We start from the raw sequence: 56,202 nt of genomic DNA, 5'->3' as shown, positions 1-56,202 counted from the left end.
ATTCCCCGAAGTGACGGATAATATAGTCAACTGCTTCTTTCTGATGTAAAATTCCCGCGGATTTCAACTGCTCCATCATCCACTCCGCAACTTCATTAGCCGTAACGGCCATTCGCATTCTCTCCTTTATAACTATGATTAATGTGGCCTTGTGCTCGGGCGAGTAATGCCATCGTTCCATTGTAACATAATCACTTTCAAAATATCATTCGGATAGGTACAGGAGCACAATCATTCGAGTATGACTCAATAGCCCATTCATTCTAGAATTAATTCCATATGCTGTCTCTGTAAGACTAAGGAACAGATCTTAACAACGAAAGGGTGATTTGAATGAGTTATGGAGCAGCTGGTGTAGGCGGCGGCGTTGGTTATACGTCTTCCGCAGCAATTTTGGTTCTCTTCATTTTGTTGGTAATTATCTCTAGTGCTTTCGTCATCTAATTCACTTAAAATACGAAAGGGCTGCCTTGCACTGAAGCAGGTAGCCCTTTTATTATTGTTAACCCACCTCAGCATCTCCAGGTTTGAGAATGACCGAACCGACGCCTAGAAGAATCAATGCAAACAATATGAGAACGCCCATGTGCATCCACATCTGGGATAATGACTGCCCTGCCGCCATGCGCTGAATCGCTTCGATTACCCACTTTTGCGGAACGAAGTTCGCAATTTTCTGCATCCAATCCGGCATCAAGCTGATCGGCCAGAAGCAGCCTCCTAACATACAGGTCGGGGTAACAACTAGCGTATTAACCATGCCCACGTACGACGTATTTTTGACCAGACTAGCCACGGCGCTGACGATTCCCATGGATGCTAATAAGAAAAACTCCAAGATAATAAATTGCGACAAAAATGGAAGTCCATACTCATAGTTGGTTACATATCGCGTAACCAACAGGATGACCAGCACCTGCAAAGTCCCAACCATAAAGCTGCCCATGAAATTCCCAAATACAATTTCGATCGAGCGAACAGGGGCTGCGTACGTCCTTGCCATTGTACGTTTACTTGCGATAATGATCCCTTCATCAGAGTCTCGCTGAATCCTTCTGGGATTACAAAAGGCCGCGTTAACTTTTTGCTTCATAACGTCTTCTTTTAACACCGTTTCGGAAGTTTCTTCTTTGAGTCGGTAATCTGGCAGCATAGAAAGCTCCAGTACGATATATGAACCCTATGAACCCATTGATCCCTGATCCATATTGATATAAGCGATATCAACCCGGTGCTCAGGACGATGATCCATTCATTAATGAAAGCTTAAAATTAATTATTGGACTCGACGACGATCTTACAGTGGTTGGAACGTGTACACATGGAGATGAAGCTCTTGCTTTTATCCAAAGCGATGTACAGGTTGACGTAGTCCTCATGGATATTCGGATGCCAATCTGTGACGGTGTACAAGGTACGCTGAAAATCAAGCAGTCTTACCCGGATGTTGTTGTCCTTATTCTGACGACGTTCGACGATGATGAATATATCGTTCAGGCCCTTGCGAAACGGAGCCAGCGGTTATCTTCTCAAGAACATTCCACCGGTTCGGATTATTCAAGGGATCAGCAGTAGACCAAGGCAATCTTCTTATTCATGCCGATATTGCCAAGAAATTGACGACTTCTTTAGTCCTAGTGCCCCTCCTACTATACATACACCCAAATCACTTAGTAACTATGGATTAACAGCAAGTGAGCAAGCCGTTGTAGTGACAATCTCAGAAGGCTTGTCCAATAAGGAAATCGCCCAGGAGCTATTCCTGAGCGAAGGTACGGTAAAGAATTATTTTACAGAAATTCTTAGTAAGCTGAACCTTCGTGATCGAACGCAAATTGCTATTTTTTATTTAAAAAAACAATCAGGCGACATTAGCTAATTATTGACCCTTGTTACCTGAATGTCCTCTTTGGAGGAGCTTCCTACTACATAATCAGGCTGATTATTGCTGCCGTTAATTTGTGTCAGTTTGAGTGTGGTACGATAGAAATGCCCATTCTCCGTAAGCAAATAGCTATAAGTATTCAGCTCGGGCAAAGCATCGACAATAATAGGATTCGACATATAGGGCACTTTGTTGATTTCATAATAGCGGAAACTTTTTACATATTCCTTGATCGCTTTCAGCTTAATTGGATCCTTTTCGCCTGTAATGGCAATAGGTTCATAGTTAGAATAAGATAATTGTGGGGGTTCTTTTCCCCAGGCACTTTTCAGTTCGGCCTCACTTACATAAAGCTCCTCCGAATATTTCTCCTTCGCTTTGCGCAATCCATCTGTGCGGACACCCATTCTCTCAACGTCTGATAAACGGTAATATGTCTGCTCAGTCATGTTCGTCAGAACAGGGTATGTACCGCCAAGGTAATCAAAATACTGGACATATGGATATTGAAACACAATTTCTGTATAATTCGTCCCATTGCCTTCCGTAGGCTGCTGAGGATTTATACGAGAATTAATATAGATTGTTTTAGAGCTTTCCTTCCAATTCACTACGGCTCCTAGGTATGTCCCAAGTTCTTTCACAGGCAAATAACTAGCATTGTTATAAATTAACGGCGGATTGGCCAACTGAACTTGCCGCCCGTCCACAACCACACTGAAATCATTCCTTAGATAGGCATCAACACGCTGAATCAAATCCTGTGCGTAAACGCCCGCTGTAAAACAAGTCCCCATTAAAGTGCCCAGCACCGCGATTTTGGACCATTTTGTCATACTCATAGGTATTAATTCTCCTGTCTTTCCTGATTGATGGTTACCACACATTTCGGCAAAAACCTTTTTTTTCCTGCTTTTATCAACAAAATCGGTCGAATGGCCTATTTCACTCCCTACGAACCTCTTAAACAATTGCGAGAAGACACTATTTGCTTTAGAATAGTTGAAAACGTAATTGAAAAGAGGAATACAAACGATGAGTTTTACTGGATTTACACAGCATGATTTCGATACATTTGCAATAGAAGGCCTAGATGGACGTATGGAAGCCATTCGGGAACGCATTCAGCCCAAATTTAAAGCATTAGGTGATTCACTGGCTCAGGATTTGTCTCTCCTTTCGGGGACCGAAATGTTCCTCCATATCGCTAAACACTTAAGACGCAAAGTAAACCCTCCGGTTGATACTTGGATGGCTATCTGTCCGAATAAACGCGGGTATAAACAGGTGCCTCACTTTCAAGTTGGTCTCTTTGATGATCGTATGTTTATCTGGCTAGCTCTTATCTATGAACTCCCGAATAAAAGTAATATTGCTGCTACTTACATAAAAAATATCGATCGCTTGCAAAAGGAGATTCCCTCCAATTTCGTGCTTTCCTTCGACCATATGAAAAAGGATGTTACCTCCCTGTCGGAATTAGACCGCGGCGGATGGAACGACGCATTGACTCGCTTCCGTGATGTCAAAAAAGCGGAGCTTCTAATCGGCAAAAATCTTAATTTCAAGGATCCAGTACTAGCGAAACCTGCTGAGCTTGAAAAGCTTATTAAACAAACATTCGAGAAACTCATTCCACTTTACCAAATGGCTGTGGACGCCAAGTAGGCCATTTTTATGGAAATTTTTATGTGGGACTAAGGTTCCTTTAAACTAAAATTCACCCCTCCTGCACAGACTAAGTGCTGTAATTCCTAATTTATCGGGAAAGGAGGTATCGCACACTATGAACCATACTTATATGAAAAAGCTATTTGTGAGCTCAATTGCCCTCACAATCGTGCTTAGTACGCTTCCAACTATGTCGGCTGCAGCTCAAAACCCTTCTGGGGAGCAGCTGCAAACCCTTTCTCTGCAGAAAGCAGATGAGAAAGAAAAGGGCCGTCATGGGCGGAAATGGCCAATTATTGAAGAATCCGCTACTGTCATCGGCGTTGACAAAGAAGCGTTAGTGAAATCGCTGAAGAACGGCAAAAGTATTGTAGAAGCAGCAGCAGATAAAGGGATTAGTGAAGCCGACTTAACCGCCAAGCTTCAGCAGCTTCGGACTGGAAAGATCGAAGTAGCCGTGAAAGACGGCAAGCTGACAGCCGACCAAGGCGAGCATATGAAGCAAAAGCTCGGTGAACATTTGAAGTTCATCCTTAATGAGAAGAACTTGTTAGACAAACATGATGGACGAGGTAAGTGGCTCAAGTTCGGACTCAAGCCTGACACGGAGAAGCTCGCTAAGACGCTCGGTCTGAGCAAGGACGAGCTTCACGCTCAACTCCAGTCAGGCAAATCGCTGGCTGAAATTGCCCAGTCTAAAGGCATTTCAAAGGACAAGCTCGTGGCATCCATCAAGGAGCAGCTAACCCCTTCGATTGAGAAATGGGTCGACCATAAGAAAGATGCAAAAGTAAAAAACTGACAGGCAAGAGATACAAAAAGGCATCCCTAAGGGTCCCTAAGGGATGTCTTTTTGTGTTACCAGTACCACTTTAATTTTTTGTAAAATGAGTGATTACTCACTTCACAAATACATATAGATAGCGTATGATATGTTCATCAAGAAAATGAGTGATTACTCACTTTCAGAAAGAGGTGCATGATTCTGTCAACAGATCTATCTATTCAAGTCAATGGTGTCAGCAAACAATTTGGTGACAAAGTTGTTCTGCAGAACATCACATTAGCCGTACCTAAAGCACAGATTTTCGGACTTCTCGGCCCTTCCGGATCAGGTAAAACAACGCTTGTGCGACTGATTGCAGGCATAGATGCTCCCACATCAGGTACCGTTCATGTGCTAGGCCAACTCATGCCTCAATTAACGATGTTATCGAAAATCGGTTACATGGCACAATCCGATGCCTTGTACGCCGAGTTAACCGCTCAAGAAAATCTAGAATTTTTCGCTTCTTTATATGGGTTATCAGGGACTAAGCGAAAACAACGTATTCATGATGTCATGGAGCTCGTGGATCTGGGATCTCATTTGAAGAAGCAGATTTCGAATTATTCAGGCGGAATGAAGCGCCGCTTATCGCTTGCCGCCTCTTTGCTGCATGAGCCCGGCATTCTGATTCTCGATGAACCAACAGTTGGTATTGATCCTGTGTTAAGGAAATCGATTTGGGAAGAGCTAACGAATCTTAGCCAGAAGGGGACGACAATTCTTGTAACCACTCACGTGATGGACGAAGCCGATAAATGTCATCAGCTTGGTATGATTCGAGACGGCATGCTCACAGCTGTTGGAACGCCAAATGAGCTGAAACAAGCCACATCCTCCTCTACGCTTGAAGAAGCATTCCTCTATTATGGAGGGGCCAAATAATGAGAATTCGTGCGATTGTCATCCGCATTTTGCGCCAGTTTTTTCACGATAAACGAACATTAATGATGATGCTTGTAGCTCCAATGTTGATTCTTTTCATGATGTCATTGGTATTTAATGGAAACACTTATGTCCCTAAACTAGGCGCTGTTGATCTCCCCGCACCCTTGGTTCAAAAACTGCAGGACCTGAATGCTAACGTTACCACCTTTACGGCAGATAATGCCCAAACCGAGCTCGAGGCTGTGCGTTTAGATGCTATCATTGCGATGAATGGGGCAGCACTTCAAGTAACATTAGAAGGTAGTGACCCGAGCAAAAATAAGGCTGTGCTCTTCCTGCTTCAAAAAGCTTTACAAAGCGCCATTCCTGCGAATTCTAATTCATTAGCGCCAAGCATCACTTATTTGCATGGGTCTGCCGATATGGCCGCTTTTGATAATTTCGGTCCTGTTCTTATTGGTTTTTTCGTCTTTTTCTTCGTCTTCCTGCTCTCTGGTGTTTCCTTCCTGAGGGAACGAACCGGTGGAACCTTAGAGCGACTCCTGGCCACACCCCTTCGTCGGTGGGAAATCGTTGTCGGCTATATCTTGGGTTTTGGTATCTTCACAACGCTTCAAGCCACGCTTATCGCTTGGTTTGCGACTAGTGTACTCGGCCTTATGTTGGTCGGCTCTTTCTGGTATGTTCTGCTGATCACTGTCCTACTCGCGCTGGCTGCATTATCGCTGGGAACACTCATTTCAGCTTTCGCGAATAATGAATTCCAGATGATTCAATTCATTCCGCTCATAATCGTTCCTCAGGTATTCTTCTCAGGCTTATTCAGCCTCGATACAATGTCCGTATACCTTCGCTGGATCGGAGTCGTGATGCCGCTCAAATACGGCGCAGATGCCCTTCGGAATATAATGATTCGCGGTGCAGGCTGGGATCGCATTGGGTTGGACGTTCTCGTGCTCACGGCATTCACGATTTGCTTTATGATTTTAAACATATTGGCAATGAGGAAGCAACGTAAGATATAATGAAAAAATGTGATCCTTAAAAAAAATACAATCTAGCTTACCATGCTTGTATTGTTAAAGCAAAACTCAGTTAATGCTAACGATGCAAGTTTTACTTACGAAAAACTCTAAGGAGGTGAATGCAATGTCCGAAATCGAGCCATGGTTAAATGAACTGCTGCGTCTGAATGACGAAGAAGAGAAAATGACTGATAAACAGATAAAGATTGTTCAAGCGGCTGTGGAGATTTTCTCCGAGAAAGGATTTGCAGGCTCCTCTACCAGTGAAATTGCCCAGAAAGCAGGCGTAGCGGAAGGAACGATTTTCCGTCACTATAAGACGAAAAAAGAATTGCTGTTATCCATTGTCGCCCCCATTATGACGAAGCTTATTGCTCCGTTCGCTGTGAAAGACTTCACCAAGGTGTTGGAAGCGGAATATCCAACTGTTGAACAATTTTTACGAGCTATAATTGTGAACAGGTTGGAATTTGCCCGCAAAAATTTCCCAGTGATCAAAATTTTTATGCATGAAATTCCTTTTCATACTGAGATGAGAGAACAATTTAAGGAAACCGTTGCTGTCTTGGTGCTGGAAAAAGCTTATAAAGCCATTCGACACTTTCAGGCTGAGGGTCAATTAGTTGAACTTCCAGCAGCTTCGAGTATGCGATTGATTGTATCAACCATTTTCGGCTTCCTGATTACCCGATTTCTATTGGTGCCGGACGCGGATTGGGATGAAAAGCAAGAAATCGAATATACAATTGATTTCATCATGCACGGTTTAGCGCCACGCAAACCTTAAGATTCTAAAAAAAGCTGTATACTAGTCTCCCCTATTTGGGAAGCTAGTGTACAGCTTTTTTCATCAATTAAGCAGTTTGCTGAGCTCGCGTCTGACGATCGATAAGCACGAAGCGTTGCAGCAGCATGATCGCTGCCAAGCAGAGCACGCCGCCGATGATAAATGGCAGCGAATGTGCAATGGCGAACACCGCTCCTCCAAGGAGCGGGCCGGCAATGCGGCCCAGACTGTCCATAGAGGAGCTGAGGCCCGTCGCTACGCCCTGCCCTACTTTTGTGCGCTGAGTAATCAGCGAAGTCACACAAGGGCGTATGAGCGCGTTACCCGCGCCAAAGACCGACAAGTAAATGGCAGCGGTCACTACGCTGCTCGAGTACAGCAACAGGAAAAAGCCAGCTGCTGATAGCAATAATCCGATGCCGATTACGGTTTGCTCGGCACCCTGTTTGACTAAGCGGCGAACAACACCGCCTTGGATTACGGCCCCAACGATGCCGCTGGCTAAGAACATCATGCCGATATCGAATGGCGTTGCGCCAATCTTGTCCATTTGATAATACTGAAGTGTTGCTTCCAAGCCTGCTAATGTAAAAGAAACGAAGAACGATAACACATAGAGGTACTTCGAAGCCCCAGAGAACGCTGTCCATCTGGATGGCGCTTTCTCTTTTTTGGAAGTCCGTTTTTCTGAAGGCAAAGATTCTTTCAAGATGGCAAATGCAAAAACAAAGGATGCAAGTGCAAGTGCAGAAGCTACGAAGAAAGGAAGGTAAGACCCCCAACGGCTTAAAATGCCGCCAAGTGCTGGGCCAAAGATAAAACCTAAGCCAATCGACATCCCTACCATGCCCATACCTTTCGTCCGATTCTCAGCGGTTGTAATGTCAGCCACATATGCCACAGCACAAGCTGTTGCTGCTCCTGAGAATAAGCCGCCCAAAATACGGGATACATACATAATCCACAGATGACCAGCTGCGAATCCGAATATCAAAAAGCTTACACTGAACCCGAGTAGGCCGATTAATATAATCGGTCTGCGTCCAATCCGATCGGAAATCCCCCCCCATATCGGTGACATTAGGAATGAGGCCGCAGAGTAAACTGATAACAGCAGCGCGTTATGATATTGAGCACCTGCACTCTTAACAACTTCTGGAAGAACAGGGATGATAATACCGAAACCTACGAATATAGTCATTAACAACAGCATGATGATTCCAATCTGTTTATTCATGATGCTTTTGATCCTCCAAACGAAACATTTTCCCTTATCGTACCACACCTTTTTTGGGGATGGAAATGAACATTTGAAGAACAAGCAGCAGCACCATAACTAAGCCACTCATCAAGAATGGCGCATGATAGCCATACACATCCCACAGCTTGCCAGAAACAATCGGACCGATGATCATCCCTAAGCCCTCAATTGTCAGGAAAAAGCCCCACACGGCTCCTCTTTTCTCAGGTGGAATGGCTGAGGCAATGAGCGCATTCCAAGATGGAATAATAAAGGCATAGCCGACCCCAAGTACAGCAACCAAAACATAAAGCAGCGCCATTGACTTTGCGAATGTAAAGAGCAGAAGTGCAGCAGCGCTTAGCATAAAACCAACAATCAAAAATGGTCGAATGCCTAGGCGATCAACGAATTTTCCCATTGGAACTAAGAAAATGACCGTAACCGCTCCACCTGCTATGAGAAACATGCTGTACTGAAAAGAAGAAAGCTTCAACACCTCTTTGGCATACAGTGTGAGAATTGGTGTCAGTATCCCCAGAGCAAACGTTTGTGCGAACATGGCCGGGAAAAGCAGTGGGCTTACAGTCATGGAACTTCGAACTTCACTTAGATACGTCGAGACTCGTTGCATGAGAGATGCAGAAGCTCTGCTGTGAACAACTGCTTTCTTCATCTTGTCCTCACCCTCCATGCTGACTGCGTCATGCTTTCTGGGAAGCATTAGCGCTACAAGTACCACAACCGTCATACAGCCAATTAATAACCGAAATGCTGATCTATAATTACTTTCTCCCACGAAAAAGTTAATGGCCACCGGACCCAGGCCAACTCCCGAAAGCCAGGCCATATAGACAACACTCATGATGGTAGCTTTACCCTCTTCACCCGCCACTTCCGTCGTGCCTGTGATCACACAGGGCCATAGCGGTGCTGTACCAAAACCAAGCAGTGCACATCCAATAATCATCCATATATATTGGGAAGTCGTTGCGATAAGAATAACCGAAACAAAAGCCATGAGTACACCAGTGAGCATAGTTGTTCGGTATCCTAACTTGTCAATGATCCAGCCAACGGGTGTACGAAGCACATTATCTCCAATATATTGAGCCGCTAGCGTCCACCCAATAATAAAAGCTGAGGCACCTAGCGTTGTTTTCATATAAACCGGCAAAATCGTTAAAAGCAGGGCTCCCTTCACAAATTCGACGACAAACATAATAATTAACAATTCCATCACAAATGGGGAAAACAATCTATTTTTCCGCCATTTTTGCATCCAAATCATAAGATTTCTCCTTATATTGGCGTATTTTAACAAGTTACTGTTAGTTTTACCTGAATTAGCACAAACTATTTTCGAAAAATTAGCTTGCATGAAATCTCTAGTTTGATATACTCATTTTGTTTGTTGCAACTTTCGACAAGCAATCCACGATAGAAGGGAAGCGATAATCAGGTGGATCATACCCGTACCCCCCTGTTCACTGCACTGCTCGCGCATGCTGAGAAAAATCCAATTCAGTTCCATATTCCTGGCCATAAAAAAGGAGTCGGCATGGACCCGGAATTTCGTTCCTTTATTGGGGACAATGCCCTGTCCATCGACCTCATCAATATAGCACCGCTGGATGACCTCCATCAACCAATGGGCGTGATTGAGGAAGCCCAGAAGCTTGCTGCGGACGCCTATGGTGCCGATCATACTTTCTTCTCCGTACAAGGGACAAGCGGAGCTATAATGACGATGATTATGACGGTCTGCTCCGAAGGCGATAAAATTATCGTTCCACGGAATGTACATAAATCGGTTCTGGCCGCTATTATTTTCGTGGGCGCTAAGCCGGTATTCATCCAACCTGCCCGTGACAAAAACTTGGGTATCGATCATGGAATTCCGACTCGGTCTGTTCGCAGAGCACTCGAGAAGCATCCCGATGCCAAAGCAGTTCTGGTCATCAATCCGACCTACTATGGCGTTTGTACCAATCTCAAAGAGATCGTTGACCTGGTTCACAGTTATAACATGCCGGTCCTCGTGGATGAAGCGCATGGCGTGCTCATTCATTTCCATGACAAGCTGCCTATGTCCGCTATGGAAGCAGGAGCCGATATGGCCGCAACAAGCGTACATAAGCTGGGCGGTTCCATGACGCAAAGCTCAGTCCTCAACGTGAAAGGGACTCGTGTAAATCCGAAACGGATTCAGACGATTATTTCCATGCTCACCACAACGTCAACTTCTTATATTTTGCTAGCTTCTTTAGATACAGCGCGTAGACATTTAGCATTGAATGGTCAAGAAATGGCGGAACGCACAATCGGGCTTGCTCAATATACCAGAAAGCAGATCAATGAAATTTCGAATCTCTACTGCTTTGGTGAAGAGATTTTGGGTGAAGAAGCTACTTACGACTATGATCCGACGAAAATATGCGTACATGTGCGTAAACTCGGCATAACTGGCTTTGAAGTCGAGAATTGGCTCCGTGATCATTACAATATTGAAGTTGAGATGAGCGACATGTATAACATCCTGTGCCTTATTACGCCTGGGGATACTCCTGAGAACATCGAGACGTTACTTGAAGCACTTCGTGAGCTCTCCCATATGAATGATGATGTTGTAGAAGTGAAAGAGGTTGTTATTAAAGTTCCAGCGATTCCTCAGTTAACACTAACACCAAGGGACGCTTTCTATGGCGAAACCGAAATACTTCCTTTCAAAGACGCGGCTGACCGCATTATTGCCGAATTCATCTATGTGTACCCGCCTGGTATTCCGATTCTGCTTCCAGGTGAAGTAATCACCCAAGAGCTTATTGATTACATTGTGGAGCATGTAGAAGTCGGATTGCCTGTGAAGGGGCCTGAGGACCGCAGTGTTCAGAATGTGAAAGTGATCGTTGAGACACAAGCGATATTCTAATCCTTCCGCCTTACGAGGGATATATTGTAAAACCGATTACATGATGCTATGATGTTGGTGATGTTTAGCGAATGAGGTGAACAAGGAATGGCTCAAAGCGCTTATATAAAATTCGTAACAGGTTCCACGGTTGCCGCACTCTCCTTAGATGAACTGAAGGAGAAACTGCTGCATTACCGTGATCAGCTCAGTCAAACAGCCAAGCAGCTTGGCTGGGAGTATGACGAAGCAGGATTCCCCTATACCATTGAGACGAAGCCGGAAGGCGAAGGCAAGTGGTTCTATCTGAAAGGTATCAATCCTCTATACAAATACATAGTGATTGGTGTCGGTAATGAACAGAACCAAGAGGAAGAACGGCATTATGTACAAGTCGTATTACCTGATGATGCCACGCATGGCGACAAGAGCAAAGGCAATGAATTCTGCAAATACCTTAGTAAACTGCTGAAAGCCGAACTTCATCTATTCAACGGCAGAATTATGTATTTCAATCCTAGAAAATGAAGCTTTGCAAACAGAAACCCCCTAACAGATAAATCTGCTAGGGGGTTCTTATGTATAGCTCTTATTCTTCGTCTTCTTGAGCTACGATATCATTGTAAATAGTTACTACACGTTCCCATTCTTCTTCATCTTCAATGTTAACAAGAAACGCATCCTCGTCTTCTTCTTCAACACGGAAAATAACACCGTCAGCTTCAGGATCATTACGATCGAGCAAAACAGCATACGCCTGCTCTTGAGATTGGAAGGTATACACCATTACCATCTCATGCTCTTCACCGTTCTCGTCCGTTACGATAAAAACATCTTCCCCTTGCTCGTGATCGTGGTCACAGTCCGGGCCGTGTACATGATCATGCTTATCATCGCTCACAGGCAGAACCTCATTTCGTCGAATAATTAGTTACCTAATTATCCTAACATTTTCATAATAAGAGGTCAAACCACTTTCTGCTCTGCTTTTCCTACTCGGATTGAATCTGCTTCTCAGAGACGACCGAATAGTCACTTGCCCCATCTTGTTTCATAGCAAATTTAACAACGTACGTACCTTCTTCATCAAAAGAAACCCCATACAAAGGTACTTTCAGCCAAAATGACTCTTTCGATTCAGCGATCGATTTCACAACCGGTGTAACAACGCTCTTCCCGCTTGGCGATACGATAGAAACCTTCACGGAATTAATGCTCGTCTTCAAATTGTCAACTTGAGCAAAAACAATAAAATCTGCTTCTTTACCGCGTTCTACAACACCAAACGGAACAATTGCAGAATCCTTACGCACTTCAGTCGTAAAGAATAAGTGTACGTTCGGTTTGTATAAGTAGGCGGTCTTATTCGAGTTTTCCCATTTCACCAATGCATGAAGCGCATCACTTACAGCGCGTAACGGCAATACGGTATTGCCATCCACGATAAGAGGTGGAACATCTGAATCGCCGAACTCTGATGTCTTGTCGTTTACGACCAATCGGGCAATGTTATAACCCTTAAAATCCCCCCATATCGAAGAGGCCACCACTGCAGCCGTGCTTAGAACAAAAAACACCAGCATCAATGCAAATATCCGCTGAACTTTCATCCTTATTACCTCCAGCTCTCGTTAGTAATCTTTCTGTCTGCATCTTTATACTCCGAAGGTAAAGAAGAGTTGCGATGATTTTATAATTTTGACAAAAAAGCAAGAACACGTTGTGTGTAAGCTTCCGGCTGCATCTGATATGAGCCGACATGGCCCGCTTTTTTTGTAATCCACAGTTCAAATGCATCCGGGTGTCGGCTCCACATCGCTTCACTATTGGACCAAGGAATAGCATCATCGTCTTGACTATGAATGAACAGAATCGGCCTAGGATAAATGTGATCGACTGCAGCAAGCGCATCCACTTTGCGAGGGTTAATGCCAATCAACCTTGGTAAAATGGTTAAAATTAAAGGAGTAAATGGAAACCGTGGGAGGTTTGACCACACCGGCAAGTTATCTCTCAAATAAGGACTAAGCTGACTAAAAGCACTGTCTGTAATTACCCCCAAAACAGCTGGTTCTTCAGCTGCTGCTAAGATTGATGTACTGCCGCCCATCGAGAATCCAATTAAGCAGATTTTACTGGGAACATGCTCGTGAACCCATTTGATAGCACCTAATACATCTTGATTTTCCAAATAGCCAACCGTTGTCAGGCTGCCTTCTGAGTTCCCTGAATTACGGAAATCAAACATGAGCACATGATAGCCCGCGGCTACGATTGATTTGGCCAATGCCAACGCTGGAAGTCCTTTTTCCAGACGAGTTCCTGCGTATCCGTGGGACATGATAACGGTCATTGGATTCGCATCGGTTGGAGCAATTGGGGATTTAAAAAACCATCCATCTAATAGAACATCACTAGTCTGGCTTGGGAATGTGATATCCTGTTTGTGCAAGCCATAATGCTCAGGGAGATCATCGACAGGCTTACGCTTCGGATGTGTGAGCTGCCAACCAACATAGGTTGATATACCTACCAAAGCCGAACCTATAAGAACTAACAGTATACTACCAATCAACCAGATCATGGATATAATCAACACCTTTTAATGAGATGAAAATGATAGAATTGAAGCGCAAGCATATACTGGTTGAAATTCGGCAACCTCCCATGCTACATTAGAAAAAAATGGTTTTTGTCGAATTATGGAAGGCGGCTGAATGAGTTTGCAAATTCAAATGTTGGGAACCGGCAGTGCGTTTGCCAAATCATTTTACAATACTAGCGCATTAATCCGTTGTAATGAGATGAACATACTAATCGACTGTGGTTTTACAACACCAAAATCACTTCATGACATCCACATACAACCTGACAAAATCGATGGAATCATCATTTCACATATTCATGCCGATCATGTAGGCGGTTTAGAAGAAATCGCCTTTCGCATGTTATATGAATATAAGAATAAGAAAACAAGGCTTTTCCTAACCAAATCAATAGCAAGTATCCTCTGGGAAAACACGCTGAAAGGCGGCATGTATAATCCTGCAGATGGCTATAACAGTCTCGAGGATTATTTCGAAGTCATCCTTATTGAGGAGAATGTGCCTGTTGAAATAATTCCAGGGCTATTCATTGAATTCATCTCGACTCTTCACATCCCCTACAAACCCAGCTACTCCCTTTTTATCAATCATCGGACGTTCTATAGTGCAGATGCCCGATTCGATGAGAACCTTCTTACTCAAGAAGTCATTGGAAAAAGAAATTGTCATACTATTTTACACGATTGCCAATTAAGCGGCCATGGTTTTATCCATGCTACCCTTGAAGAATTACTTACATTGCCTAATCATATACAAAAGAGGGTTTATCTCATGCATTATGATGACATTATGAGGAATTTCATTGGAAAAACAGGCTGCATGACCTTCATACACCAGCATGAAATCATTGAAATTCCTGAATAATTATTTTTCGACCAGAACCTAAGGTGTATAACGTCCTTAAGGTTCTTTTTTCGTTAAATTCCGTGTTTATTTCTTAATCTTTTTGCCAGTAAGCAGGGATTTAGTTACCAGACAGAGAACATGTCACTGGGGTGTAAAATTAGGTCATTCTTTCATTCAGGAGATGATATGGTGATTCTTAATTGGATTCTTATTGGCTATTCGTTCGTTTTTTGCCTATCTACGACGATCTTACATACAGCAATTAACATTCCCTTTCTCATCCTGACTTTGTTACTTTATATAGTAAGTCTAATGGGGCGAGCTCAGCATGCGGCTTTCCCCTGGATTCGCCTAATTCTAATCGGTTTGATCCATTACATAGGTAATTCGAGTTTTTGCCTGCCTATCTACATACTAACGCTTTTCCGAGATATTTATACAGAAGAAAATCGCAAAAAATCGTGGATATTAGTTGCGTCCTATGCTCTCATCTTTTTATTCAATGTTTACTTGGTTAAAGGCCCTTCAGGATTACTATGGGTCTATGCTCTAAATAGTATGCTTGATTTTACAGCGGTAGCCTTACTTACCCGAGCGACTTACTCCACGTTCACACAAGCAGATCGACTAAAAAAAGAACGAAATCTATATTCGCAACAGGATTCGTTAACTGGGTTATACAATTATGAAGAATCTCACCGTAGACTAGAACTATTAATCCGGCAGAAACAAGGTCTTGTCCTTATCCTTATCGACTGTACCGATCTGAAGGCGATGAATACGAGTCGCGGATTTCAAGCAGGAAATTTCATTTTGAAGCAAATGGCTGAGCTTCTACAAATATTATTTAAAGACGCTCTCTTTATCGCTCGATATGGTGGTGATGAGTTCGCAGTTGTTATGCCGCTCATTCAAGAACATCTTTCAACAGCCTCCTTCAAGCTAAAGCTTGATTCTGAGCTTCCTAAATTGACCGGTATTCAAATCACGTATGGTATTGCTTCCTATCCGTTGGATGGCTTAACAAAGGATGATCTTATCTTATTAGCTGAGAATAATTTATTTATGAAGAAGCGTGAATCATGGTTAAAGCGGGAAGAACATATGCTTAGGTCTGACAAGCTGAGGGTCATCGGTGAGTTGGCTTCCGGGATGGCTCATGAAATCCGCAACCCGTTAACAACAGTAAAAGGTTTTTTACAGATTTCCAAAGCAAACGGTTATAATATTGAAAATTGGTATTCGTTGATTATGGATGAAATTAATCGGATGAGTGACTTAACGGCTGAATTCCTTCAATTCTCAAAACCCCATAGTATCGACTTCCGAGTCCATTCTCTCCATGAATGTGTACTCAAGGTCATTGCCTTGATGGAATCGGAAGCAACTCGTTTCGGACATCAAATTCATTATAAAGAATCAATGAATCCTGTCTTCGTATTGATGGATCAAGATAAAATGATACAGCTATTGCTAAATATTATTAAAAATGCTTGCGAGGCTATGGAAGAAAATGGTGTCGTTCATATGCAATTAAGCCTGGATCCGAAAAACGCAACTATGGTCATAGCGGATAACGGACCAGGTATTCCTACTGAACAATTGGAGAAAATCTTCCATCCCTTCTTCACTACGAAAGCAGCAGGCACTGGACTTGGTTTATCTATTTGTTACAAAATCGTTCAAGATCATCAAGGCACCTTGGAGGTTGAGAGCGAACTAGGAATAGGCACACGATTTATCATAACATTTCCATTAGCTGAAAAAGACTCAAACGTAGAAAAAGCCGCTAATAACTAAAGCGGCTTTTTCATTCTTACATGCAGAATACCAGCATCATAGAAAGGTTCATCAGAGATGACCTGATATCCCAACTGATTATAAAAGCCCTCTGCTTGACACTGCGCATCTAAGATCGCAGATGAACAATTCATTTCGCGAGCCTGCTGTTCCATGGCAAGAATAATTTGTTTGCCAAGTGATCGGCCTCTATATTCTTTCAAAACAGCAACACGCTGCAATTTGGCTGTTTGGGGTTGGTATTCATACCAACGAGCTGCTGCAACAGGTTGATCTCCATCTGAAATAAGAAAATGATGGCATGCTTCAGGTGATTCATCTTTCTCATCCATCTCCAAATGCTCCGGCACTTGCTGCTCGTCCACGAACACTTTGAAGCGCACTTTAAAACAATCTTGCAGTTGATCTTGGGTTGTAACGCGAATGATTTCCATGTGGACTTCTTCCTTTCTTCGAACGTTCCTTGATCTTATCTCATTCAAGAAAAGTTGTCCACATGCGCTAAACTTTCCTAATTTTTTTCTCCAGCATATAACTCAAGGCGCCTATTGCGATACCTAGAAGCGCTCCTCCAGCTACTTCTCTTGGTAGATGGCCTAAGCTTTCTTTTAGGGCTTTACGTCTGCGAGTATGATACAAACCAGGATGTTGTTTAGCCAATCGTTCGACTTGCTCATCGAGGTCATTCACTTCAATAGCAATTTCTCCAGCTGCTCGCCGAATCCCCATCGCATCATACATGACAACGGCTCCGAAAACCGAACTCACGGCGAAATCAATCGCAGAAATTCCTCTTTTCATCGCAATATAGGTTGCAAGGGCAGATACACCCGATGAGTGAGAACTTGGCATCCCTCCTGTTTGGATCATTTGCGACCAATCCCACTTTCTAGTCTTTATATACGTAAGGGGCATTTTTATTGCTTGAGCGATTCCAATTCCAATCATTGCTGTCGTCAATGCTCGATTCATTTCCTTCACCTCACTTCTAGCATCCATCACAGGTTTAGATTCTATTCGCAAATTTTGATACAATAGAAATGTGATTAATAAGTTTTCCTATGTAAAACTCGAAGGAGTGTTAAATGATGAATATCGCTTTTTTCCTATTACCTAAATCTGAGGTCATTACAACGACATTGCAAACAACGCTTCGCCAAACCCTAGAACGAATGGAATATCATCGTTACACGGCCGTACCCATCCTATCCGACGATGGTCATTATGTAGGTACCGTTACCGAGGGAGACTTATTGTGGTTTCTTAAAAATTCGGACGGAATTGGCTTCGATAATGCGCACCGTCACATGCTGGCCGAAGTTCCTCTGCGTGTGCAAAATAAACCGGTTCATATTCATGCTGATATGGTAGATCTCATCGATTTGGCCAAAGTGCAAAATTTCGTGCCAATTGTAGATGATTCCGATAAATTCATCGGCATTGTACGAAGAAGTGAGATCATCGAATACTGCGCGAAGCAAATGATATTTAAATCCCCCTCCGCTGCAGGAGAGAGGTAGTCCAGGCGTTACGTACCAGATAAATGGTTTGCGTAATCAAATACGCGCTTGCTAGCATAAGAAATGGAAGCATCCCATACACATATCGATCTACCGGAATGAACATCAGGTGGATACTTAAGAACATGAGAAAAGCAACCATTAAGTAATGAATTGCTGGCTTCCGAATGCCGAAAATAAACATACCAATATTACCCAAAGCTATTAAAAAGGTGTGTAAATGTATCAGTGTATTCGCATACCATACAGGTACGGAATAAGGATAAGGTCCCACCCACATCGTTTTGAAAAACACGTTTAATTTCCCAACCATCATCCATTTAATCCATAATAACGGCTCCTCCATCAAACCTTCTTTTATCCGTCTAATGCCTTCTGCGAATTGATGATCCTTATCGATATGGTCCCAATCAATTGTGCCTCGGAAGTAAGGGTCCGTTCCTCCTAGGAACGGATTGCCCGCTTCCCCTTTGGCGATGAAAATAAACGAATGAAAAGTTATCCAATTCCTTATCCACCATGGCATCATGCATTGGTTTTCTCCATTTTCTTTGTTTTCACCCAAAGAAACACATTAGGAATAACCGCTAAAGGAAGTATATTCGGGCGAATGAGAACGCAAAGGCCAAGCAGAAGACCCATCCCTAGATGATCCCGCCATTTGTTATCCTGTATGATGCGAACCTGCATGTAGAGTAATCCTGTAAAAACAGTCAGAAACGGAACCTCCGTCAAAATGAGTGAAGTTGACCAGACGTAGGAAGGATACACCGCGGCGAACCCGCTGGCGATAAGTCCTGTTATCGGATGAAACAACCGCTTCCCAATCAGAAATAGGAACAGAATTGCGCCCAGTGAGATTCGTGTACTCCAATTGATCCCACTCGAGTGGTGGGTAATCAGCCTCAAGCACATAGTGAAGGCGTAAATATAAGGCCGCGGCCATGAGCAGCAGCAAGCCGAGCCAAACTCCGCGTTTCATCTATCTTCTTCTCCCCAATACCTATTCGGCTAACAGAAAGGCGCCTCCAACTAAAAAAAGCAGCCCTAACCATTGCGAAGATGTAAACGTTTCCTTAAGTACTAACCCCAGATTATGTATTCCGTTTAATGGCGTTCGATTGAGCGCTATTTTCCATGTAATTTGACTGCAAACCAGCAAACATACATTAAGGAGAACGATGAAAAGCGGAGCCATCAGCATCATTTAGATCCCTTTGCTCGTAATTGTTCCTGCAGAAGTGCGACTTCTTGAATAAGTCGGGTTAGTTTGCTGTGGAGCTTAGATATGACAAGTGTTTTTGTCAGAAAACGAGAACCGATACAGCAATCGACCTTTCTTGATACGATTGGATCAATAATGTGAGACAACGCTCGGGGATCATGTTGACCATCAGCGTCGATCTGAACGGCAATGTCATAGCCATTCCTTGATGCATATATGAAACCCGTTTGCATGGCATCACCGATGCCTAGATTAACAGGCAAATCAATCACAGCCGCATGCTGTGTCTCGCGGGAAACCGCTGAGGTATGATCCGTGGAACCATCATTAACCATTCCCTTACAGTGGTTACCATCCTTAGCCATTTCTATTTCCAAGCATACCCTCTTCATCTTGGAATTAAACTTGATAAATCAGGTCCCTCAGATCTTGGATTCGACCAACAAAAATCTCGCATGAGCGGCTACCAGGCAAATCCCTACTTTTGAGTTTGGGAAACGAGAGTAGAATCGGGGTACATTGTTTCAGAGTATTTGTTCGACTTTTAATGCAAAAAAAAAAGAATGGGGGCTGGATCCCATCCTTCCGTTGTAGCGTCAAGTAACCACTACACGATTAACACTTCCGTTCTTTTGGATAAAGAAAAAGCTAACAAATGCCGCGTCCATACCTTCCAAAAATAGAATCTGGATCCGATGGGCTTTGGATTGGACTATAGAGCACATCACTTTGGAAATGTAGAGGAAGAATGGAGAGCGTTGCAATCTCTCTATCCTGAGTTGGAATTTCGTGTTAGTATCTTTATGAAACTTGAAGGCTTAGGCGTTGTTAAGTAAAATGGATGGGATTGGCAACTGTTTCAATTGTAGGATCGACAAGACATGTACGTTCAACTTCATCTTCTTGTGCTTGTTCTGATTGCCATTTTTGCAATTGAATAGGCTGAATTCCAAGTTGACTCATCACATGATTAATATCGATTTCTATCATTACTCCTACACCCCATCTATGGTTTGTCTCTTCCTCTTTGTCTCCTCTTTACTTTATCGGTCATTCACTCTTCTGTAAATAAGTGCATATTGTCGAATCACCTAAAAAATCAATAAAACCTATTTTAATAATACTTAATCAAAAGAGTCGGGTTTCGACAAAAAAGAAAAAGAGCTGCTTTGTGCGGCTCTTTTGTTCTTTAGAATGACATTTTACATTATTGTAATTGTCCATTCGACGACGCTTTGGAAGAAACAAATTCACTCGCCCAATCGACCATACCATTCATTAAAGTCAGTATTAGATTGACCGCATCTTTCTCTGTTAATGTTCCATTCGATTGACTGCTTACGTATTGGGACGTTTTTTGCTCTAATTTCTCTACAAGGTCCTTTATTTTTAATAATTCATTGGCTAAGTCCGTTACTTGCTGCCCGCTGGTGTCGACTTGTCCTGCCTTTATACTTTGGTTCTGATCCTGTCCTTGGACTTGGCTTTGGTTTTGGCCCTGGTTCTGATCCTGCGCCTGTTGTTGATTGCCGTCAGTAGCTTGCTGTTGACCTTGGCTTCCTTGTGAGCCATTGATGAGCATCTTTTTTACTTGCTCGAGTTCGATGAGCACCAAATCATTTTGTTTTGTTAGTTCATCCATTTGAAGCTTGAGATCCTGTGTTTTGATCATGTTGTCAAGAATGCTCCTTCCATTATTTCACGGCACCGCAAGCAATTCGTTTCCCTGAATTACCGGTTGGATCCGTCTTCAGATCATCTTCTTTCTCATGAATCACCAGACTGGTCCCCCCTTGCTTGAGCAATGAGTTCGATTTGTTCGGAAGCATCACCACGGCCTTGGTAATGGCATTGAACTTCCCGTTTCCCTGTTCATCTACGACTAGATTTGGGAGATCCCCGGCATGGGCACCTTTCGGATTAAGAAAGCCATGCTCCTTCTTCATCGGGTTGAAGTGGGCTCCAGCCGATTCAAAACTTGGTGCCTCGCAAATCGCTTTTTCGTGAAAGTGAAGTCCATGGAGGCCTGGTGTCAGCCCGCTAACTTGGAGTTCAATCTGAACCCCTTCCTGAACAGATGTCAACTTGGCAGTCCCAATGGATTGGCCGCTCATACCGATTAATGATACTTTCAGCTCTGATGGTGGTGATGCAGCTTCTGTTGTCGCTGCGCTCTTAACGTTTTGACAACCGGTAAGCGCAAGCAGCCCCAAACTGACAGTCATGATGATAGTAAGTGATTTCATACAGTGATGATCCTCCCTAGAACTTGGCATACATAATCTACCCTTAGGATGCACAACTGCATTACGCTGTAACCGTATCAAAAGAACAAATTTTTCATAATAAACGCTATCCATAACAAAAAGCCTGCAATCTCTCGATTGCAGACTTTTGATGCCCTTCATTCCAGCTATAAAATTGTCATGAGCTTCGCTATTATTTGCAGATTCTCTAACTTCCGCTTGTAGAAATGGAACTCTACCTTCGTATGCTCGACTGCATCTTCCATTCGCAAAACTTGCTGCTGCAATTCTTTGGTGTGCGGCCACATCTCCGCTTGGCGGTGGAGCTCGTTCTTCCCTGTGACCAGACCGTCACCAATGACTTCACATTCTTTGGTTACAAGTTGATGCTTTGCCCAGGCCAGTTCAGATACCGCATCCACATAGATCGCTTCTGCTTGTTTAAGCAATTCGGGTACTAGTTGTAGCTCCAAAATAACATCCGACCGATTCATTCGGATTCCTCCTATCAGCTTAGCAAATAATGAACTTTTGCTGCTTTGCCTCATGTATATTCATAGAAAAATAAAACATGCTTATTAGAGATATCCGGCGAAAATAAGTTGTTATTACACTCTTTTCGACTTATATTGCCATGGCAATTCTTCAAGGTATGACAAACCGATTAAGATTACATTAAATCTATCAAGACCCCCTCTTCCCTACTTGTATAGCCTGATAGAAGTAGTTACAATGATACTATACGTATCGAAGGAGGTGACAAATATGAGCCAAGAGGAAGAAGTAGTATCCCAAAATGAAGAAGAAATCGTCGAAGAGTCCACCGAAGAAGTGGTGAGCGAAGAAGCGGTTGAAGAAGTTGCTGCTGCGGAAGAAAGCACGGAATCCGAAGAGGAATAATACATATCTTTCAAATATAAGTTCCCCCCATCCTACCGGATGGGGGTTTATTGCTTTATAGATAACTTTTCCCGACTAGAAGGTACTAATGAATTGTTAAAATTTTTTTTATTTTCGCGAATAAATTATCCGAACATTCAAATAATACTGGTGTACCAAAAAAAAGGAGATGATTTTGAATGGCTAGAAACAACACTTTAGTCGTACAACAAGCAAAGGCAGCATTGGATCAACTGAAGTATGAAGTCGCTCAGGAAATTGGTGTACCTCTCTCCCCAACTGGTTACAATGGTAATTTGGCAACACGTGATGCTGGTGCCATTGGTGGTAACATCACGAAGCGGTTAGTGCAAATAGCTGAGCAACAGCTTTCCAGCTTCAAACGCTAATCCTTTGATGTAGGAGCAAGCACAAAAAGACTGATTCACTCGATCCTCCTTAGAGTGCAATCTAGTCTTTTTCTTTTTTTCTTCGAATTTGTCAAAGGAGTGTTAACCATGACCGAACAATATGAAATATTCCGTGATCCGTACCGCATGCTAATTCTTTTGGCTACATTAGTTAGTGAACAAAAAGGTGAAAAAGCTCTCCAATTTGACAACGTACCGTATTTTGAGAACGATACGTATCTTATCCAGAACGAAAAGTTTGTATACAAAAAAAATTCCTACCGAAATTACCTGGTTCCAATACCTATGAAGAGACATTGCATGCAATAAAGACTATACCCGTAAGGAATACATCAAAATGTTCGTTAATTGCCTTGCTTCTCTCTACAACATCTCATAATACATACGCTGAGGCTGTATATGACAGTCTCTTTTTATTACACATTGAAAATTTTCTTGGAAAGGGCATACATAGCTCTTAAGTGACAGTAAACAAAAAAAGCGCTGCCTAACGGAATCTTCCATCTAGACTAGCGCTGCTCTTTGAAGCATTATTTCTTTTTTACTTCTTCTACAAACACGTCACTTGCGTCACGGTTACTTCCAAGCTCAAGAATCGTATATTTCTTATCGCCAATCATGATGACATCTTCCACTTCTGGAAGCGGATCACCTAAATATACGGTGCCCAAATATACATTACTGCTCTTCAAACGTAAATTCCATCGATGTTGTTGTTTCGTCATTTCCCTGTTCCTCCCAAGCTCTAATGTCATCAAGTTACCATAAATCAAGTCAAGATGAAAGCCCCACTATCAAACATCCTCATTAATATGATACATTAATGTCATGATCGTCCAGAAAGGTTGACAACTACCATGACTACAAAAGGCCTAACAAATGATGAACTCTCTATCCTACTATCCAAAAATAACGAAGTCTTTCACGGCACAATGGAGAGCTTATCTTTTATTCCCAGGTCCAAAAAGAAGCGCAAAGCGCACCACATTTTAGATAAGCTGTTCCGATTTTGGCGCAATTAAGCTAAAAAAAACTTGTATTGACAATAATAAAAATCCTTGGTATATTACTAATTGTCCTCAAAAAACGACTTGTTAGCTCAGCTGGGAGAGCACTATCTTGACAGGGTAGGGGTCAGTGGTTCGAGCCCACTACAGGTCATACATTCAACCCCTTGGTATTCAAGGGGTTTTTGCTTGTTTATATTCACATGAAGGTATTCTATAATGCCTTTTGGAGCGAATTTGGTGCGAATAACTTCTCTCCTATTAGGAAGGCGCTCCTCATTTGGAAGGGTTTCCTAATTTGTCTTCTACAACAGCAAAAAGCCCGACGGGGATTAACCGTCAAGCTGGTGTATATTGAATGTTAATTATAGTACACGGCGTGCCGTAGCGTAATTGTTGCTCCACCAACCGCTGTTCATATCCGAGATCGTGACGCCTGGACTACCGTAGGTGTGAAGAACTTTACCGTTACCGATATAGATACCTACGTGGTGAATCGGCGAATAAAAGAATACCAAGTCGCCGGGTTTCAGTTGATTCCGAGGCACGAACTTACCTACTTGCGATTGTGCATGAGCAGTACGTGGCAAGTTGATCCCATATTTCTTGAAAGCGAATTGCGTGAATGAAGAACAGTCAAAAGTACGAGTGTTTCCTGACGTTGAACCGAATCGATATGGTGTGTGCATATAGTGTTCACCAGTAGAAATGATATTATCCGAAATCGAAGCGGCGTGAGTTGTTGTTGGTGAAATCGCCATGGCGCCGCCTATGAAGACGGATAAACTCAGAGCAAAAGTCGCGATAGTTTTATAGGCTTTTTTCATGATGTGTATCCTCCCTTTGTTGGCTCAATGGCCTGTGTTTTGTTGACCTGTTACCACTATAACACACGATTTACATCCGAAAATTTACCACTATGTCTGTTAAAGTAGGAGTGGTAACAGTTCAACCGACTTTATTAGAGTTTGATGAGAACTGTATGAGACGTATCTTATTGACACTTGAGCGGGAAATAAAACAGCCCAACAGGTTGACCTGTCAGGCCGCGCATTACGTTTATTGACTTCACGTACAATATAAAAAAGAGCAAAAGGCTCTTTAGACTGTCATTTGATACTCACTTCACTATTCCTGCTCTCAAGTTAGTAACGCCAAATTCCAAATATCCTTTTAAACAGGTCAACATATAAACCCAACCTTCTTTATTATCTACCAACTTACTAATTAGTTCATCATCATTTTCATTAAAACCTTCTTCGTTAATTTCAATAATTGTACTCGTATTATCCAACTCTTTCAGCGTAATTGTAACAACATGACCTTCCTCATTTGCACCCCACTGGAAAACGATTTTCTTATTTAGTTCGATTTCCATTACTTTTATGTCTACTTGTGCATCGTATTCATCATATCTCAAGGTAATCGTCTTGCCTTGTTCCAATCTTCCAGAACCCGATGAAAACCAATAATTAGACATTTTTACAGGGTCAATAATAGCGTCAAATACTTCATTAATGGGCTTTACTATTTTAAATTTCGTAAGGTTGTTCATACTAAATCAACTCTCTCTCGATGTTATGATTGGTTATATTGAAATTGGTGGCAAGGTGTTTCCCGTTTCGAGCAAACTTTTTAAGTTGCTCAGAATGGCCGGCCATCCATTATTTAATCCCTCAAAGGTATCATCTTTATCCACGAAGTCAGCAGGCACCAGATTTTCATGCTTAAGAGTTAATTTTACAGTCGTATCCATTTGTTTCAACTCAAAAGTGACCCGTGACGGTTGCTCACGAGATGCTTCATCCCCAACCATGTTCCAAGTAAAAGAAAGTAAACGATGCGGTTCGCATTTTAGTATTTTTCCGTGATCGGTAACTTGTCCATTCCGCGAATAGGTAATGCTTGAGCCCTCTTGCCAATCAGATTGGATTTTGCTCCCGAAGAAGTATTTTTCGGTAAAATCGCTACTTGTCAAAGCTTTCCATAGCTTTTCCGGTGTCGCCCTAATGTAAGAAACATAAACAAATGCCGTGTCAGTCATTGATTTCCTCCTCAAGCTTTCTTTTAAGTTCACGCAATGCTTCGATCCGATGCCGTTCATATTTTCCAATCCAACGATCGTATATCTCTCCGATAGGAGCGACATTTAGATAATGCATTTTATTTCGCCCGTGCCATTCAATGACAATTAAATTCGCATCCTCCAATATAACAAGGTGTTTTGTAACCGATTGACGAGTCATTTCAAGATGTTCACATAGTTCATTTAATGTCTGACCATTTTTCTTGAAGAGTTCGTCTAAGAGTTGTCTACGGCTTGAATCAGCAAGAGCCTTAAATACTTTATCCATGTAACCATTATATGCAACCTTTTGTCTGCATGTCAATTTTATGCTCTCCCTTGAAGTTGTCATGAATGATATAAAATAAATCCTATTCTCCTCGAAACAATTATGTTAAATTGATTTCATAAACTAATGGAGGAAATATCTTTGAACCAATTCACTGAACATCTTGTTAATCAACATCGACAGTATTTGTCTGAAAACACCAAAGAACTTGAGAATTATGGTTCGATTTATGAGCACATGTTGTTTTACTTGACCAGTATATTAGGCATTGATAAGCAGAAAGCTTTGCAATGTATCAGTGATCTTAAAGCGGATATGTCTTGTGATCTACTTAAAAACATAGTTCAAAGTGAGATTATTTGAATTTCCACTAAGCTGAAAAAATTAATTCCATCCTATCAATATTAACCAACTCTTTTATCATTGATGAATATTTTTAGTTAAAATGTTCCAAGATAAGATTTGTAAAATCGTTAGGAGGGATATCGTTTGAAAAAAAGTGAGAACCATGAACCATCTATTGCCCCAGGAATGAACATGCACGATCCACTTGAAAAAAAGGCAACCGAAGAGGAAATTGAGAAAGGCGATACTACTTCGGTGACCCGGTTGTATCTAGACCGTACACCGGAAGATTAGGGGCTATCCCTTTCATCACCTAACTCCTACTTCGGTAGCTTTCATCAAGCAAACAATCATAACTTACAAAGAATTCAAGAAGGATTTTTTGAATGATAAAAAAATGAAACGTCTCTTATCGATAAGAGGCGTTTTTGTTTTGTCAATAATTATACGTCATCGGACACTATGAATTTATAAATAAATCAAAGGTGATAATAAAAGTGTGTTATAAAAATTAAAAAGGGTGATTTGATGATTTACATATATAATGATTTTGGTGGAACTCATACAACTGCCTTAGCGGCGGCTTACCATCTAAACAAATTACCTAAAAACCGAGAACTTACAAAAGAAGAAATTCTAAAAGTCGATTATTTCAATAAACTACAAACTTCAGATATGGGTAAACTGATATTTCATGGTCTAGATGAAAATGGTAATCCTGTTTATACAATGGGACATGGAATATCAAAAGTAGTAACACCAGCTTTAAAAAATTTTGCATTAGTATTGCAGGAGAGGTATCAACACCATGAAACCATCGTGTTTTCCAATACATCACCAACCGTTCCATTTGCGATGACAATTGGTGGATTATTCTCTCGAAGATTTAAAATAAATTTTATTGGCGTGCCATTACTAGTCTTAGGAGCAAAGCAATGCTGCAATAACATTATTCGGTTAGTCGAGAATACTAAAAAAATTGGAATATCTAATAAGGATGCTAAATCACTCACCATATTAGACAACAAAAAATATAAAGATGATAACTGATGAGGATAAGAATTAAATTTTTAATATAAAAAAACCGCGACTTTTTAAGTTTAAGTTTGCGGTTTCTTTATTATTTACATTATTGCTCCTCATTAACCAAAACCGTATCCCGGATCTGATCAAACGAAACAGGCGTATAATCCAAGTGTTCCACACTCACATTGTAGTAATGGAGCCCCTCGTATTTCTGGCTGTGTATGTGTCCGTGGACATTGACATAGGGCATTTGTTTATTCATATACATTGGCTCATGCGAAAGGAAAAAGAAATTCTTATAAATGATGGGGTATTCACTCACTTCGTCAAAACCTACATCCAGCCACCATTCTCTCGACCTTCCCCTATCGTGGTTACCTAATATGAGGATTTTGTAGCCGTTCAGCTCCGAAACGATGGTTTCGGTTCGTTCTTTATTCAGGAAGGAAAAGTCTCCAAGATGAAATACTTTGTCCTCTTTGCTGACAGCTGAATTCCATTTAGCTATCATTGTCGCAGTCATTTCGTCTACATCTGCGAAAGGCCTATCTTCGAAATCAATAATGGATTTATGACCAAAGTGATGATCCGATATAAAATATGTATTGGACATGGTTATCTCCCTCCTTTAATTCTTAATCCCACAACATTCCCACGGTCTCTCCACCAGAACGACCATAGTAAGGTACATACAGGCAAAGTCCAAAGAAACGGTGCATAGCCCACATAGTGATCAACGGGTACGCCAACGATTGTTCCACATACGATGGCAAGCATATTCCATGGGATCATAGCAGCTAGAATGAGGCTTGAATCAGCCACGACTCGGGCAAGTTGGCTGCGTGGGAAACGTTCTTCCCAGAAAGGCAGCAAGCTCCGCCCTGTCATCATTATCGGCAATGTTTGCGTGCATGAAACAAGGCCCAGCCCAAGGCCAAAAAGGGATGTTCGGACAGTCGCTGAAAGGAGTGAAGCAGACGACGCCCCTAGCAACTTTTGCATATAAGTCTGAAGGACACGATTCTCTTCCAAAATGCCATTGAACGCACCGGCAAGTCCAATAAGAACAATCAGCTCAATCATGTTAGACAAACCTTTGGTTTGGAGCGTGACAAATAAGCTAGAATGATAGCCAAACCACATATCGTGCAGCCATTCGTTCAAGGTCACATGCTGAAAAGTCACGCTAATAACGATGGCACAAGCAATCGACAACAAAAAGCCGTTTCTTGTTTTGAACCTGATAAGGATAGAAATCAACAGAACAAGGACCGGCAGCAAAAGCCACAGGCTGTACTTAAACCCTGAATCAAACTGCTGACTGAGCAAGCCGATAACACTTTGATGCCAAGCGCCACTCAAATCACATATCAAGAAAAACCCAAGCGTAGCACCTAATGCACCTATTGTTGTAGGAAGCAAGACTTTGAATAGCTCATGAACCGAGACACCTGTAGAGGAAGCTACAAGTCTATTCGCACTAGAAAATGGCGATGTCCGATCTCCGACGAAAGCACCTGATACGAGTGCTCCAGCAATCATAGGAAGCGGGATTTGCAGCAGCACGCCTAGACCAATTAAAGGAATACCAACCGAACTGAGCGTTCCCGTAGAGGTGCCGAGCAGCATAGAGATACAAGCAGAGAGTATAAATGAGAACGTCAGAAAAAAGCTGGGATCCACGATTTGAAGTCCCTTATCGATCATATAAGGGATTGTTCCGCTCATTGTCCATGTAGGGATAACAATCCCGACTAATGCAAGAATCCATATAACCTCTTTGGTGTGTTTGATACCTTCCCACATACTTTGCAAGATATCTGGAAATGCGGCTCCTCTTCGCCGAATGAGGGCAACCAATGTTAGAAGCCCCAATGAAAATCCAATCGCTAAAGCAATATGAAGAAAATACGCGGCAGCCAGACCAATAATCGTAATCGAAATCGTTACGCCAAGTTGTCTATTTGTTAACATGGTTTTATGCCAACATCTCTCGAATTGTTTTTAGGGTTTCACTTATGGCTTCCTTTAGCGGCTCCGTCTCCCCTTGATAGGGATGAACAGAACCAAAGGTATGATTTCCCTTAGGTATCCGAAACCACCTAATGGCTGGATTTTGCTCAACAAGCCTCGTTGAACCTCGAATACCTCGATCTCCGTCTTCTGTTCCTTGAATAAGAGCGATAGGGAAGGAAGCAGCACTAATTCTGCCCATGATATCGAATCGCTCACGATTACGTTCCATATCTTCTAAGATTTCGAGATCTAGCGGCATGTTTTGCTTCGTGCGTCCATTCAACGTATACGTTCTCCCTGTTGCGCGCATCTCCGCTTTATTTTCCTCTGTAAATAAATCGACATTGGCAATGCCGTTCCAGCTAATCACACCGACAATGTGTTCAGGGTGATCGAGCGCGTAGATTAAGCATACCCCAGCGCCCCTGCTATGACCTAAAAGAAGAATCGGCTTTTGTGCTGATTCTTCACGTTTTCGAATATCGTTCACAACCGTATGTAAGTCTTCAAGATCTTTGGAGTATGTATCTCGAGCAAACTTCTCAAGTTCCGTAAATTCAAGTAAACTAGCACCTACTCCATTGTGAGAAAAATTGATCGAAATCACATCAACCACTTCGGCCAATGATTGAGCCACATGAGGAAACATTCCCCAGTCTTTAAATCCTTTGTATCCATGACAAATGATTAAAGTCCCTCTAGCCGGCTGTGATACCGCTTCGTAAAAGTCTCCTCTCACAACGCGATCCGTATCAATAAATCGTTCAAATGGTTTACCCGATCTTGGTTTCATTCGTATTCCTACCTTTCCCTTCGTGTTCAAATCACTGCATACTTCTGTTATTTTATCACAATCTAAATTAGACAGCATGTGCCGTATGACCGTTCATAAATTTAAGACATTTAGTAAAAACTTGACTATGGTGTTTAATTCTCTCCCTTCATCATCTGAACCTGCGGGTAAAAAAATCATTTCAGGAGGAAGCTAATTTATGCATCAAAACCGAGCAACCAGCTTGCTCCGAAAGCTGATCTGTACATTGTTGTTTCCTTTGCTAATAACAGGTGTAATAGGCGCCAACTGCCAAGCTAACAGCAATCCATTGTATCAAAAGACGGCGAACTCCAACACCTTCCGGCTGGTCGTCAAAGCATCCCCCCATGCTGCTTATCAAACAGAAGCTATATTTGTAGATAAAAAATTACAGAAAGAGCTGGATGAAGGGAGAGCAGGTTCTCCATATGTCGATCCGCTCCCACCGGACACCACGCTCTCTTATGACAAAAAAGGTCAGTTGCAAAGCTTTGGTGTCACTACGACTGGCAAGGTGGTAGATCTCTCGTCTAGATTCATGGTAAACCTATCTAGTCATGCTCAAGAATCGCTGCGTTCACAAGTTCAATCACTTAGAGCCAAGCACTATGGTGAGATGCTTCCTTGGGAGGAGGCGAGTGAGGTGCTCCCCAAATACAGTAAATTCACCATTCTAGACGTGGAGAGCGGTCTCAGCTTTGAGGGACAGCGCCGCGCGGGTTCCCATCACGCGGATGTCCAGCCGCTGACCAAATCCGACTCCGCAACGCTGAAAACTATCTATGGCGGCGCCTGGAGCTGGGACCGCAAAGCGGTCCTAGTGAAACTTAACGGCCGCACGCTCGCCGGGTCCATGCATGGCATGCCGCATGGTGGTGATGGTATTCCCGGAAATGACTTCAAAGGTCATTTCTGCATTCACTTCCTCGGGAGCGTGACGCACGGCTCCCGCTCCGCAGATCCGGCGCACCAGGTCATGGTGCACCGAGCCGCAGGCTTGCTGACGGACTACATCAACAAGCTCTCACCTTGGGCGCTGATCGACGTGTGGATCAGCGCAGCGAACCAAGGTGACCTGCAGCTGCTGCAGGTCACCACGGGGCAAGAGCAGGCGCTGCATGTGCGCAGCATGCGCCGCCTGTCCAAGTTCCCGGAGCAGGACGTATCCCAGCTCCTGAAGCTTGACACCGCTGTTGACGTTTCGGCTACGCTGGCACGTGCTTCCGCGGTTGCTCACAGACGTGTGCTCTTTCGCCTCGAAAGAGCCTCGCTAGATACGCGCTGGTACATCCGCAGCGCGGTCATACAGTAACAAAAGCCCGGCATCTCTGAGCTAGTCGAGAGATGCCGGGCTTCCTTCTTTATTTCACGGTAATTTTACCCTTCATGAATTCCTTATGTGGCTCACAGTAATAGGTGTATTCCCCTGGTTTCGTAAATGTGACACTTTCAGAATTACCTGTGGCAAGAAGGTTCGTTTTGAAGCTGCCATCGTCAGCAACGGCATTGTGCTTCACTTTATCCTTATTCGTAAAGATAACAGATGAGCCTGCTTCTACGGTGATTTCCCCCTCTTTGAAAGCAAAGCCTTCCATATTCACATAGTACGTTTTAGCTACCTCTTGTCCTGATCCGGACGTTCCGCCACTAATGAGATTAACCGTCCGCGTTGATTCATCATACAAGACCTTGATGCCGAACACTTCAGCCAGAAAACGCGAGTGGACGAAGGTTGAGCTATTAATTAATTGAGCAGGTCCAACCATGGATATTAGGGATCCGTCCACATCTGCTTCTGAGGATCCGATAGTCAACTTAACAGTCTTGGTGTCCTTTTTTACTGTCACCGTTTGCGTAGCGGCATCATAGCTCACTTCGGATCCAATGCCTTCGGCAAAAGCGCGATACGGTACAAACAAGGAACTATCGATCAAGTATGACTCGTCTAACTGCAATGGTTTCCCATTCAATGTGAGCTTCATATCGGATTTCACCTGCTGCTGCATGTAAGCGGATGCTTTCATATTCATATCAGCCGACAGGCTCGTACCATGCTCATGAGCTGAAACAGGTAATATCCCCGTAACCAATAAGCCAATACTTAGAACGACTGCATATAAACTTTTTTCATCAAAAAATCCTCCTTGAATGTATTCATCTACTCTGTAGAATAAACGCATCAAAGGAGGATTCGGTTCGGTTTAATTTCGGGAATCATTTATTGTTCCGGTTGACCTGAAGCTTTACGTAATTCATTAGCTAAGCGATGAAACTCCTCTCGAGCAGCAGGGGAATTCGTCGCAAAATATCCGGCAGAAAGGAATGGTATAATCAAATTCGCGTCACCAGGTGACAGAGGATAGGATATGGGAGGCTCAGGTGGCACTACCGTATTCCACCAACCTTCATTCCCATACGATTCATCGTGATCGATATCGATTCCATGTTCGACCACTTCATTAAAGTATTGATAAATGTTTATAAAAGTAGACTTTTCACCGCCGCTCCAAGCATACGTTTGCCAAAAATGTGAACAAGCCCCTGCCTTTTGTACGGCTTCCATCACCGAAAAAGATCCATATACCCCTGTCGTGTATTCAGGTGTCGCTTCACTTGCTGCTTGAATATAGGCAATGACTGCCGGCATTTGCGCACTAGAAGCATCAAAATCAACAGCAAAATAGATACAGCTGCCAGCTGGTTGGCTAAGATTATGAGCAACCTGCAAAGCAGTAGCCCCATCTGCTAATCCCGCATTCCTTCCATCAAGAGCTCGGCTAGCAGTTGTCTCGAACACAGATACGATATGCAGGCCGGCCTGGCTAATCGTGTCTGCTTCTGCTTTGGTAAGTGCTTTAAACCCACTAGGAACAAGATATCTGGCCACAAACGAGTAGCCATCCTTGACGAAAGCACTGGCGGTTGGTGCCGTTAAAGGCGTTGAACAATCAAAACCTTTGGTCACTTTCACTCACCTACTCTCTACTAGTTTCATATATAATATGCTTACCTAGGGTTGAGCGCTACAAGATCAGGTAGTATGCCTATCCAGGAAAACCGAAAAAGGCTCCTCCCCCCTAAAGGAAAGAACCTTTTTTAGTAAGTAAATTGAAGTCCTAATTTTCCGCAACTCCGAACCTTTTCGCATTTCTTGCGCGAGCACGTTCGATTTCAATCTCGCGATTGCGAGGCTCGGCATTGGTTACCAATGAATTGAGCAGATTCCGGGCAACGACAGACATCTCCTGGACGGCGCGATTGAACGCCTCCTCGTTCGCTTTCGAAGGCTCGGTGAAGCCCGAGAGCTTTCTCACAAATTGTAACGAGGCTGCCTGAATCTCATCGTCAGTAGCAAGAGGATCGAAGTTGAATAGCGTTTTAATGTTTCGGCACATAGCTTTCTCCTTATCGAGAGGCTTGTTTGGTCTCATAAAATAATAAAAACCCTTATAATGAAGGGTTTCCTGAGTATGGGCCCAGAGGGACTCGAACCCCCGACCAATCGGTTATGAGCCGACCGCTCTAACCAACTGAGCTATAGGCCCAAAATGAAGTAAAATTGGTTGCGGGGGCAGGATTTGAACCTGCGGCCTTCGGGTTATGAGCCCGACGAGCTACCGGGCTGCTCCACCCCGCGTCATTAGCTGCCGCTCAACAGCGACAAAATTAAATATACACTAAGCGCGAGGGCTAAGTCAAGCGTTAATTTCTAGGTCATTTCGTCAGATTTACGTATTATATCGAACGCCAAAACGTCCTTTTTTCGACTTATACACTTCCACTTCTTGTGGGCATTCATATCCGTAAATCCACCAATCTTCTTCCATTCTTTTAGCCAAACAGCCCGCTTGAAACTTGGAATCGTATAATTTAGCCCAATATATCCAGTTCATCGCAATCACTCCGTTTTGTTCAAATCGATAATCCTATCTTATCCAAAAAAAGAACGACTTATGAGCCCTCCCTAACCAAGCAATAAATTACCGCGGCAAAATAAATAAAAAAGCCACTTGGAAGTGCTTAACAGCACAGAACCAAGCGGCATTTCATGAGTTTTACTATTGTTTGAAAGTAGTCAGTAACCGTTTAACGGATTCCCCATATTCATTGGTGAATGTCTCAAACACTTTGACTTGAATTGGGAAGTCAAGTTGGTTGGATTTCGCATTTAAGTTAATTGTATTTGACCCATTGTACAATCGGCCTTCGCCTGACAAGGCTTGAACTGATTTTCCAACTGGATTTCCAACATTGTCGAATAATTCGAAAGAAAGTTTACTGTTAAACTTATCGACCGTCACTTGTTTATCCGGGTTTATGTCCAAATCCAGCTTCAGCTTGTAATCATAGGTCATGTTTCCTTGGAAAATAGCTGAAATGGTCCAATCCTTAATGCCAATCTCAAACGGATACACATTCAGAACTTTGCTCGTTGGCTCATTTTTCTGAACAGGTACCTTTGCCGTCGCAAGTAATGATTTATAGGTCGTATCTCCACTAGCTTGCTGACTGTAAAGGTTCATCTTCAATCCTTCCCCAGTCTCCGAAGCTGGTAGGGCATACGAATAGCTTACGACATAAGAGGCCTTTGGAACGACACTGAGAGCTGTAGCTTCCTGTCTCCTTCCTACATAGGCATAACCGTCTTTACTAACAAGTTCCGTTTGAATCGCGGGAATCGGGATCGGTCTCTCACTGTTATTCGTTAGTTTAAACTTCGCAACAGCCGAATTGAAGCCATCGTCTTCATTGCTTGTTACGTGCAATTCAACCAGCGACACATCGACATTTGAAGGAACGAATTTATTCGTTGTATCCAGTTTGACAGCTGTGCCTAACGTGTATTCCGGAGCTGGGATAACGCCTTGTGTTAAAGCACCTGCAGGGAGCAGAATATTGACGCGTCCTACACGGTAGCTGTCTTCATGGAACTTGCCCTCACCTATTGCAGTGGCAAAATTCTCTGGTGTAACCACATTCAAACTGGTGAATTCCGTGTCCAGTTCCGTTGGGATGACAACATGGATGTACTTCTTCTCACCTGGATCCAATATAACAGATGTTTCGGCACGACTACCGGAATAAACGTTATTGTCTGTCTTGCCATCGATACCAAAATTAGGAACGGTCTGGCGCTCTTTGGTCGGATTCAGGACTTGAATTTGGACAACCGTGGATACGCCTTTGGCTGTGATTTCCTTATGAATATCCACAGGTAGGAATCCAAGAGATGATCGTAAAGAAGGCAGGGTAAAGGCCTCTCCCCATTTAAGGATAGCAGATGGCTTCGTTATCGTACTATCACTGCCGTTCCATACGAGACCAGCGTCAACCGGTACGGTTAGCAGTGTCGTTTCTTCCTTCGGATACACTTCCAGATCCACATCTACAAAGCTAAGATCAGTTAGAGCAACGTCATCACTCCGCTCAACCGTCGTCAAGTAGCTAAGTTCCTGCTGGCTCTTGGGTTGAATCGATTTCGGATTTGTGGCACTTGGCTGCAGCGTGTATTCGATGCCATCCGCCATCCGTACCCGTAATTCAAAGTCAGGTACTCGTGTCACGTTACCACTGGTATTGCGTACCCGAATGACAGCGCCCAATTTCGTTGAATCGGATTCATGATTATTGAGAATGCTTTTAATTTCTACCTCAATTTTATCTGTCAGTGTATAGCTTGTAATTGCACTTGTTCCAGCAACCACTACCCCGCTCAATCCATCGGCAGCCCATGCAGGAAAAGAAGCTGTAGTTAATAGGGCAGCAGTTAGAACAATTGTAACTAGCGATTTATTCATCGTTTTATTCACTTATTTCTCCTCCTAATTCTTTTGTTAATTGCCCACTTTTATTTTATCTTGATCTTTCAGTTGATGTTGTCCGGAAATAACGAGCATTTCGCCTTCCTTGACCCCAGAAATAACTTCCTGATTTGTCTCATTTAAGCGACCGAGTTCAACTTTACGTTTTTGCACGGTTTCCCCATTTACGATATAAACAAAACTATCTCCGGCTTCGTGAACGATACTAAGACTTGGCACAACAGGAACGACTTGTTCATCATCTTTGGTTAGTTCTACCTGGGCTTTGGAACCGGGTCTTAGCTTGCCGTCCGGATTTGGAACCTCCAATTCCAGATCGTAAGCTTTGGATTGTCCGTTAATGACATCCGATAAGTAGGTCACTTTGGCATTAGCTTTGTTCGTAACGCCTGGTATGTAGAATGTCAGTTCACCTTTGCCTCTAACGAGGTTAGCTGATGCTTCAGTAAGTTGGGACTTGATTTTGACTGGATTCGTTTGTTGAACTTCCCCCACTCGGCCACCTGGCGCTAACGTCTGGCCGACACTCACATTGAGATCCGTAAGCACACCGGAAGCCGGTGCTTTCACCTCAAGGTTGCTAAGTGCTCTCTCGATATTACGAGCGTTAACTTGTGCTGATTCCAAACTAGACTCCGCTTGTGTTAGCGAGTTCGTTTCTTGCAGTGTCTTGAGTGCTCTACGTTGGCTTGCTAGATCTTTCTTCGTATTATTAAGCGTCGTTTCCGCCTGCTCTAATTGGGACTTCGTTGCTATCCCTAAATCATAATCATTGTGAACTTTGTTGTATGCTTTCTCTAGGTCACTAACTGCGGTTTCCATCTTGGAAACCCGATCCTTGGCATCTTCGATACCGTTCGAAGTGTTCTGCTTAGCCGAAGTAAGTCCTGCTTGTGCCCCTTTTATACTAACAGCATTCAAATCCTTCTGAATCAGCGCATCGGTTGGATCCAATCGGAAAAGTACATCGCCCTTTTCTACTTTGTCTCCGCGTTTCTTAACAATTTCAATGACTTCACCACCGGATTTCGCGACAACATCCAATTGTACGGATGATAAGACGTCACCGACTTGTTCAACAGGTTCACCAATCTTTTGCTTGACTATTTTGGCCGTTTTTACTACTTTGACCCCTTGCTCTGCAGCAGCGGGTGTTGCTGCCGGGCTTGCTGCTGGTGATGCGGAACATCCAACGGCTATCGCCGCACTGAGCACGACGACACCGAATAATTTAGCACTCTGTTTAATCGTAAACAACTGACGTTTCATATTCGTTTTCTCCTTTTCCCCTGTTCAGCTTATTGGAGCGCAGATGCTGCTTGCTCCGATTGTATGGAATCCGACTTTCCTTTTCTCTTGAACCATCGGCCTTCTCTTTTCTTAAATAAAATCTCATACATGATAGGCACAATTACTAATGTTAGAAGAGTTGAAGTCGTAAGACCTCCAATAACAACGACAGCCAAACCTTTGGAGATGATTGTTCCTTTGGATAATCCTAGTCCTAATGGCAAGAGGGCAATAATAGTTGCACCTGCCGTCATAATAATAGGTCTTAACCGCGTAATTCCCGCTTCAACAAGCGCGTCGCGGATCGAATAATCCTGCTCTCTTAGCTGCTGCACGCGGTCTACGAGTACAATCGCATTTGTTACAACGATACCGATCAGCATGAGGAAACCGATGAGCGAAGTTACATTGATAGATTCTCTTGTAACTAGAAGTCCTAAGAGGCCCCCTATTGCCGCAAGCGGCAGTGAAAACAGAATGGCAAGCGGCGCTCTAGCGTTACCAAAAGCAATAACCATTACGATGTAAACAATGAAAATGGAAGCGAAGATTGCAAAAAACATCTGCATGAAGCTTCTGTTAATATCATCAGAAACGCCTTTCACTTCACGAGAGACGCCTGATGGCAATTCTAACTTGGCAAGTTCTTCCGTAATTTTTTTGCTGACGCCGCCTTTATCCGTACTCTCAATTTTTGCTCTCACACTGACAATCTGTTCTTCGTCTTCACGACTAATGTTATTTGGCGCATCAATTTGTCTGACGCGAGCTACTTCATTTAATTGAATGGTTTGACCCATAGGCGTCTTGATCAGGAAAGTACCCAATTTATCCACAGAGTTCTTGTAAACGGGATTCAGCATAACTTTGGTCGCATAAGTGACGTTATTAAATTTTAAATCGCCCAGCTTTTCTTCCGCAATCCAGGCGTTGACGGATTGTAAAATTTGAGCATTGGAAAGCCCATGCAAGCGTGCTTTGTTTTGGTCTACCGTAATCTCGACTTCTGTTTTGGAATCACTCAAGCTGTCTTTAATGTCGTTTAACTCCGGGAACTCCTTCAGTTTATCTTTAACAATTTGTGCGGCTTGCTTGAGATAGAGCTGATCATCACCTTTAAGTGAGTAGGAAAAATCTGCACCCGTTGAAGTTGGAGGTCCGCCGGTGAACAACTGTACATTGACATCCGATCCAGGCGGCATCAATTTCAACATATCTTCTTTATACGTTTTGACTGCTTCTGTCGCATCCGTATCTGCTGACAGCTCGAAAAACATCATCGCTCTGTAAGCATAGCGGTCACTGCTCTGGTTATAACCTACAAGGGATTCAATATACTTGAATGCAGGATTACCCTTTTTGTCTGTATGTAATTTCAAATCCTTTTCAAGTTCTTTGGACTTCTCATTCATCATTTCGATGGATGTTTCCCGCGGCATTTTAATCTCAATAGCCCCTTGTTTAACGGACTCACTATTCGGCATGAAAGCCACCGCTAAATTGGGTACTGTAATGACAATTGAGAGTAATAGGGCAGCGCCAGCAATCAAAAGCGTTTTGATACGGTTATTTAAGGACCAAATAATTGCTTTTTTGTACTTTTCACCCAATGTCCCTACCCTATGTTCATTGTGATTCGCTAGCTTCTTACTTCTAAGCACCATTAGCTTTGCTAGCATCGGAATCACTGTTAAAGCAACAATCAATGAAGATAATAAGGCTACTACAAGTGTAATCGCAAAAGGACGGAATACTTCACCGACCACCCCGCTCACGAATCCAATGGGACCAAATACACCCACTGTTGTAATCGTAGAAGAAGTAATCGCGCTAGAAACTTGTTTCGTTGCCAATTTAATGACAGATTCGTTTCGTTGTTGAGCGACCTGCAGCTGACTGTAGATGTTCTCAATAACGACGATACTGTCGTCCACGACCCGCCCGACGGCAATAGCCATTCCTCCAAGCGTCATAATGTTTAGGGAAATACCTAGAGGACCCATGACTAACAACGTAACAAGAATGGACAGTGGAATGGATACGAGTACGATGATTGTCATACGTATATTACGCAGGAACAGTAAGATCATTAACGAGGCAAGCACTGCACCCAATCCGCCTTCTTGCACCATACCGTGGATGGAATCTTTGATGTCATTGGCTGAATTGTAAATTTTGTGGAATTTCACGCCAGGCAGTGTTTGACCCCAATCCGTCATCAGCTTATCTGCACTATCTGCAAACTCTACGGCATTCGCTGCTTTCGTCTTGTAAAGAAGTACGCCGATAGCCGGTTGATCATCTAATCTAGCTATAAATTTGGACTCGCTAATCGCTTCGACTTTGGCGATTTGTTTGAGAAGCAGCGTGTCACCCGTTTTCGTTGTAATTTTTAAATTATCTAAATTGTAAATGGTATCCATTTCACCTTTAACACGTACCATCTGCGAGTTCCCATTGAAATCTACAGTACCCGCAGGGCTAGAAACCAGTGAAGCTTTGATCAAACCCGAAACATCTGCCGGTGTTAGACCATAACTGTTAATCGCAGGCGCATCCAGCTTAATGGTAAGCACAGCGTCCTGATTACCTACAGAGTCCACATGGTCGATTCCTTTGAGTCCATTAAAGCCAGGCAGAATCGTATTCTTATAGGCATTATCGAGCTCAGCTTGGTTCATTCCCTCATTACCGTAAACAGCTAAATAGTAGACCGGTTCGGAAGCGAATCCAGCCGTTAGTACTTTAGGCTTTTCGGATCCTTGAGGAAGCTTCACATTGGAGATCAGACTCTCCACATCTTTCTTCACATCTTCAGGCTTCTTATCTTGATTTAACTCCAGGATAATTTGTGAGTAATTGTCCTGTGAGCCGGAGCTCAGGGTTTTTAACCCATCTAATCCTGCAACAGCCTTCTCCAGCGGCTTCGTAATTTCATCTAACACATCCTTCGGAGGTGCTACGTATGTAGTACTAATAATTACGACCGGAAATGTAATATCAGGAAAACTTTCTACCTTGAGAGTCGTTGTGGAGTATGTTCCACCTACGACCAACAGCAGCATGAGGATGAAAATCGCTGCTACATTTTTCATTGAAAACTCGGTTAACTTGGACATTCTCACTTCTCCCCTATCACCAGCTTTAATACCCTACATCCTTGGTGCTCACTCATTCATCATACTTGGAATTTCTTAACAAAATATAAACTAGCTTTGAAAATTTTATGTTTTTTCTCGGTCTGGATTTATTATATCGCTTCAATTTGATAAAAACAGGTGAGTGAAGTCATATTCCAGTCATAATATGGTCATATGCATGGGTGAACGGTTATGACTTCATGTGACTAAACAAACAAAAGCGAAGGCAGGAATGCCTTCGCTTTACTCAATCCAATAATGAATCAGTCCGTTGTAATAAACCAATCCGCTTTCTGTGTCGCCAGCAGCTTTCTTTGACCTTGGAACTCATCATAAATACTGAGCGTATATTTCTCGAGGAATTTGGTGTTATAGATGAGTCCCGGATCTGGAATTGTAATTTGAAAATTTTTCCGCTTGCCTAGACGAATCTTTGTATCTTCATCGGCTGTAGAGTCTCCATTAATCACATCAAAGTCTTTGAAATCAAATTTTTTCTCAAATCGCTTGATTCCACCGCCATCTTCAAAAACTAGCAGCAAGCTATGACCTTCGGTGTTGATTTCCGTCAATTTTTCTTTCATTAACTCGTAGTTAAATTTTAAAGTAAATACTTTATCCTCAATCTTCGTACCAATTTTATCTATCGTAATCGTATAAGGAAATAAATCGACATTCTTAAGTAATGTTGCTACATTCGTCTTCTCATCCGGCAGCCCATAGGCAACTGGGTTCACATAGGAATCAGCAACGGTTTTCTCACCTTCGGACAGTTTGCCGTCGGTGACTGCTTCTCCAAGGAGTAAGTTCATATTTGAAGTGGAGTAGCCTTTGGGGACAGATGCCCATATGTTTAGTAACGCTTTTCCTGCTGGGCTTATTTTATTCTTTACTTCAGCAACTGTTGCCGGAAAAACGGTCCCATCCGACGAACGGAAATTGGCGACGAGCTTGGAAACATTCGTAAATCGCTTCTCCAAATTCGTTACTTCTACCATCGCCGAGTACATGATATTCGTTTTGTCTTCATAAGTGGACACATTGCGAACCACATACTTTGCCTTACGTCCAACATCAATAGCTGTGTAGGACTGGCCCAAGCCGATGAAAGGAATGGCCTGAAGCTCCGACTGTGTGGTGAACTCCAGTACATCTGTAGCTGAGGAACTGCCCTTATCCGTATCTATAGTTGACGCTTCTGCCTCATTTTCTTGCAAAACTAACTTCACGTGAGAAAACTCATATGTATACGGCACTTTGCCTGCAATTTGCAAATTGACGCTTGCTCCCGCTCCCAATCCAATCACTTTAGCGGTCTGAATAAGCTTAGCATCGATTTTAACAGCATCGTCGAGCAGGAAATACCCCGATAATTTCGGAATAGGCAAGGACTCCTCACCTTTATTACTTAGTGTCAAATCGGCTGTTAATAAGTCTTGATCTTCCCAAGGTAATCGATGAAGTCCATTAAGCTGAGTTGTATAAACACCTGATTTACTCGTGAAGGAGTACTCTTTTCCAACTGAACCACCTTCTTGTACGGTAACTGCTGGCAGTTGGAAATTCGTAACGGATACGTTTAACTTCAAGTCTGGAATTGTTTCCGCTACGGACAACTGCCAATTATCCGCGGCAACCGACACCGGAATGGAACCCGATAGTTGAATCTCCTTGCTCTCCTTCGGATTGATTTTCAACTCTTTCAGACCCTTAGCATCCATCGGATATAGCAGCCCCTCCGGCGTGCGGATCGAGAAGAGGTACGAGGGAATGGTGACCGTGTGATTGCCAGCATTCTCTAAAGTTACATACACGGTTGGAACATGATATTTTTCATTCTTGTTGCTGATGAACTTCTTAATAGAAGCATTCACCTGGATACCGCCCACAGAAATGGCTGCAACGCCATCCGCAGGCGTAACATCCGAATACTCATCTGGTACCGCGATCTCTCCCAGTACATTTTCAAATTTCGATTGACTAAAGTCCCATTTGATAAATTGGACAACGAGATCTTGTATGTTTGTGCTGGGGTTAAGAGAAGCATAGAACGTTAAATCTGTTGTAGAACCGGGAGCAACCCGGTTTTTATCCTTATCTGCAGGCAGCAAACGCGCTGAGAATTGATTACCGGATTTGCTTTTCAGCCGGACCCAATAATTAATAAACTGCAGCTCACTGCTCTCTTCGTTGTGAATAGTAATGGTAAATGTGGCCAGCTTGCCGCTTTGATCAGGTAAAACGTGGATCTGTTTCAACTCAAAGAAACTGCTCCCAGTTATCGAAACCTTACCTACCGTCGAAGCAATAGAGGATGGACTGCCATCAGCCCAAACGGGAGTCATGGTTCCCAATGCCAACGCAGCAGATAAGGCAATGGTTGCTAAGCGAGTGTAGCGGAACTTGATTCTCATAATAATATGTTACCTCCTTCATAGTCTGTCTGCATCGTACGGAACGATCTCCTAACCTGCAGGAACAGCTTCCATCATCGGTTTCATTGGCGTATTCGGATTATCCTTCATTTGCTTAAGCATCGCATCTCCCTGAGTTTGCCACAGCTTTAGCGCTTCGCGAGCCGTCATTTTCCCTTTTAGAACATTTGCAAACTGCAGGCGCCCAATCTCTTGTACTTGAAAAATATTAGGCTTATCGCGATAAATTTTAAAGTTATTTTCCATAGGTACCGGTACGACGTTATAAAATGCTTCCATATGGAAATCCAATCCATCTTTTGGCTTTAAATATTTGGAACGTGCGACCAAGTTATAGGAACTGTGAGATTTCAATTTCGCCCAGTCATCACCATTAATGAATTTAATGAACTTCCATGCGTCATCGGGGTTTTGCGCTTTGGCATTAATACCCATAATCCCATTCATATAGATGGAGCCGCCAACGCCTTTAGCTTCAGGGTGAGAAGGAATTGTCACGACATCCCAATCGATCGGTTTGAAACCTTTGTAGTTGGCTGCGTTTTTGTTCGCATTGATTATTTGTTGAATTTGACCATAATTGATAATCCCCATTGCTAAGCGACTTGACATGAAATCGTCGTAGGCAAAAGGATTCTCTTGATCGAATTTACGATTCATTGGCTTTTGCGGATCGAAAAGTTCCGGGAATACATTATCTTTTTGCAGCTGAGCCATTTTCGCCCAAACCTTTTCCCATTGATCCGTGTCCACAGTCATTTTCTCACCGGCATCATCGAACATTTTCAGCTGCAGGGGAGCTGTATACATTTGCATACCGTAAAACAAATCACCTTGGGATTGCGTCGAAAATGAGAAACCATTAATGCGGTTCTCTCCTTCCCCTTTGACCAGGCGTTTGGAAAGATCAAAAACCTCATCCCATGTCATGCCATCCTTCGGAAAATCAGTTCCTGCATCTGTGAACATTTTCTTATTATAAATGAGCGCCGAGGAGCTGAATGTCGGAGCAAGCGCGTAAAGCTTACCGCCGCCTGCATTTTTAATGCCGTCAATAACCGCAGGAACGATACCAGTTGTATCAAATTTATCTTTTGTTATACGTGGATCAAGCTGAGTTAACAAGTTGCTTTCGATCATATCTGGCAGCTGCTCATAACCGACCATCACCACATCCGGCGGATTATCCCCCTGCATCACCTCCTTCAGCTTCTCTATGGGATCCGGCATCTTTTCCCCAGGCTGAGCACCGCCATAGCGGAACTTCTCATCCATCGTGGGGATGATTTCAATCTTGATATTCGGATTAGCGAACTCAAATATTTCGGTGAATTGTTGTCTGAAGTATTCATCATCGCCACCAAACCCCATGGAAGTCGCGATCTTCAGCACACGCTCCTTTTGATCATCCGCTTTTTCCCCTTTGGTACAAGCAACAGCAAGAGGAGCTACCATTGCCAGCGTTAGGGTAGTGGCAAGCATTTTACGCGTTATCATTTTCATTTTAACTTTCCTCCAACGGTTTGTGAATTAGGTTCTACTCCCTCATGCGCAGGTATCACTTTCGGTGCTTTAATCATGATTTTTTCGCCGTCAAACTCCATCGTAGCTTTACCGTCAATTTGCAGAGCGGTCAAATAAGCTTTTGGAACCTGTAAACGACCTGCTCGATCCAACACGACGTACTCTTCATGATCCTCACTTGTGAGTCCCATGGCCATTCTGTCAATGCTTGTAATCGATGGGTTTCGGGCAATAAACTCCGAACTCGTCATGCCGTCTCGAATCGCGACGACCCGTCCTACTTTGCCAGCCATTGACAAATCATGGGTAACAATAACAATTGTCACACCCAATTCCTTATTCAGCCGCTGGAAAATAGATAAAATCATATCCGCCGTCTTCGTATCCACGGACCCCGTTGGTTCATCCGCAAGGAGCAACCGCGGACGGTTTGCAAGTGAAATCGCAATGGCTACGCGCTGCTGTTCCCCACCAGACAGTTCTTGCAGCTTGTTATTCATCCGATTGCTAAGACCTACCCATTCAAGCAATTGTTTGGCATATGCAGGGTCATAATTGCCGCTCAGCATCATCGGCATTTCCACATTTTCGAGCGCGGTCAAGTAAGAAACGAGATTCCGCGCATTATTTTGCCAGATGAAGCCAACCGTATGCCGTTTGTAATCAACAAGCTGCTTATCCGTAATCTTTAGTAAATCCCAATCGCCTACTTTCACTTGACCTGCGGAAGGTCGATCAAGACCTCCCAAAATGTTAAGCAATGTGGACTTACCGCTTCCGCTATTCCCGATAATGGCCATAAACTCACCAGCGTCGATCTGGATGTTAAGTCCTTGCAAAGCTACAACTTCAATCTCGTCCGTTTTATAAATTTTGACTAAGCCCTCGCAAGTAATCATGCTATTTCTCCTCCCCCAGCTTCACAGCTTGATGAACACGCAGCCTTCGAATGTGTAAAAACAGGAGTAGCGCCCCAGTCACCATCATGAATGCAACGACGAAATAGAGCTGATACGTGTCTTTGGAATCGAAAACAACTCGAAACGGTGGAACCTGCGTCTTCACATTCTGGGAAGTTTGCAGGAAGGGCAAGAAGAAATAACTCGTTAGTTTACCAATCCCGATACCTAGCGCGATGGACAAGCCAGCCGTAAAGCCTTGTTCAAGGAGCAGCATGCCGGTCAATTGTTTGCGGGAAAGCCCCATAGCACGGAGGACCCCGAACTGTACAACTCTATTGGAAAGATTGAAAAACCAGTAAAGCATATAGCCGATCAAAGACACCGTGATTGAGACGAGAAAGCCCAAGCTAAGAATCCCGAACACCCCGCCTCTTGCTGGAAGCTTCTTCTGGACGATGAGCTCGTTACGAACATCCTTCACAGAGGCAAGTTCAATCCCTTTGGCCTGGAGGGCTGTTACAATTGGCGCAACTTTAGCTTCCGGTTTCATTTTCAACCATACTTCATAGGGACTAATAGGTGCTTGATCGTATAAATAATCCAGATTTGTGATGAAAAATGGCGTTTGCTCGGGGTATTGACTCGGCCAATACGGTAAAATGCCAACAATGACGAATTCCACGGGCTGCTGCCCAATTGTAATCGATAGCAGATCACCTGTTTTAAGCGCATATTTACTTGCATAATTCGAAGGAATAATGACGGCTTGCTCATAGCTGCCCAGCAAATTCAGATATTGATTAGGAGGTGCTGGGAATAAATCGGGCCGAAACCAGGCTACTTTGGCAAAGTCGACGTTATCGATCCCCATGACCATTCCTTGGCCGGTCGATTTACCGGATACGACGACGTTTCCTTTGGTCAGCAAAACTCTGGCTGCAGCCTTGACACCCTCTAGGTCTCGGAACACTTGAAACGGCGGCTCTACGTAGCGAATCTTAGTGGGAGTTTCCTCTCCCGGCTTCGGGCCAGCTTGGCCGCCACCTGCTCCAGAGCCTCCGCTGCCATTCGGGCCATTCTGCCCGTTACTCCCCCCAGATCCTGCGGTCCCGCCACCCTGAGCTCCTCCAGGGTTTCCTCTTGCATTCGGATTCTTTGGCAGATCGTCAGAGAAGCCTTCCCATACGGTCTGCAGGACCACGTCGGTCCCATATTGGTACAAGGTCCGCTCCGTCGAGTTTAAATCAATCGTACGTGCAGCCGAGGAATTGTACACACCTAGTCCTAGCGTGAGAATGAGCAGCAGCATGAGCGGGTAGTAAGCTTTGGCTGAGCGTGAAAGCTGCACGAGTGTCAAATAAAGCGGCACGGGAAGGAATCTACGCCCCAGCCAGCCGAACAGACGCAGCAGCCAAGGAAAGATGCGCAGAAAGAAGAGCCCCAGCGCGAAGATTGAGAGTGCTGGTACGAAAAACAGCAGCGGATGCACCTGCAGCTGATCCGTCGTGAGTCCCGTTTGCACAGACAATAGTTGACGTTGGTCAAATAAGTAGAAGCCGTAGCCAACCAGACCTAGCAAGACTATGTCAAGGAACCAACGCTGCCACAGTGGTGAGCGATCGGAACGTGCGAGCTGCTGCTTATAGTTCACGATCGAAGATCTTGCGAAAACGACCGCTGGAATGACACTAGCAAGAATCGCTATGAGAACTGCGAGTCCCCCGTATAGCATAGCCTCAGCTGTGAAGCTGACAGGAATTGATTTACGATCCACAAAGGTTAGAAAGCCACTTGAAGAGCCAATACTTTTCGCCATGAACCAACCCATAAACGGTCCGAGCAGCAGTGCAATGCCTCCAAGTAACAAGCCTTCCAGAAAGTAGATCCCTACGATTTGCTTCGTACTGCCTCCACGGCTTCGTAGGGTGGCAATCACATTCCGCTGTCGATCAAGCGATTGTCGGGCATTCATCACGATGTAATAGAAAACCATTGCAATCATCGGGGCCGCTAATGTGAATAATAAAATCTGCATCTGTACGCTTTGGGCTTTAAATTCAGTAAGAATAGGCTTGAAAGACACATCAACCTTGGTATTTTTGAGTTTTTGGAATAGGTTAATATCCAATCTTTCCAAACGGTTCTCAAGTGGAGATAATTGACTCGTTTGAATGTTTCGCAGATCGAAAGCATAGTACCAATTGGCGAGCTGCAGCGGAATTTTCTTCTCCGTTAATAACGTCTTCATAAATACATCATCGCTAATAATAAGTGCATTTACTAACCCTTCTAAGCCTTGAAACCAATAAGCATCCGTTTCGTTTTTCGGTTTGAAGGAACCTACAATTTTCACCTTTAACAGTTGACTGCCGCCTGCTCCAGAGACCGAATAATTAAAGATGTCCCCAACATGAAGATCATTCCGAAACAGAGCTTCCTCTAAGACAACAGCTTCAATGACACCATTCTGTACTTGTCCTGAAGCCATTTGCCCGATGGACCATTCCACCTGCTCACCGAGCCCACTCCATGAAGTTAATGACATTTGACGGCGTTTGCTCGGGTCAGCCTTTGTTGCATCGGCAGGAGATAGCTGTGCTCCTTTGATCGAATAACTTCTTGCAAAAGTATTGACCGGAAACCCAATATCTTTGGGAATTTGATCTTGTATATAAACATTGACGTCTTTCAGCTCATCCAGGCCTGCACGTTCTGTCCCAACAGCTTGATTGCGCATAAGCAGAGAGCCTGCAGGAAGTCCGCTGCTCTTCTCTTCCAACGATTTGGCAACAACTCGCTTCAGCGACCCATCCGCGTACATCGGAATGCTCGTGGTGAAGGCAACAGCCATAACAAGTCCGAGTAAGGTGCTGAGCGTTAGCCAACGGGTATTCCACATTTTCCGAAATAAAAACCGCAGCATCGGGATAGACATTAACGACCCACTACTTTCTGTCCGGCTGTAAGACCTTTTACAATCTCCACATCCGTTGACGTCTGTTGACCGATCTCCACGTCGACTTCTTTCTTATTGCCTTGATTATCAATCACTTGCACATAATTTCGGCCTGAATAGGAACGAAGAGCAGCCAAGGGGATCGTCGTGGCGTTTTCTTTTCTTTGTGTAATAATCGTCACACTAAGCGGTGTTCCTCGATTCAGTCCTTTCGGAAACTCATTCAGCTGAACAACCAAATATTGATCGATTGTATCCTGTTTGCCGCCTTGTCCGTCTCCTGGGAAGCCAGCCCCGTTGTTACCACCTGCTTGTAAGTTAGGAAGTTGCTTTACTTTACCTTTATGCTGACCGGCTGAATTAATGTCCACTTGAACATCCATCCCAATGGCTACTTTCTTCGCATCATCTGCACTAATACTTGCGGCCACGGTTAATTCATTCAAATCTGCGAGCGTCGCGACGGACTCTCCGGATTTCACGGTATCACCTTTCTTGGCTGCTACCGTGACGATGGTTCCGCGGAACGGTGCGAGCAGCTTCGCTTTACCAACTTGTGACTCGAGCTTGGTCAGTTCCTCACGCTTCAGCTCAAAATCAATCTTGGCCTGCTCAATTTGCTCAGGCGTCATTTCGTCAGCCTTCCGAAGCGTTTCGATCATCGTCAGCTCATCCTTACGTGTTTGAAGCTTCTTCCGCTTCAAATCACTCTCCATATCCGTAACGTCAAGTTCGGCAACCGGCTGCCCTATCTCTACGGAATCCCCGTTCTTCACGAGGATAGCACTTATCCGTTTGGCGGTCATATCTTCGGAGAAAAAGAGCTTTTCTTCTTGCAGCGCCATTAATCGTCCACTCCCTCTTACTTTCGTCTCAAGGGTCTCCGTTTTCACGGTATACTCGGGCTTTTTGGAAAGCTTAGGTGGATTAATCATGGGAAGTGGTTCTTCATCCTGCTCCTTAGGCAATAGCGAACAACCTGAAGAGAGTAGGAGTATAGAACATACAAGCAGTGCTGCTAATGTCTTCATCGTCCAACTATGAGACGAATTTTCCGTCCACCATTTCGTAAACATGATCAGCAACCTCCAAAATTGTAGGGTCATGTGTCGTCATACAAATTGTAACTTGTTCTGTTGCAATCATACTGCGAAAAACGGACATAATCTGTGCACCCATCTGGGAATCCAACTCTGCTGTAGGCTCATCCGCTAAAATAAGGGAGGGCCGATGCGCAATCGCCTTAGCAATCGCAACACGCTGCTGCTCACCCCCGGAAAGTTCGTAAGGACGATGATGCATCCGCTTGCCAAGACCAACTAGGTCCAGACAATGCTTCACCCTTTCTTTCCACTGTGAGCGCGGAATGCCCGCCATTCGCAGCGCCAGCTCGACATTTTCCCAAGCAGACAATAAAGGCATTAGAGCATAAGACTGAAAGATAAAACCAATCTCCTTTCGACGAATCAACGTCCGTTCATCATCACTACATAGATGAAAAGCGTGATCCTGAAATAAAATCTCCCCCTCATTCGGTTGATCCAGCCCCCCGACTAAATTAAGCAGCGTAGTTTTCCCCGAGCCTGACCTGCCTTTGAGCATAACAAGCTGCAGCGGTTTCAGCTCCATCGCAATCCCTTTTAGTACATCTAACCTTTGGCCTCCTACTTGAAAGGAGCGATGTACACCACTTACCTTCAATAGCGGACTCGCTGGAGCGAGCCGAGAGAAACGTATGTCAGACTCCATCTCCTCTTCAATCGCTAAAGTCTCTAGTGTGCTTCTTTTTCGAAACCAGCTCGCCATATGGTAGGTCTTCCTTTCTTTTCCAAACTGAATGTATGATAAAATAGACGGTATATCCTTCCAAAAAGTTCCGGTGAAACTGAAAATTTCCTGAAAACTTTTTGGCGATATACCGTTTGTATGAATCTATTAGAGTTATCACTCCATCTTGTAATTTGTCTCTACCTGATCTAATCCAATTCACAGGGAATAAAACTTTACGTTCGTAAGCTTAAAAACATATAAAGACCGTTTTATCGCTATAACTTCATAGCGAAAAACGGTCTTTATTGTTTATCATTTTTGGCTCGCGATATTCCATCCTTTATTCCATCGCTTTATTCCGCAGCACCATATGAATATGGTCTTCCCAAACACCATGAATTTTTAAATATTTCAGCGCCAGGCCCTCTTCGTAGAAGCCTAACTTCGCAACGACCTTCAAGGAAGCACCATTTCGAGGCATAATATTTGCTTCAATGCGGTGCAAGGACATTTCTTCAAATGCATAGGCGATGATCGCTTTCAGTCCCTCCGTCATTAATCCCCGATTGAGGAGGTTCTCATCCATCCGGTAGCCCAAATGGCACGATTGAAATGCGCCTCTGACAATATTACTAAGGGAGATTGACCCCACAACTCGGTCCTCAATCATGAGCCAAGCCTTAATTAATTGGCCTTCCTCGATCTTTTTCGCTTCCTGTTCCAACTGATCAGCCTGATAAGCCCTTGTAAAATACGCTTCATTGCGCTCCAATTCCCAGGGTTCCAGAAAAGCTCGATTGCGTATCACATAATCCAGCACCAGATCCGTTGACGAACGGTCCAGCATGACTAATGACATTCGTTCCGTCTTACACAATAGCTTCATTGATTTAGCTCCTTACCAAGAATTTAGAAGACTTGCCTTTACTTTTTCACTTAATTGCAGGAATTTTCCTGCCTTTGGGGAACTTAAAAGAAGCAACTTTTTATTATTGCTTAAAAGAAGGAGAAATCAAACATGATTGAGACGATCAAAACCTATTTGGATGCGCAAAGAGATCAACACATAGAGGAATTAATGCAGTTTTTGCGGATACCGAGTATAAGTGCTGTTGCTGAACACCAACCCGACATGATTCGCTGTGCTGAATGGACAGCTCAGTCCTTGAAACAAGCAGGTCTCGAGAACATCGAGATTATGGCTACAGGTGGACATCCTGTGGTCTATGCCGACTGGTTGCATGCTCCGGGTAAACCGACTGTGCTCGTCTACGGACACTATGATGTTCAACCGGCTGAACCGCTAGAGCTATGGAACACACCTCCTTTTGAGCCTGTTATTCGAGATGGCAAGCTATTTGGCCGCGGCAGCACAGATGATAAAGGTCAGCTGCTGCTTTACGTCAAAGCGGTTGAAGCTTTTTTACACACGCACGGCAGTCTTCCTGTTAATTTGAAATTTTGTATAGAAGGCGAAGAAGAAATTGCAAGTAAGAACCTGCCTCCATTCGTGGAAAAGTATAAAGACAAATTACAAGCCGATGCCATTATGCTTTCGGATACCCAAATGCAAGGACCAGGCAAACCTGCACTCATGTATGGTCTTCGCGGTCTAGCTGGATTTGAAATTACGGTTGACGGCGCAAATAGCGACTTGCATTCAGGTCTGTTCGGCGGCGCTGTTCAAAATCCGATTCACGCTTTATCTAAGCTGCTGAGTTCCTTCCATGATGAGAATGGTTATGTAGCTGTTAAGGGCTTCTATGATCGCGTCATCGTGCTTTCAGACAAAGAACGCGAAGCTTTTAAACAAGTAGAACCAGACTCGAACAAGGTTCGGTCAGACTTAAATGTCGACACGTTATTTGGGGAAAAAGGGTTCTCATTCTATGAACAAACGACGTCCAGACCGACTTTGGAAATTACATCTGTGAGCGGAGGCTTCCAAGGTGAAGGCATTAAACCGATCATTCCTAATCGTGCTGCTGCCAAAATTGCTTGCCGTCTCGTTGCCGCACAAGTACCGGAAGAAATCATGGATGCCATTGAAACACATATTCATGCTCTACCCCTGCCCGGCGTAAAAGTTACTTTAGACCGCCAGCTGCGCGGAAACCCTTTTATAACACCAATAGATGAGCCTGTAATGGTAGCAGCCGCGGAAGCTTATGAGGATACCTATGGCGTCTGGCCTGTATATACACGAAGCGGAGGTTCAATCCCAATTGTTGAAGTGTTAGGACGTGTATTGGACGCACCGGTTGTTCTGCTTGGCTTTGGCTTGCCAGGTGAAAACCTGCATGCGCCGAATGAGCATTTCCATTTGGTCAATTGGGATAAAGGAACAGAGACAATCAGCCGCTTCTGGTTGAAACTTGCCGCAATGAATGAATAAGTTTGAGAGGACTGAGCCTAACCATGAGCACGACGCATCTAACCATCCGCGATGCAAATTTGGAAGACTTAGCGGAAATTGTACGAATTTATAATTCTACCATCGCAGGACGTATGGTTACCGCTGATACAGAACCCGTCACCACAGCAAGTCGCGAAGGCTGGTTCCATGAGCACTCAGCGAATTTCCGCCCGTTATGGGTACTAGAAAACGGCTCCGGCATTTGCGGATGGCTTAGCTTCCAATCCTTTTACGGCCGACCTGCCTATAACGCCACTGCGGAAGTCAGCATTTACGTCGATGAAGCTTTTCGCGGCCAAGGCATAGGTCGTTACCTGATGGAGCAAGCCATTGACGCTAGTCCAAAGCTAGGGCTGAAGACCTTACTAGGCTTCATCTTCGGTCACAACGAACCTAGTCTATACCTTTTCCGCAAATTCGGCTTCGAAAATTGGGCGCATCTGCCTGGCATTGCCGAGCTGGACGGGATCGAACGCGACCTCATTATTCTTGGTAAACGTGTAGGATAAGGGTCGATTTGCCAAGCCACTAAACAAAAAGCGCTTCCCCCTTTGATAGCGATCATTACGTTGCCATCTACGGGGGATAAGCGCTTTTTTACTTAAAAACCAACTCTTAGTGCATCTCTATGCTTCGTCAACCAACATAGCTTCAACCTCAATCTCTATCATCAACAATGGATCTATCAATGCCCTCACTTCAACCATTGTAGCCACAGGTTGTACGTCACGGAAATACTCACCATGGGCGCGACCGAACTCCTGCCATAAGGAAATATCCGTCACATACATGCGGGTTCGAATTACATCCGACATGTGTGCACCGAGTTCTTTCAATGCCTGTTCGATCGTCTGGAGGACAAATCGCGTTTGCTCATAGGCATTACCTACGCCGACTACCTCTCCATCTCTCATCGCTGTTGTTCCGGCAACCTCGATGCGGTTCCCAACCCGGATCGCCCTACAATAACCTACAAGCGGCTCCCAAGGCGAACCTGTAAAAACTCTAACTCGATTCATCGTATGTTCACCTCTTTTTTTACTTACACATACACCGCTAACTTCTCCTTCAACCCTTCCGTCACCGACATTAGAGGCAATCGAAGTATTCCCGATTCAATCACACCTTGCTGCTCAAGCAGCCATTTGAGTGGAGCCGGATTGGGCTCTTCGAAGAGAAGTCGAATGAGCGGAAGCAATTCATCGAAAAGCTGCTTGCTCTGCTCGTGTTGACCTGCTAGAAAATGTCGATAGAAAGCAACAAATCGCTCGGTCTCCACATTCGCTGACGCGCTCATTACTCCTTTAGCTCCCGAGCTTAGCGCTGCAAATAGCAGGGAATCTTCACCACATAAAATCGGCTTCGAGCCCAAACGCGTAAGCTCCGATACCAACCTCGTGTTCGGCGTACTGTCTTTCATACCAATAACACCGTCGATATCTAGTATCGTACGTACGGTGTCTAGTTCCAGTGTCACACCGGTACGATGCGGTGCTTCGTATAAAATGATCGGCACTCCGACACTTGCTGCTTTGCGAAAATGCTCAATAATCCCTTGTTGGCTTGGCCTATTATAGTAAGGTACTACAACTAAGGCTGCGTCAGCACCTAATTTCCCTGCAGCTTCTGTTTTTCTCACAGTTGATAACGTATCATTCGTCCCTGTACCTACGACGAGCGGAACATTTACATGTGCAGCCTCGCGAGCGGCCTGTGCCGTGGTGAACAAAATCCCAAGCTCCTCACTTGTGATTGTTGGCGACTCTCCCGTCGTTCCATTGACAACTAGTCCATCCACATCATCTTGAAACACATTGTAAACATGATTATAAAAAGAAGCTGCATCCACCTCATAGTCCTCATCAAATGGCGTAATAATCGGTACATAAATACCATGTAAGTCCTTCTCTCTTAACATCTTAACCATCTCCCTGCGCTAATTTATGTGTACATTCACTTTATCATGGAACATTGCATCACAGTTATCTATAATAAATGATAATACTCATCAAAAATTTTGATAATAGAGCGAGGAGTTCCGATGGATTTAACCTATTTCCGAACCTTTCGGGAGGTTGCCCGGAGAAAAAGTTTCACAAGAGCCGCTGAAGAATTGGGCTATGCGCAATCGAGTATTACGATGCAAATTCAGAAGCTGGAGCGAGAATATGGCCTACCACTCTTCGAGAGATACGGGCGTCAGCTTCGGTTAACACCACCTGGTGAAAGCTTGCTAAAGCTAGTCTTGCAAATGCTTGACCTCTACGAACAATCCAAAGAAATGGTGGCAAGCCAAGTGAGCGGAACGCTTAGCATCGGTACGATTAACTCGCTCTCCGCATACTACTTACCGCCCTATTTACAAGAGCTGAAACAACTTTATCCTAAATTGAATATTCAGCTCCTCCCTGACAGTGAAGCATCCCTAATCACCAAAGTAAGAGAAGGCGATTATGACATTGGTCTACTGCTGGATCGTTATCCGGCAGACACGATGCTTAGCTGTACGAAGGTCAGAGAAGAACCATTAGTTTTAGTAGCACCATTAGAGCATCCCCTCACTAAGCAAACACAGATTCAACTAACCGAATTTCAGCAAGCTGAATTTATTGTCACAGAAGAGAGCTGCATCTATCGTGGTATGTTTGAGAAATTGCTGAAAGATCATGCAGTCCCGTTTCGAATTGGATTCGAGCTCGGTAATTTAGAAACAATTAAACACTGCGTCATGAATGGGCTTGGCATCGCCCTTCTGCCACGCATTGCTGTTCAGAACGAACTCGAACTAGGTAAACTGGCACATCTACCTTTTTCACATACTGACTTAAAACTGGACCTTCAACTGCTGCTGCATCCCAAAAAGTGGATGTCCCAGCCATTGCAAACGTTCATCCAGCTGTTGACCAAACAAAGATAAACTCTATTTAATTCTTCTGTCGATAGGGAACGTCGATACGTTATTTGACTTGAGATTGAGGTTAAACTAACAATTGGGGAACATCGATCTCTTATGTTTCCTCTATAACGCTATGTCGAGGAAACATAATACTTTCATAAATGAAAAAAAAGAAGCTCTCCTTTTCGTAAAGGTAGAGCTTCTTCCATGATGAACCGATTTGCTGGATGTCGAGATTCCACCAATGCGGCGCCGCTGAAGCGGTAACCAGCTGTTGGGACTTAGAAATTCCTGTATTCGAATTCGTCTATCTTCGCATCTACACGCCAAATGCAGCAGGATTCGTTCTCCAAGAGCGAAGCAGTTCCATATCCGCTTCCTTGATCTTCCCCTTCTCTAAAGCCACTTCGAGCAAAGTAGAGTAGTTAGAAAGTGTATGCAGCGGCATTTCAGCAGCTTGAAAAGCTTCCGTAGCTTTATCAAGTTGGTAGGAGAAAATCGCGAGCACACCTAGCGCCACGGCTCCTGCATCTTTGACAGCAATAGCCGCTTTCAAAGAACTGCCCCCTGTAGAGATGAGATCCTCAATCACGATAACCTTTTGTCCTGGCTTCACAGATCCCTCAATCAAGTTCTCCTTGCCATGCCCTTTAGCTTTATCACGAATGTAAATCATCGGGAGTCCTAGCTTCTGAGCAACCCA

The 56,202-nt window shown here is 43.7% G+C and carries 63 protein-coding genes, 3 tRNA genes and 1 pseudogene (2 of these 67 cut by a window edge); 23 read left to right on the top strand and 44 right to left on the bottom strand.

The features are described from left to right. Positions 1–112, bottom strand: partial view of a DUF6953 family protein gene (locus BLT91_RS02635; protein ID WP_090816264.1) — the start only. Its footprint begins 125 nt before the window's first position; only the first 112 of its 237 coding nucleotides appear in the window; the start codon lies at positions 110–112; the stop codon falls past the left edge of the window. 221 nt (positions 113–333) lie between these two features. On the opposite strand from BLT91_RS02635, the gene BLT91_RS02630 reads away from it, so the two are divergent. Then, positions 334–444, top strand: coding sequence for a YjcZ family sporulation protein (locus BLT91_RS02630; RefSeq protein WP_090816262.1), 111 nt, complete (start codon positions 334–336; stop codon positions 442–444). 58 nt (positions 445–502) lie between these two features. On the opposite strand, the gene BLT91_RS02625 is transcribed toward BLT91_RS02630, so the two are convergent. Continuing rightward, positions 503–1,153, bottom strand: coding sequence for an ABC transporter permease (locus BLT91_RS02625; protein WP_090816260.1), 651 nt, complete (start codon positions 1,151–1,153; stop codon positions 503–505). A gap of 101 nt (positions 1,154–1,254) precedes the next feature. Here BLT91_RS02625 and BLT91_RS02620 point away from each other — a divergent pair. Beyond that, positions 1,255–1,879: pseudogene (locus BLT91_RS02620) on the top strand (response regulator). On the opposite strand, the gene BLT91_RS02615 reads toward BLT91_RS02620, so the two are convergent. Then, entirely contained in the window at positions 1,876–2,727 is an 852-nt protein-coding gene (locus BLT91_RS02615; protein WP_090816258.1) for a stalk domain-containing protein, read from the bottom strand. The pseudogene BLT91_RS02620 and the gene BLT91_RS02615 sit on opposite strands and share 4 nt — an antisense overlap. Before the next feature lie 193 nt (positions 2,728–2,920). Here BLT91_RS02615 and BLT91_RS02610 point away from each other — a divergent pair, with 193 nt between their 5' ends. The 5 genes from BLT91_RS02610 (at position 2,921) to BLT91_RS02590 (ending at position 7,082) form a co-directional block, all read left to right on the top strand. Further along, positions 2,921–3,553, top strand: a complete 633-nt coding sequence (locus BLT91_RS02610; RefSeq protein WP_090816256.1) for a YktB family protein — start codon at positions 2,921–2,923, stop codon at positions 3,551–3,553. Between the two features lie 133 nt (positions 3,554–3,686). Then, positions 3,687–4,358, top strand: coding sequence for a hypothetical protein (locus BLT91_RS02605; protein ID WP_217635170.1), 672 nt, complete (start codon positions 3,687–3,689; stop codon positions 4,356–4,358). A 177-nt stretch (positions 4,359–4,535) separates the two neighbouring features. Further along, on the top strand, positions 4,536–5,267 hold the full coding sequence (locus BLT91_RS02600) for an ABC transporter ATP-binding protein (RefSeq protein WP_090816252.1): 732 nt from the start codon (positions 4,536–4,538) through the stop codon (positions 5,265–5,267). Next, positions 5,267–6,295 (top strand): ABC transporter permease, encoded by a 1,029-nt coding sequence (locus BLT91_RS02595; protein ID WP_090816250.1) that lies wholly within the window; start codon positions 5,267–5,269, stop codon positions 6,293–6,295. The genes BLT91_RS02600 and BLT91_RS02595 overlap by 1 nt, the downstream gene beginning before the upstream one ends. A 124-nt stretch (positions 6,296–6,419) precedes the next feature. Continuing rightward, on the top strand, positions 6,420–7,082 hold the full coding sequence (locus BLT91_RS02590; RefSeq protein ID WP_090816248.1) for a TetR/AcrR family transcriptional regulator: 663 nt from the start codon (positions 6,420–6,422) through the stop codon (positions 7,080–7,082). Between the two features lie 67 nt (positions 7,083–7,149). On the opposite strand, the gene BLT91_RS02585 is transcribed toward BLT91_RS02590, so the two are convergent. Together BLT91_RS02585 and BLT91_RS02580 are read right to left on the bottom strand one after the other, a co-directional pair. Further along, positions 7,150–8,319, bottom strand: coding sequence for an MFS transporter (locus BLT91_RS02585; protein ID WP_090816246.1), 1,170 nt, complete (start codon positions 8,317–8,319; stop codon positions 7,150–7,152). 34 nt (positions 8,320–8,353) lie between these two features. Next, the gene (locus BLT91_RS02580) at positions 8,354–9,613 is read right to left on the bottom strand and encodes an MFS transporter (protein WP_090816244.1); all 1,260 of its coding nucleotides are present in this window, start codon (positions 9,611–9,613) and stop codon (positions 8,354–8,356) included. Between the two features lie 171 nt (positions 9,614–9,784). On the opposite strand from BLT91_RS02580, the gene BLT91_RS02575 reads away from it, so the two are divergent. Both BLT91_RS02575 and BLT91_RS02570 read left to right on the top strand, forming a co-directional pair. Then, complete coding sequence (locus tag BLT91_RS02575; protein WP_090816242.1) at positions 9,785–11,254, top strand: aminotransferase class I/II-fold pyridoxal phosphate-dependent enzyme; 1,470 nt, start codon at positions 9,785–9,787, stop codon at positions 11,252–11,254. Between the two features lie 87 nt (positions 11,255–11,341). After that, the gene (locus BLT91_RS02570; RefSeq protein WP_090816240.1) at positions 11,342–11,761 is read left to right on the top strand and encodes a DUF1885 family protein; all 420 of its coding nucleotides are present in this window, start codon (positions 11,342–11,344) and stop codon (positions 11,759–11,761) included. Between the two features lie 61 nt (positions 11,762–11,822). Here the strand turns inward: BLT91_RS02570 and BLT91_RS02565 are convergent, their stop codons facing one another. From BLT91_RS02565 to BLT91_RS02555, 3 genes are all read right to left on the bottom strand, one after another. Then, positions 11,823–12,134, bottom strand: coding sequence for a DUF1292 domain-containing protein (locus BLT91_RS02565; RefSeq protein ID WP_090816238.1), 312 nt, complete (start codon positions 12,132–12,134; stop codon positions 11,823–11,825). 91 nt (positions 12,135–12,225) lie between these two features. Beyond that, entirely contained in the window at positions 12,226–12,843 is a 618-nt protein-coding gene (locus BLT91_RS02560; protein ID WP_090816236.1) for a stalk domain-containing protein, read from the bottom strand. An 80-nt stretch (positions 12,844–12,923) separates the two neighbouring features. Continuing rightward, positions 12,924–13,817, bottom strand: coding sequence for an alpha/beta hydrolase (locus BLT91_RS02555; protein WP_090816233.1), 894 nt, complete (start codon positions 13,815–13,817; stop codon positions 12,924–12,926). Between the two features lie 133 nt (positions 13,818–13,950). Between BLT91_RS02555 and BLT91_RS02550 the strand changes: the two genes are divergently transcribed. Next, the gene (locus BLT91_RS02550) at positions 13,951–14,703 is read left to right on the top strand and encodes an MBL fold metallo-hydrolase (protein ID WP_090816231.1); all 753 of its coding nucleotides are present in this window, start codon (positions 13,951–13,953) and stop codon (positions 14,701–14,703) included. Positions 14,704–14,871: 168 nt separating this feature from the next. Continuing rightward, complete coding sequence (locus tag BLT91_RS02545) at positions 14,872–16,485, top strand: ATP-binding protein (protein WP_254776756.1); 1,614 nt, start codon at positions 14,872–14,874, stop codon at positions 16,483–16,485. Here the strand turns inward: BLT91_RS02545 and BLT91_RS02540 are convergent. Then, a complete protein-coding gene (locus tag BLT91_RS02540; protein WP_090816229.1) occupies positions 16,482–16,919 on the bottom strand; it encodes a GNAT family N-acetyltransferase in 438 nt (145 codons plus the stop codon). The two genes, BLT91_RS02545 and BLT91_RS02540, sit on opposite strands and share 4 nt — an antisense overlap. 67 nt (positions 16,920–16,986) lie before the next feature. Continuing rightward, positions 16,987–17,457: a divergent PAP2 family protein gene (locus tag BLT91_RS02535; RefSeq protein WP_090816228.1), complete on the bottom strand. Its 471-nt coding sequence runs from the start codon at positions 17,455–17,457 to the stop codon at positions 16,987–16,989. Positions 17,458–17,573: 116 nt separating this feature from the next. Between BLT91_RS02535 and BLT91_RS02530 the strand changes: the two genes are divergently transcribed. Next, entirely contained in the window at positions 17,574–18,005 is a 432-nt protein-coding gene (locus tag BLT91_RS02530) for a CBS domain-containing protein (RefSeq protein WP_090816226.1), read from the top strand. Here the strand turns inward: BLT91_RS02530 and BLT91_RS02525 are convergent. From BLT91_RS02525 to BLT91_RS02495, 7 genes are all read right to left on the bottom strand, one after another. Next, positions 17,974–18,534 (bottom strand): hypothetical protein, encoded by a 561-nt coding sequence (locus tag BLT91_RS02525; RefSeq protein ID WP_090816224.1) that lies wholly within the window; start codon positions 18,532–18,534, stop codon positions 17,974–17,976. The genes BLT91_RS02530 and BLT91_RS02525 overlap by 32 nt on opposite strands. After that, the gene (locus tag BLT91_RS33770) at positions 18,531–18,920 is read right to left on the bottom strand and encodes a glycosyltransferase family 39 protein (protein ID WP_090816222.1); all 390 of its coding nucleotides are present in this window, start codon (positions 18,918–18,920) and stop codon (positions 18,531–18,533) included. The genes BLT91_RS02525 and BLT91_RS33770 overlap by 4 nt, the downstream gene beginning before the upstream one ends. 288 nt (positions 18,921–19,208) lie before the next feature. Then, complete coding sequence (locus BLT91_RS02510) at positions 19,209–19,607, bottom strand: glycosyltransferase family 2 protein (protein WP_254776754.1); 399 nt, start codon at positions 19,605–19,607, stop codon at positions 19,209–19,211. Between the two features lie 451 nt (positions 19,608–20,058). Then, the gene (locus tag BLT91_RS31210; protein ID WP_175532055.1) at positions 20,059–20,220 is read right to left on the bottom strand and encodes a hypothetical protein; all 162 of its coding nucleotides are present in this window, start codon (positions 20,218–20,220) and stop codon (positions 20,059–20,061) included. Between the two features lie 217 nt (positions 20,221–20,437). Then, a complete protein-coding gene (locus BLT91_RS02505) occupies positions 20,438–20,902 on the bottom strand; it encodes a hypothetical protein (protein ID WP_090816215.1) in 465 nt (154 codons plus the stop codon). 22 nt (positions 20,903–20,924) lie between these two features. Further along, entirely contained in the window at positions 20,925–21,476 is a 552-nt protein-coding gene (locus BLT91_RS02500) for a superoxide dismutase family protein (protein ID WP_090816213.1), read from the bottom strand. A 167-nt stretch (positions 21,477–21,643) separates the two neighbouring features. Further along, the gene (locus BLT91_RS02495; RefSeq protein WP_090816210.1) at positions 21,644–21,970 is read right to left on the bottom strand and encodes a hypothetical protein; all 327 of its coding nucleotides are present in this window, start codon (positions 21,968–21,970) and stop codon (positions 21,644–21,646) included. A gap of 271 nt (positions 21,971–22,241) precedes the next feature. Between BLT91_RS02495 and BLT91_RS33410 the strand changes: the two genes are divergently transcribed. The 3 genes from BLT91_RS33410 (at position 22,242) to BLT91_RS02485 (ending at position 23,095) form a co-directional block, all read left to right on the top strand. Beyond that, positions 22,242–22,376, top strand: coding sequence for a hypothetical protein (locus BLT91_RS33410; RefSeq protein ID WP_302847446.1), 135 nt, complete (start codon positions 22,242–22,244; stop codon positions 22,374–22,376). Between the two features lie 179 nt (positions 22,377–22,555). Further along, positions 22,556–22,765, top strand: a complete 210-nt coding sequence (locus tag BLT91_RS02490; protein ID WP_029196083.1) for an alpha/beta-type small acid-soluble spore protein — start codon at positions 22,556–22,558, stop codon at positions 22,763–22,765. Between the two features lie 108 nt (positions 22,766–22,873). Further along, on the top strand, positions 22,874–23,095 hold the full coding sequence (locus tag BLT91_RS02485) for a hypothetical protein (protein WP_254776753.1): 222 nt from the start codon (positions 22,874–22,876) through the stop codon (positions 23,093–23,095). Positions 23,096–23,316: 221 nt separating this feature from the next. On the opposite strand, the gene BLT91_RS02480 is transcribed toward BLT91_RS02485, so the two are convergent. Further along, entirely contained in the window at positions 23,317–23,511 is a 195-nt protein-coding gene (locus BLT91_RS02480; RefSeq protein ID WP_079420361.1) for a hypothetical protein, read from the bottom strand. A 363-nt stretch (positions 23,512–23,874) separates the two neighbouring features. On the opposite strand from BLT91_RS02480, the gene BLT91_RS02475 reads away from it, so the two are divergent. After that, positions 23,875–23,947 (top strand) — tRNA-Val (locus tag BLT91_RS02475). A 211-nt stretch (positions 23,948–24,158) separates the two neighbouring features. Here the strand turns inward: BLT91_RS02475 and BLT91_RS02470 are convergent. The 4 genes from BLT91_RS02470 to BLT91_RS02455 all read right to left on the bottom strand — a co-directional run bounded on the left by BLT91_RS02470 (position 24,159) and on the right by BLT91_RS02455 (position 26,147). Beyond that, positions 24,159–24,620 carry a C40 family peptidase gene (locus BLT91_RS02470; protein ID WP_090816209.1) on the bottom strand — a complete coding sequence of 154 codons (462 nt, stop codon included), beginning with the start codon at positions 24,618–24,620 and terminating at the stop codon, positions 24,159–24,161. Positions 24,621–24,913: 293 nt separating this feature from the next. Further along, positions 24,914–25,348: an SRPBCC family protein gene (locus tag BLT91_RS02465; RefSeq protein ID WP_090816207.1), complete on the bottom strand. Its 435-nt coding sequence runs from the start codon at positions 25,346–25,348 to the stop codon at positions 24,914–24,916. 33 nt (positions 25,349–25,381) lie between these two features. Continuing rightward, positions 25,382–25,837, bottom strand: coding sequence for an SRPBCC family protein (locus BLT91_RS02460; RefSeq protein WP_090816205.1), 456 nt, complete (start codon positions 25,835–25,837; stop codon positions 25,382–25,384). Next, positions 25,830–26,147, bottom strand: coding sequence for an ArsR/SmtB family transcription factor (locus BLT91_RS02455; protein WP_090817223.1), 318 nt, complete (start codon positions 26,145–26,147; stop codon positions 25,830–25,832). The genes BLT91_RS02460 and BLT91_RS02455 overlap by 8 nt, the downstream gene beginning before the upstream one ends. Positions 26,148–26,288: 141 nt before the next feature. Here BLT91_RS02455 and BLT91_RS02450 point away from each other — a divergent pair, with 141 nt between their 5' ends. The 3 genes from BLT91_RS02450 to BLT91_RS02445 all read left to right on the top strand — a co-directional run bounded on the left by BLT91_RS02450 (position 26,289) and on the right by BLT91_RS02445 (position 27,542). Then, positions 26,289–26,510, top strand: a complete 222-nt coding sequence (locus BLT91_RS02450; protein WP_090816203.1) for a hypothetical protein — start codon at positions 26,289–26,291, stop codon at positions 26,508–26,510. Positions 26,511–26,636: 126 nt separating this feature from the next. After that, positions 26,637–26,786, top strand: a complete 150-nt coding sequence (locus tag BLT91_RS31205; RefSeq protein WP_175532007.1) for a hypothetical protein — start codon at positions 26,637–26,639, stop codon at positions 26,784–26,786. Positions 26,787–27,020: 234 nt separating this feature from the next. Beyond that, positions 27,021–27,542 (top strand): DUF3189 family protein, encoded by a 522-nt coding sequence (locus tag BLT91_RS02445; protein ID WP_090816201.1) that lies wholly within the window; start codon positions 27,021–27,023, stop codon positions 27,540–27,542. Positions 27,543–27,621: 79 nt separating this feature from the next. On the opposite strand, the gene BLT91_RS02440 is transcribed toward BLT91_RS02445, so the two are convergent. The 3 genes from BLT91_RS02440 to BLT91_RS02430 are packed head-to-tail and all read right to left on the bottom strand — an operon-like array spanning position 27,622 to position 30,327. Beyond that, positions 27,622–28,131: a phosphoesterase gene (locus tag BLT91_RS02440; RefSeq protein WP_090816199.1), complete on the bottom strand. Its 510-nt coding sequence runs from the start codon at positions 28,129–28,131 to the stop codon at positions 27,622–27,624. Between the two features lie 2 nt (positions 28,132–28,133). Beyond that, positions 28,134–29,492: a Na+/H+ antiporter NhaC family protein gene (locus tag BLT91_RS02435; RefSeq protein WP_090816197.1), complete on the bottom strand. Its 1,359-nt coding sequence runs from the start codon at positions 29,490–29,492 to the stop codon at positions 28,134–28,136. A gap of 4 nt (positions 29,493–29,496) precedes the next feature. After that, positions 29,497–30,327, bottom strand: coding sequence for an alpha/beta hydrolase family protein (locus tag BLT91_RS02430; protein ID WP_090816195.1), 831 nt, complete (start codon positions 30,325–30,327; stop codon positions 29,497–29,499). A 199-nt stretch (positions 30,328–30,526) separates the two neighbouring features. Between BLT91_RS02430 and BLT91_RS02425 the strand changes: the two genes are divergently transcribed. Beyond that, positions 30,527–31,660, top strand: coding sequence for a hypothetical protein (locus BLT91_RS02425; protein WP_090816192.1), 1,134 nt, complete (start codon positions 30,527–30,529; stop codon positions 31,658–31,660). Between the two features lie 49 nt (positions 31,661–31,709). Here BLT91_RS02425 and BLT91_RS02420 read toward each other — a convergent pair whose 3' ends face one another. The 16 genes from BLT91_RS02420 to BLT91_RS02350 all read right to left on the bottom strand — a co-directional run bounded on the left by BLT91_RS02420 (position 31,710) and on the right by BLT91_RS02350 (position 51,073). Further along, entirely contained in the window at positions 31,710–32,528 is an 819-nt protein-coding gene (locus tag BLT91_RS02420; protein WP_090816190.1) for a stalk domain-containing protein, read from the bottom strand. 38 nt (positions 32,529–32,566) lie between these two features. After that, positions 32,567–33,313 carry a DUF1906 domain-containing protein gene (locus tag BLT91_RS02415; protein WP_090816188.1) on the bottom strand — a complete coding sequence of 249 codons (747 nt, stop codon included), beginning with the start codon at positions 33,311–33,313 and terminating at the stop codon, positions 32,567–32,569. Between the two features lie 151 nt (positions 33,314–33,464). After that, a complete protein-coding gene (locus BLT91_RS02410) occupies positions 33,465–33,743 on the bottom strand; it encodes a DUF2277 domain-containing protein (protein ID WP_090816186.1) in 279 nt (92 codons plus the stop codon). Positions 33,744–33,819: 76 nt separating this feature from the next. Next, a tRNA-Ile gene (locus tag BLT91_RS02405) sits at positions 33,820–33,893 on the bottom strand. Positions 33,894–33,908: 15 nt separating this feature from the next. Further along, a tRNA-Met gene (locus BLT91_RS02400) sits at positions 33,909–33,985 on the bottom strand. Between the two features lie 91 nt (positions 33,986–34,076). Further along, positions 34,077–34,241 (bottom strand): hypothetical protein, encoded by a 165-nt coding sequence (locus tag BLT91_RS31200; protein ID WP_167356966.1) that lies wholly within the window; start codon positions 34,239–34,241, stop codon positions 34,077–34,079. Positions 34,242–34,406: 165 nt separating this feature from the next. Continuing rightward, positions 34,407–36,158, bottom strand: a complete 1,752-nt coding sequence (locus tag BLT91_RS02395; protein ID WP_090816184.1) for a hypothetical protein — start codon at positions 36,156–36,158, stop codon at positions 34,407–34,409. 24 nt (positions 36,159–36,182) lie between these two features. Then, positions 36,183–37,439, bottom strand: a complete 1,257-nt coding sequence (locus BLT91_RS02390; protein ID WP_090816183.1) for an efflux RND transporter periplasmic adaptor subunit — start codon at positions 37,437–37,439, stop codon at positions 36,183–36,185. A gap of 29 nt (positions 37,440–37,468) precedes the next feature. After that, a complete protein-coding gene (locus BLT91_RS02385; protein WP_090816181.1) occupies positions 37,469–40,579 on the bottom strand; it encodes an efflux RND transporter permease subunit in 3,111 nt (1,036 codons plus the stop codon). Positions 40,580–40,863: 284 nt separating this feature from the next. Next, positions 40,864–43,014 (bottom strand): hypothetical protein, encoded by a 2,151-nt coding sequence (locus BLT91_RS02380; protein ID WP_090816179.1) that lies wholly within the window; start codon positions 43,012–43,014, stop codon positions 40,864–40,866. Between the two features lie 51 nt (positions 43,015–43,065). Next, on the bottom strand, positions 43,066–44,538 hold the full coding sequence (locus BLT91_RS02375) for an ABC transporter substrate-binding protein (protein WP_090816177.1): 1,473 nt from the start codon (positions 44,536–44,538) through the stop codon (positions 43,066–43,068). After that, positions 44,535–45,458, bottom strand: coding sequence for an ABC transporter ATP-binding protein (locus tag BLT91_RS02370; protein WP_090816174.1), 924 nt, complete (start codon positions 45,456–45,458; stop codon positions 44,535–44,537). The genes BLT91_RS02375 and BLT91_RS02370 overlap by 4 nt, the downstream gene beginning before the upstream one ends. A gap of 1 nt (position 45,459) precedes the next feature. Beyond that, positions 45,460–48,396, bottom strand: a complete 2,937-nt coding sequence (locus tag BLT91_RS02365) for an ABC transporter permease (protein ID WP_175532054.1) — start codon at positions 48,394–48,396, stop codon at positions 45,460–45,462. Beyond that, positions 48,396–49,493, bottom strand: a complete 1,098-nt coding sequence (locus BLT91_RS02360; RefSeq protein ID WP_090816172.1) for an efflux RND transporter periplasmic adaptor subunit — start codon at positions 49,491–49,493, stop codon at positions 48,396–48,398. The genes BLT91_RS02365 and BLT91_RS02360 overlap by 1 nt, the downstream gene beginning before the upstream one ends. After that, positions 49,456–50,166, bottom strand: coding sequence for an ABC transporter ATP-binding protein (locus BLT91_RS02355; RefSeq protein ID WP_254776786.1), 711 nt, complete (start codon positions 50,164–50,166; stop codon positions 49,456–49,458). Before BLT91_RS02355 ends, BLT91_RS02360 begins: the two co-directional genes overlap by 38 nt. Positions 50,167–50,527: 361 nt before the next feature. Beyond that, complete coding sequence (locus tag BLT91_RS02350) at positions 50,528–51,073, bottom strand: GNAT family N-acetyltransferase (protein WP_090816167.1); 546 nt, start codon at positions 51,071–51,073, stop codon at positions 50,528–50,530. A 132-nt stretch (positions 51,074–51,205) separates the two neighbouring features. On the opposite strand from BLT91_RS02350, the gene BLT91_RS02345 reads away from it, so the two are divergent. Both BLT91_RS02345 and BLT91_RS02340 read left to right on the top strand, forming a co-directional pair. Further along, positions 51,206–52,582, top strand: a complete 1,377-nt coding sequence (locus BLT91_RS02345; RefSeq protein WP_090816165.1) for a dipeptidase — start codon at positions 51,206–51,208, stop codon at positions 52,580–52,582. A gap of 23 nt (positions 52,583–52,605) precedes the next feature. Further along, a complete protein-coding gene (locus BLT91_RS02340) occupies positions 52,606–53,112 on the top strand; it encodes a GNAT family N-acetyltransferase (RefSeq protein ID WP_090816163.1) in 507 nt (168 codons plus the stop codon). A 117-nt stretch (positions 53,113–53,229) separates the two neighbouring features. Here BLT91_RS02340 and BLT91_RS02335 read toward each other — a convergent pair whose 3' ends face one another. Both BLT91_RS02335 and dapA read right to left on the bottom strand, forming a co-directional pair. Then, positions 53,230–53,622, bottom strand: coding sequence for a RidA family protein (locus BLT91_RS02335; protein ID WP_090816161.1), 393 nt, complete (start codon positions 53,620–53,622; stop codon positions 53,230–53,232). Positions 53,623–53,645: 23 nt separating this feature from the next. Beyond that, the gene (dapA, locus tag BLT91_RS02330; protein ID WP_090816159.1) at positions 53,646–54,521 is read right to left on the bottom strand and encodes a 4-hydroxy-tetrahydrodipicolinate synthase; all 876 of its coding nucleotides are present in this window, start codon (positions 54,519–54,521) and stop codon (positions 53,646–53,648) included. Positions 54,522–54,644: 123 nt separating this feature from the next. Here dapA and BLT91_RS02325 point away from each other — a divergent pair, with 123 nt between their 5' ends. After that, on the top strand, positions 54,645–55,520 hold the full coding sequence (locus BLT91_RS02325) for a LysR family transcriptional regulator (RefSeq protein ID WP_090816157.1): 876 nt from the start codon (positions 54,645–54,647) through the stop codon (positions 55,518–55,520). Positions 55,521–55,818: 298 nt separating this feature from the next. Here BLT91_RS02325 and pyrE read toward each other — a convergent pair whose 3' ends face one another. Then, positions 55,819–56,202 carry the 3' portion of an orotate phosphoribosyltransferase gene (pyrE, locus tag BLT91_RS02320; protein WP_090816155.1) on the bottom strand. It continues 258 nt past the right edge of the window, so the window shows 384 of its 642 coding nt (coding positions 259–642); its start codon lies off the right edge, out of view; its stop codon occupies positions 55,819–55,821.

The organism is Paenibacillus sp. yr247, from assembly GCF_900103825.1.
GTDB lineage: Bacteria > Bacillota > Bacilli > Paenibacillales > NBRC-103111 > Paenibacillus_E.
The sequence above is the reverse complement of the archived record's forward strand: the minus strand, read 5'-3'. Positions and strand labels throughout refer to the sequence as shown.

What these genes read in the sequence shown, in the direction of transcription:
- BLT91_RS02445 (WP_090816201.1), top strand. Translation starts at nt 27,021, where the DNA reads ATGATTTACATATATAATGATTTTGGTGGAACTCATACAACTGCCTTA.
- BLT91_RS02505 (WP_090816215.1), bottom strand. Translation starts at nt 20,902, where the DNA reads ATGATCAAAACACAGGATCTCAAGCTTCAAATGGATGAACTAACAAAA.
- BLT91_RS02465 (WP_090816207.1), bottom strand. Translation starts at nt 25,348, where the DNA reads ATGAACAACCTTACGAAATTTAAAATAGTAAAGCCCATTAATGAAGTA.
- BLT91_RS02360 (WP_090816172.1), bottom strand. Translation starts at nt 49,493, where the DNA reads ATGTTTACGAAATGGTGGACGGAAAATTCGTCTCATAGTTGGACGATG.
- BLT91_RS02585 (WP_090816246.1), bottom strand. Translation starts at nt 8,319, where the DNA reads ATGAATAAACAGATTGGAATCATCATGCTGTTGTTAATGACTATATTC.
- BLT91_RS02570 (WP_090816240.1), top strand. Translation starts at nt 11,342, where the DNA reads ATGGCTCAAAGCGCTTATATAAAATTCGTAACAGGTTCCACGGTTGCC.
- BLT91_RS02615 (WP_090816258.1), bottom strand. Translation starts at nt 2,727, where the DNA reads ATGAGTATGACAAAATGGTCCAAAATCGCGGTGCTGGGCACTTTAATG.
- BLT91_RS02435 (WP_090816197.1), bottom strand. Translation starts at nt 29,492, where the DNA reads ATGTTAACAAATAGACAACTTGGCGTAACGATTTCGATTACGATTATT.
- BLT91_RS33770 (WP_090816222.1), bottom strand. Translation starts at nt 18,920, where the DNA reads ATGTGCTTGAGGCTGATTACCCACCACTCGAGTGGGATCAATTGGAGT.
- BLT91_RS02340 (WP_090816163.1), top strand. Translation starts at nt 52,606, where the DNA reads ATGAGCACGACGCATCTAACCATCCGCGATGCAAATTTGGAAGACTTA.
- BLT91_RS02625 (WP_090816260.1), bottom strand. Translation starts at nt 1,153, where the DNA reads ATGCTGCCAGATTACCGACTCAAAGAAGAAACTTCCGAAACGGTGTTA.
- BLT91_RS02540 (WP_090816229.1), bottom strand. Translation starts at nt 16,919, where the DNA reads ATGGAAATCATTCGCGTTACAACCCAAGATCAACTGCAAGATTGTTTT.
- BLT91_RS02595 (WP_090816250.1), top strand. Translation starts at nt 5,267, where the DNA reads ATGAGAATTCGTGCGATTGTCATCCGCATTTTGCGCCAGTTTTTTCAC.
- BLT91_RS31200 (WP_167356966.1), bottom strand. Translation starts at nt 34,241, where the DNA reads ATGAACTGGATATATTGGGCTAAATTATACGATTCCAAGTTTCAAGCG.
- BLT91_RS02410 (WP_090816186.1), bottom strand. Translation starts at nt 33,743, where the DNA reads ATGTGCCGAAACATTAAAACGCTATTCAACTTCGATCCTCTTGCTACT.
- BLT91_RS02325 (WP_090816157.1), top strand. Translation starts at nt 54,645, where the DNA reads ATGGATTTAACCTATTTCCGAACCTTTCGGGAGGTTGCCCGGAGAAAA.
- BLT91_RS02530 (WP_090816226.1), top strand. Translation starts at nt 17,574, where the DNA reads ATGAATATCGCTTTTTTCCTATTACCTAAATCTGAGGTCATTACAACG.
- BLT91_RS02545 (WP_254776756.1), top strand. Translation starts at nt 14,872, where the DNA reads ATGGTGATTCTTAATTGGATTCTTATTGGCTATTCGTTCGTTTTTTGC.
- BLT91_RS02550 (WP_090816231.1), top strand. Translation starts at nt 13,951, where the DNA reads ATGAGTTTGCAAATTCAAATGTTGGGAACCGGCAGTGCGTTTGCCAAA.
- BLT91_RS02495 (WP_090816210.1), bottom strand. Translation starts at nt 21,970, where the DNA reads ATGAATCGGTCGGATGTTATTTTGGAGCTACAACTAGTACCCGAATTG.
- BLT91_RS33410 (WP_302847446.1), top strand. Translation starts at nt 22,242, where the DNA reads ATGAGCCAAGAGGAAGAAGTAGTATCCCAAAATGAAGAAGAAATCGTC.
- BLT91_RS02555 (WP_090816233.1), bottom strand. Translation starts at nt 13,817, where the DNA reads ATGATCTGGTTGATTGGTAGTATACTGTTAGTTCTTATAGGTTCGGCT.
- BLT91_RS02380 (WP_090816179.1), bottom strand. Translation starts at nt 43,014, where the DNA reads ATGAGAATCAAGTTCCGCTACACTCGCTTAGCAACCATTGCCTTATCT.
- BLT91_RS02525 (WP_090816224.1), bottom strand. Translation starts at nt 18,534, where the DNA reads ATGATGCCATGGTGGATAAGGAATTGGATAACTTTTCATTCGTTTATT.
- BLT91_RS31210 (WP_175532055.1), bottom strand. Translation starts at nt 20,220, where the DNA reads ATGATAGAAATCGATATTAATCATGTGATGAGTCAACTTGGAATTCAG.
- BLT91_RS02385 (WP_090816181.1), bottom strand. Translation starts at nt 40,579, where the DNA reads ATGTCCAAGTTAACCGAGTTTTCAATGAAAAATGTAGCAGCGATTTTC.
- BLT91_RS02500 (WP_090816213.1), bottom strand. Translation starts at nt 21,476, where the DNA reads ATGAAATCACTTACTATCATCATGACTGTCAGTTTGGGGCTGCTTGCG.
- BLT91_RS02480 (WP_079420361.1), bottom strand. Translation starts at nt 23,511, where the DNA reads ATGACGAAACAACAACATCGATGGAATTTACGTTTGAAGAGCAGTAAT.
- BLT91_RS02600 (WP_090816252.1), top strand. Translation starts at nt 4,536, where the DNA reads ATGATTCTGTCAACAGATCTATCTATTCAAGTCAATGGTGTCAGCAAA.
- BLT91_RS02590 (WP_090816248.1), top strand. Translation starts at nt 6,420, where the DNA reads ATGTCCGAAATCGAGCCATGGTTAAATGAACTGCTGCGTCTGAATGAC.
- dapA (WP_090816159.1), bottom strand. Translation starts at nt 54,521, where the DNA reads ATGTTAAGAGAGAAGGACTTACATGGTATTTATGTACCGATTATTACG.
- BLT91_RS02560 (WP_090816236.1), bottom strand. Translation starts at nt 12,843, where the DNA reads ATGAAAGTTCAGCGGATATTTGCATTGATGCTGGTGTTTTTTGTTCTA.
- BLT91_RS02580 (WP_090816244.1), bottom strand. Translation starts at nt 9,613, where the DNA reads ATGATTTGGATGCAAAAATGGCGGAAAAATAGATTGTTTTCCCCATTT.
- BLT91_RS02455 (WP_090817223.1), bottom strand. Translation starts at nt 26,147, where the DNA reads ATGGATAAAGTATTTAAGGCTCTTGCTGATTCAAGCCGTAGACAACTC.
- BLT91_RS02355 (WP_254776786.1), bottom strand. Translation starts at nt 50,166, where the DNA reads ATGGAGTCTGACATACGTTTCTCTCGGCTCGCTCCAGCGAGTCCGCTA.
- BLT91_RS02370 (WP_090816174.1), bottom strand. Translation starts at nt 45,458, where the DNA reads ATGATTACTTGCGAGGGCTTAGTCAAAATTTATAAAACGGACGAGATT.
- BLT91_RS02390 (WP_090816183.1), bottom strand. Translation starts at nt 37,439, where the DNA reads ATGAAACGTCAGTTGTTTACGATTAAACAGAGTGCTAAATTATTCGGT.
- BLT91_RS02440 (WP_090816199.1), bottom strand. Translation starts at nt 28,131, where the DNA reads ATGTCCAATACATATTTTATATCGGATCATCACTTTGGTCATAAATCC.
- BLT91_RS02460 (WP_090816205.1), bottom strand. Translation starts at nt 25,837, where the DNA reads ATGACTGACACGGCATTTGTTTATGTTTCTTACATTAGGGCGACACCG.
- BLT91_RS02470 (WP_090816209.1), bottom strand. Translation starts at nt 24,620, where the DNA reads ATGAAAAAAGCCTATAAAACTATCGCGACTTTTGCTCTGAGTTTATCC.
- BLT91_RS02610 (WP_090816256.1), top strand. Translation starts at nt 2,921, where the DNA reads ATGAGTTTTACTGGATTTACACAGCATGATTTCGATACATTTGCAATA.
- BLT91_RS02535 (WP_090816228.1), bottom strand. Translation starts at nt 17,457, where the DNA reads ATGAATCGAGCATTGACGACAGCAATGATTGGAATTGGAATCGCTCAA.
- BLT91_RS02335 (WP_090816161.1), bottom strand. Translation starts at nt 53,622, where the DNA reads ATGAATCGAGTTAGAGTTTTTACAGGTTCGCCTTGGGAGCCGCTTGTA.
- BLT91_RS02420 (WP_090816190.1), bottom strand. Translation starts at nt 32,528, where the DNA reads ATGCGTTTATTCTACAGAGTAGATGAATACATTCAAGGAGGATTTTTT.
- BLT91_RS02375 (WP_090816177.1), bottom strand. Translation starts at nt 44,538, where the DNA reads ATGAAAATGATAACGCGTAAAATGCTTGCCACTACCCTAACGCTGGCA.
- BLT91_RS02425 (WP_090816192.1), top strand. Translation starts at nt 30,527, where the DNA reads ATGCATCAAAACCGAGCAACCAGCTTGCTCCGAAAGCTGATCTGTACA.
- BLT91_RS02605 (WP_217635170.1), top strand. Translation starts at nt 3,687, where the DNA reads ATGAAAAAGCTATTTGTGAGCTCAATTGCCCTCACAATCGTGCTTAGT.
- BLT91_RS02345 (WP_090816165.1), top strand. Translation starts at nt 51,206, where the DNA reads ATGATTGAGACGATCAAAACCTATTTGGATGCGCAAAGAGATCAACAC.
- BLT91_RS02365 (WP_175532054.1), bottom strand. Translation starts at nt 48,396, where the DNA reads ATGTCTATCCCGATGCTGCGGTTTTTATTTCGGAAAATGTGGAATACC.
- BLT91_RS02490 (WP_029196083.1), top strand. Translation starts at nt 22,556, where the DNA reads ATGGCTAGAAACAACACTTTAGTCGTACAACAAGCAAAGGCAGCATTG.
- BLT91_RS02430 (WP_090816195.1), bottom strand. Translation starts at nt 30,327, where the DNA reads ATGAAACCAAGATCGGGTAAACCATTTGAACGATTTATTGATACGGAT.
- BLT91_RS02630 (WP_090816262.1), top strand. Translation starts at nt 334, where the DNA reads ATGAGTTATGGAGCAGCTGGTGTAGGCGGCGGCGTTGGTTATACGTCT.
- BLT91_RS02350 (WP_090816167.1), bottom strand. Translation starts at nt 51,073, where the DNA reads ATGAAGCTATTGTGTAAGACGGAACGAATGTCATTAGTCATGCTGGAC.
- BLT91_RS02485 (WP_254776753.1), top strand. Translation starts at nt 22,874, where the DNA reads ATGACCGAACAATATGAAATATTCCGTGATCCGTACCGCATGCTAATT.